Below are 57,671 nucleotides of genomic sequence, written 5' to 3'. Positions count from 1 at the left end.
TCAGCCAGTTGCTCAGCGGAGCTCCGACATCCTTCTCGGCGCCTGCTGCTTCTGCGGCAGGGACCAGCAAAGGTTGATTGTCACGGTCGAAGCTATTGTCGAATTGGCCCAGGTAATTGAAGGTGACACGGGCTTGAGGCAGGGCCTGCAGCGCTTGGCGAGCCATAGCATCGCCGAGGTAGCGCAGGGCGCCATAGCCGATGCCTTTGTCCGGCACGGCGCGCAATTGTTCCTTGACCTGCTTGAGGGTTGTCTCAAGGCTGTCGACGGCTGACAGCTTCAGCGGGTAGACGCTGGTGAACCAGCCTACGGTGCGGGTCAGGTCCAGGGTGTCATGCAGTTCTTCGCGACCGTGGCTTTCCAGCTGGATCAGGTTGTCCGCATGGCCGGTCCAGCGTGACAGGACGCGCGCTAGAGCGGCGAGTAGCAGGTCATTGACCTGGGTGCGGTAGGCCGCGGGGGCCTGCTGCAGCAGGCGACGGGTCTGCTCGGCATCCAGATGCAACTCCAAGTGCTTGACGTGTACCGGGCCAACTGGCTGTTCATTGGCTACAGGCAGGCCTTCGGTCACGTCCTGGTGCTGTTGAAGCCAGTAGTCCAGCTCGGCTTTCCGCGCTGGACTACTGGCATGGGCCTGCAGTGCTTCGGCGAACGCCTTGAGTGAGCTGGTCCTGGCCGGCAACTGCGGTACATGGCCGAGCAGGCATTGCTGATAGGCCGTTTGCAAGTCTTCGAAGAGGATGCGCCAGGACACCCCATCGATCACCAGATGGTGGGCTACCAGCAGTAGGCGTTGGCGACCGTCGGCTAGTTGAACCAGCAGGCCGCGCAGCAAGGGGCCGTCAGTCAGGTCCAGGCTGCGTTGAGCCTGTTCGCAAACCTGTTCTAGTTGAGCATTGTCGCTGACTTCGACTTGATGCAGTACGCCGTGGGCGGAGGCCGGTGCGCGGTAATGGCTGCTCCATCCGGTATCGCTCTGGATGAAGCTCATGCGCAAGGCGTCATGATGGTTGAGCAGGGCGTCCAATGCCTGCCCTAGCACCTGGCTGTCGAGCACTTCTCCTGCAGGCTTGAGCAGCACCGACTGGTTCCAGTGGTGGCGTTGTGGAATTGGCGCTTCGAAGAATGCCTGCTGGATCGGCAGTAGAATGACGTTCCCACTGGCGGGTGCTTGATCAGCCTGGGGGCTCTGGTCGTCGTATCGAGCGACCAGAGCCAAACTTTGCACGGTCTGGTGCTGGAACAAATCTTTGGGTGTGAAGCGGATACCGGCCTGGCGGGCGCGGCTGACCACCTGGATGGAAACGATCGAGTCACCGCCCAGTTCGAAGAAGTTGTCGGTGCGACCAATCTGCGGTTGTTTGAGCACATCTTGCCAGATTGCGACGAGCTGGCATTCCAACGGTGTCTGCGGGGCTGTGTAGAGATGTTCTGGCGCATCGGCGTCCGGTAATGGCAAGGCCTTGCGGTCCAGCTTACCGTTGCTGGTCAGGGGTAGACTATCGAGCAGCACCACGTGTGCGGGCACCATGTAGTCCGGTAACTGTTGCTTGAGTTGGCTGAGCAGTTTCTGGCGCAATTCGGCTTGCGCCTGAGCATCTGCCAGTTTGCCGCTGGCCACAATATAAGCCACCAGCCGTGGCCTGCCGAGGAATGTGGGGGCCAGCACTACAGCCTCACTGACCTCGGGCTGCAGCAGCAGGCGAGCCTCGATTTCGCCTAGTTCGATGCGCAGGCCGTGCAGCTTGACTTGATGGTCGATACGCCCGACATATTCGATCACTCCACCGTCACGGTAGCGGGTGAGGTCGCCACTGCGATAAAGGCGGGCGCCGGCTGCACCCAGTGGATCGGGCACGAAGCGCTCAGCGGTGAGTCCGGGGCGCTGGTGGTAGCCTCGTGCCAAGGAGTCGCCGCCGATCAGCAGCTCCCCGCTGACACCAAGGGGGCAGGGGTGCAGGTCTTGGTCCAGGACATGAGCACGGACATTGCTGATTGGCTGGCCTATCGGCACGATGGCCGAATCCATGGGGTCTTGCACCAGGAAGCAGGTGGTGTCGATAGTGGCTTCACTGGGGCCATAGAGGTTGTAGATGTGCGCGTCGCTGTGCTGCTGCAGCTGTTCCACGAGGGTTGGGCTCAGAGCTTCGCCACCGAGCAGGATTGCTCGCAGGCTGGCCAGTTGTTCACGGCTGGCCTGGGGCATCAGGGCCTGCAGCAGCGAAGGCGCGGCTTGCACGACAGTGATGCCTTGGGCGTGGACCTGCGGCCAGAGCAACGAAAGGTCGTCGCTCAATTCCGGGCTGGCCAGGACCAGTTGCGCTCCATTGAGTAGTGGTAGCCAGAATTCCCAGACCGAGGCATCGAAGCTGAAGGCGGTCTTCTGTAGTACTCGGTCGGTGGCATGCAACTGCAGGACCTGCTGCATCCACAACATATGGTTGGTGAGTGCGCCATGGCGTACCTGCACGCCCTTGGGACGGCCGGTCGAGCCGGAGGTGTAGATGATGTACGCCAAGTTGTCGGCATCCATGGCAGGTGCCGGATTGCTTGCGGGATAGTTTGCGAGCAGCGGGGCTACCTGGTCCAGTGCGATAGCCTCAACGTGCCCGGAGACCGGCAGGCGTGAGAGTACTGAGGCCTGGGTCAACAACAGGTCGATGCCACTGTCCTCGATCATGTACGCCAGACGGTCCAGGGGGTAGCTCGGGTCCAGCGGCACATAGGCGCCACCGGCCTTGAGGATGGCTAGCAGACCGACGACCATTTCCAGACTGCGCTCGCAAGCAATGCCGACCAGGCTATCAGCGATAACCCCCTTTTCGATCAGTTTGTGGGCTAGGCGGTTTGCCTGTTCGTTAAGGTCACGATAGGCCAGGGCCTGGTCACCCAGGCGCACGGCGATAGCCTGCGGTGCGGCTTCGGATTGCTGCTCGAACAGCCGTTGCAGGCTGGCGGTGTGTTCGAAGCTGGCGCCGGTGCGGTTCCAGTCCATGACCATATGCTGCAGCTCGGTGCTGTCGAGCATTGGCAGTTCGCCGAGGCAGCGCTGCGGGGAGTCGATCAAAGCATGCAGGAGGTTCTGCCAGTGGCGGGCCATGCGTTCGACAGTCTCGGCATTGAACAACACGTTGCTATAGCTGAAGGTGGCTTCGACCTGCCGCTGGCTGTAGTCGACTTCCAGCGACAGGTCGAACTTGGCTTCCTGCTGCTCAAGTTGTAGGAACTCCAGCTGTAAGTCGCCTAGGCGCAGGGCGTCGGTGTCCTGGTTGGCTACTCGCCAGTTGAACAGGGTCTGGAACAGTGGGTTGGCCTGGGCGCTGCGTTGCAGTTGCAGGTCTTCCAGGATCAGCTCCACGGGATAGTCCACGTGATCCATGGCGGCCATCGACTGTTTGCGCAGGTCCTGGAGGAAGGCTAGCGCGCTTTGTCTGCTGTCGACCCGGGCGCGGTAGATCTGGCTGCTGACAAAGAAACCGACCAACTCTTGGGTCTCGCCCTGGCTGCGGGTGGCATTGGGTACGCCGACGGTGAAGTCTGGCTGGCCAGTGTAGCGATTGAGCAGAAGCTGCCATGCGCCGAGTAGGGTGATGAACGGCGTCAGGCCCTGTTGCTGGCTGAAACGCTGCAAGGCCTGGGTCAGGTCGGGGGGCAGTACGATGCTGTGGTTAGCGACGGTGTGCCGCTGGTCTGGGCTGCGCGGGGTGTCCAGCGGCAGGTCGAGGGCAGGAATTTCGCCGTCGAGCAACTGCTTCCAGTGGCGGGCCGCCTGGTCATGAGCCACGCTCTGCGGATACTGTTCGCGTTGCCAGTGAGCATAGTCGGCATACTGGATAGCCGGGCGCGGCAGCGGCGTGTCATTACCCTGGCTGAGCTGGGCGAAGGCTTGCACCAGATCCTGGATAAGGATTGCGTTCGACCAGGCATCGGAGACGATGTGGTGCATGTTCAGCAGCAACACATGTTCATACTCGGCTGTACGCAGCAGGGTGGCGCGGATCAGCGGCGCCTGGGCCAGGTCGAATGGCTGGCCGACTTCGGCCTCCAGGCGCTCGCGCAGCATGGCCTCGCGTTCTGCCGTAGGGAACGGGGTGAGGTCTTCGCGGCCCAACGTGAGCCTGGCCTGGTGGTCGACCTGCTGACGCGGCTGGCCATCGACCTCGACGAAGCGGGTCCGAAGGATGTCATGCCGGTCGATCACCGTATTCAGTGCCTGCTCGAGCAGGTCCCCTGCCAGCGTGCCGGTCAAGCGCAGGGCTCGGGGCAGGTTGTAGGCATTGCTCTGCGGGGAGAACTGTTGCAGGAACCACAACCTTTGCTGAGCGAAGGACAGAGGCATGGACCCCTGTGCGCTGCCGGCCTTGATCGCGTGCTCGGGGCTGGTCTCATCGGCCAGGAGCAGGGCCAGCAGGTCGTCATCAGGGTGTTGATTCAGTTGATTCATGTCGATCTCGTCGCCGTCGGCAGAGGAATTGAGCGTTGTCAGGAAGACGAAGGGCGACGAATGCGATTTAGTTGCAAAGACAGGCATCGGCGAGCGACGGTGCGCTCGCCGGGTGGTTCGTTCAGGCCAGGGCGCGCTCGCTGATCACACGGCCGCTTTCCATGCGCACCAGTTGATCGGCGACATCGAAATAGCGGTCGTCGTGGGAGATGACGATGATGGTCTTGCCCAGGCGTTTGAGGTCTGGCAGCAGCTCGGTATAGAACACGCGGCGGAAGGTCGGGTCCTGGTCAGCGGCCCATTCGTCGAACACTAGCACCGGGCGCCCGTCGAGCCAGGCATTGACCAGTGCCAGGCGTTTGCGCTGGCCGGTGGACAGGTCGGTGGTAGTGAAGGCGCCGTCGCGGATGCTGACCTTGTGAGCGATCTCCAGACGCTCCAGGTACTGGGCTGCGTCGTCGGGCAGGGCGCCCTGGCGTGGCACCAGTTCGTCGAACAGGAAGTAGTCGGCGAAGATGGTGGTGAACAGTTGCCGGTAGTCGTCCAGGCCGCGGGCGTCGACGGTGTTGCTATTGAGTATGACTTGGCCCTGTTGCGGCGTGTAGAGCCCCAGTAGGAGCTTGATCAGGGTGGTCTTGCCGCAGCCATTCTCACCGACGATGAACAGGATCTCGCCTGGCTCGATGTTCAGGTTGACCGGCCCGAGGCGGAAAGGGGTGGCGCCTTCGACCGGTGGGAAGCTGTACTGCACGTCGCGAAGCTCCAGGCCCTGGAAGGGCACGTCGGGTTTTTCCGCTGCATTGAGCAAGAGGTGTGGCTCAGGGGAGGAGAAACGTTCTGAGAGGTCGGCGATGCGACGGAAGGCGATCTGCGCACGGCTGATGATCGGAATGTTGCCGATCAGGTTTTCCAGCGGGCCTTTCATGTACAGCAGCACCAGCACGAAGCCGCTCATGGCTGTGGGGTTGCTGGTCGGCCAGAAGGCCTGTAGTGCCAGGGCCAGGCCGATGACCACGAAGAACAGCATCGAGCCCAGACTCTTGGCAACGACGAAGATGTTGATGGCCTTGACGTGGGTGTTGCAGATGAAGTCGGCGGTGCCTTGGATGTTGCGGGTGAACATGGCGTGGCGGCGAGGGCGGTCGATGCGCAGTTCCTTGGCGCCCTCGGCGATGGCCTGGTAGTGCTTCTGCAGGTTGTCCTCGGCGTCACGCGCGGCATGGAAGCCTTTCACGCCGCGGTTCTGCGCGGCGAACTGGATGGCTGAGCCGATACCGATGGCCAGCAGGGTCATCACGCAAATCGGCCAGGACAGCATGGCTAGGTAGCCCAGGCAGCCGAGCACCACGGTCATCGAGATGGCCAGCGGGGCGAAGGCGAAGGCGAAGTCGCTGATGGTGTCGACATCGTGGGTCAGCACCGGGATCAGGCGGTGGGTGCGGTAGCGCTCGATCTGTTCGATGGGAGCGGCCAGCACCTTGGCACCGAGGTCCTTGCGCAGCTTGGCAATGATCTTCTGGCCAACGAAGTTGGTACCGATATCAGCCAGGATGGTGCTCAGCAGCGCCATGGCGACCAGGCCGATGAAAGCCAGGACCACACCTTTACCCATGCCGGCCGGATCGTGCAGGCCCTGGTTGACGGTCGCCAGCAGCGCCGTGACGCAGAGCCCGCCGAGGACGCCGAGTAGGATGGATGACAGGACGATCAGCCGGTAGGGCTTGAGCAGGGTCAGGAGTTCGCGAATAGCGCTGGGCGGTGCTGCGGTCATGAAACTACCTCGGTCGCGACGTGGCTACGTGCAAGGGGCGAGTGGTGGGCCGTACCGCGCGGATGCGCAAGGAGGGCTGTCTGATCTGTGGACGAGTGCCGTGAGGCGGGATTTAGTCGCGGCAGTAGTGGGCCGGGTTGCCTTGGGACAGCCCGGCCAATGGCATTACAGGTCGCGCATCACGCGAAAGCCTAGCCAATCACCGGCGTTGTAGGAGCAGCGGTCATTGCGGTTGCCAGAGCGGGAGAAGATCGGCGCCTCGGTCCAGTCGTTGCCGCGGATGTGGCGGTAGTCACAGTCGGCCTTGGGGGCGACCGGGCTGATCCAGGCGCTGCCATCGGTCGGGGCGCCGACATAATCGTCGTGTACCGTGTCGGCGACCCATTCGTAGACGTTGCCGTGCATGTCATACATGCCGAAGGCGTTGGGCTTGTAGCTGCCCACGGGAGCGGTGTAGCTGAAGCCGTCTTCCGGACCATAGGTGTTGGCGTGCTTGGCGATGCTATATTCCTTGCCTTCATCCAGCGGAAACGGGAATGGTCCCGTGCTGCCACCGCGGGCAGCGTACTCGCGGACTGATTCGCTGAGCATGCGGTACGGCTTGCCGGTCTTCTTCGACAACCAGTCGATGTAGCGCTGGGCTTCGTGCCAAGTCATGCACACTGCCGGATGACGGTCGGTGATCGGGTAGCTGGGAATGCCGGCGCTGCAGTGTCGACCTGGACGACTGTCGGCGTCCTGCATCTTGTAGCCGGTCTCGCGCAGAAACACCTTCCATTCGCCGAAGGTGACGGTGAAACGGCTTACAGCGAAGGGTTTGCTGAAGGTTACTTCGTGCAATGGGCCTTCGTCGGGTTGGCGGCCCAGTTCATCGTCTGGCGTGCCCATGGTGAAGGTGCCTTTGGGCAGGACCACCATTTCCGGGCAGTCCTTGCAATCCTTGAAGACCTTGCCCGGCTCGGGCGTGGAGGCCTGGGTTGTGGTGAAGGGCAGCAGGCTCGCGAGGACCGTGAGCAGGAGAAGGCCGTGACGGCGTTTGCGCGAGGTGGCGGCGAAGGGTTCAGCGGACATCGGGGGTCTCCGTTGAGGCAGTCGCACGGGCGTGCGTGGCCACGGGTGTGACCATTGCTTTCGAGGGGGAGACGAGTGGTTGCGCGTTAAATTTATTGGCGAACCACTCGGGAGGGGTAGCCAGCTTGTCCGAGCAGGCATATGCCTGCCTGGGGGGATCTCCTACTGGACTTGCCACCCGCCACCGAGCGCCTTGTACAAAGCGATGCTGGCCTGCAGGCGTTGCAGTTGCAGGGCTACGGCCTGGTCCTGGCTTTCATAGAGGGTGCGCTGGGTGTCGAGCACGTTCAGCAGCAGTTCGGCACCGGCCTGGTAGCGATTCTGGGCGATCTCGAACGCCCGTTGCGCATGTTCTAGCTCGATGCGCTGCCATTGTTGTTGACGGTCTAGCCAGGCAATGCTGTTCAAGGCTTTCTCGACATCGGAGAAGGCGTTGACCAGCGTTCCGCGATAGGTAGCCAGCAATTCCTCCTGAACGGCGAGGGTACGGTCACGTTCGCCGCTGAGGCGGCCATTGTTGAAGATCGGTGCGGCGAGTCCGGCGGCCAGGTTGTAGAACGGGCTGCGCAAGACGTCGTCGAAGATGTCCGAGGAAGAGCCAAGGCTAGCCGTGAGGGTCACCTTGGGCAGCATGGCGGCACGGGCGACTTGGACGTCGGCCTGGGCTGCCGCCAGGCGCGATTCGGCGGCGGCGACGTCAGGGCGGCGGCTGATCAGGTCGCTGGGCAAGCCAGCATCAATGCTGGGCACCTGGATCTGGTTGAAGTTGCTGTTGCGTACCTCGACGGCTTGTACCGGTTGTCCAAGCAATGCGGCCAGGGTGATGTGGGCCTCGCCGGCCTGTTGCTGGAGTAGCGGCAGGCGACGTTGCTGAGTGGCTACCAGGATCTCCTGCTGGGCCACTTCAAGGGCGGTGGCCGATCCGGCAGTATACCGGGCACGCACGACGTCGAGCACCTTTTGCGCGTTGTCCAGGTTGAGGCGGGCGATACGCAGTTGTTCATCGAAAGCCAAGGCCCTTAGGTAGGCATCGGCAACGCCGCTCAACAGGGTCAAGGTCACCGTGCCCTGGTCGAATTCACTGGCTTGCAGGGCGTGCAGGGCGCTGTCGCGAGCGGCGGCGTTGCCGCCCCAGAAGTCGAGTTCGTAGCTGGCGTTGAGGCTGGCCGAGTATTCGACGGTTTCGCGGTTACTGCTGTCGCTGTCCTGGTTATAACCATTGTGGCGCATCTGTTTTTGCCGGCTGCCATTGAGTGACCCGGTGAGCTCCGGCAGCAGCGGGCCGCCGGCGACCACCGCCGCGGCGCGGGCTTGGCGAACCCGGGCAACGGCGGCGGCGACATCGTAGCTGCCCGCCCGGGCCTGGGTGATCAGTTGATCCAGTTCTGGGCTGGCGAAGCTGCGCCACCACTGTTGCTGTTGCTGTTGCAATGCCGTGGCGCTGGGCGAGTACCAGTTGGCCGGCGGCTGGATGCCGCTTTGCGGTTTGCCCGGTGGGCTGCTGCAGGCGCTGAGGGCAAGGGCCAGGCCGAGAGCGCTGAAGAGGGGTTTCATCACAGGTTCATTCACTGGTAAGGGCCTTGACCGGATCGAGTCGGGCGGCCTTGCGCGCTGGCATGAAGCCGAATACCACGCCGGTGATCACTGCGCAGGCGAAGGCGCCGAGCACGGCGCCCAGGGAGAAAGCGACGGCGATATCGGCCAGCAACAGTCCGCCGCCGATCAGTATGGCCAGGGCGATACCGGTGAGGCCGCCGACCATCGACAGCAGCACTGCCTCACTGAGGAACTGGCGCAGGATGTCACGTTGGCGTGCGCCGGTAGCCATGCGGATGCCGATCTCGCGGGTGCGTTCGCGCACGGTCATGAGCATGATGTTCATCACGCCGATACCGCCGACCAGCAGGGAAATCGCGGCGATGGAGCCGAGCATCAGCGACAGGGTGTTCTGTGTGCGGGCTTCGGCCTGGATTAGCGCGGCGTCGTTGGTCAGCTCGTAATCATGCTTGCCCTTGTGTAGGCGCCGCATCAGGTGGTCGATGGCCTGTTCAGTTTCCTTGACTCGTTGCGAGTCCGTGGCGGCGATGGCCACATATTCTGGGTCGCGTTTGCCGAACAGGCGGATTGAGGCCGCGGAGTAGGGCACTGCGATGCGACCGTCGCTATCAGTATCGCCGGAGCTCGAGCCCTTTTCCGCGAGGACCCCGACGACCTGGAACGGCACGTTGCCGATCAGGATGTATTGGCCGATCGGGTTGCCTGCCTCCTTGAGCAGCTTCTTCTTCACTTTCTGGCCGATCACTGCCACGGCGGTGGCATTGCGCTCATCGGCTTCGGTGAAGTAACTGCCTTCGACCACGGGCCAGTTGAAGATCCTTGGGAAGTAGGTGTTGTTGCCACCCACATAGAACTTCTGGCTATTGTTGCCATAGCGCACGGTCAGTTCGCTGCCGTTCACCGGCATGATCATTTGCACCTGGGGCAGCTGTGCGACCGCCGCCACATCATCGAGCGTGATCACGCCGGCTTTGGATTGGTGGGTCGCGTTACTGCCGCTCAGGTACAGGATGTTCGAGCCAAACGCGGCCATCTGCGCGACGACCTGGCGCTTGCTGCCTTCTCCGACCGCCAGCATGACCACGACGGAGGCAACGCCGATGACGATACCGAGCAGGGTCAGGGCGGTGCGGAAGCGGTTGATCCACATGATCCGCCAGGCCGCCTGGAGGGATTCGAGCAGTTCGCCTTTCCAGGCGCCGCTAGCGGTGGCGCCTTGGTCCAGGCGCTGGCGCAAGGCCTCGGCATCCAGGCTGGGCACTTCCGGCCGGAGCGGGGCCTGTTCGTTGGCCGAGTCGCTGATGATCAGGCCGTCACGGATCTCGATGACCCGTTTGGCCCGCGCCGCGACTTCGCGGTCGTGGGTGATGAGGATGACCACGTGCCCTTGGCTGGCCAGTTCGTCGAGCAGGGCCATCACCTCGGCGCCGCTCTGGCTGTCGAGAGCGCCGGTTGGTTCGTCGGCGAGGATGATGTGGCCGCCGTTCATCAATGCCCTGGCGATCGACACCCGTTGCTGCTGGCCGCCGGACAATTGGTGCGGTCGGTTGCCTGTACGCGTCGCCAGGCCCAGGCGTCCGAGCAGAGCGTTGGCGCGGGCATGGCGTTCGGTGGCTGGCGTGCCGGCATAGATGGCCGGCATCTCGACGTTTTCCTGGGCCGAGCCCGAAGCGATCAGGTGATAGCCCTGGAACACGAAGCCAAAAGCTTCGCGGCGCAGCCAGGCCAGCTCGTCGCTGCCCAGGTCGGCGACGTCCCGGCCCGCGAAGTGGTAGCTGCCGCTGGTAGGCCGGTCCAGGCAGCCGAGGATGTTCATCAGGGTCGACTTGCCGGAGCCGGAAGCTCCGACGATAGCGACGAATTCACCGGGGTGGATAGTCAGGCTGATGCCACGGACCACTTCGACCTTGGGGGTATCGATGCCACCGTAGCTCTTGCGGATATCGCGCAGTTCAATGAGAGGGGTGGACATTCAACCCCCGCTCGCGGCTGGAGCGCCGATCAGTAACTGGTCGCCTTCGTTCAGGCCGTCGACGATCTGCACGCGCAGGCGGTCGCTCAGACCGGTGCGTACCTGACGCTGTTCGACCTTGCCATTGCTGCCGAGGACCTGGGCCAGGCGCTGGTGGATATGCTCGTCATCCTCCTCAAGGGCCGCCACCGGGGCGGTGAGCACGTCCTTGGCGTGCCCGGCGACGAAGAACACCTGGGCGGTCATTTCCGCCATCAGTGAGTTGTCGGCGTTGTCGACATCCAGCAGGACGGTATAGAGCACCACCTTGCCAGTGCCGTCGTTGCTGGCGCTGGGGGCGCCGCCACCCTGGCTGGTCTGGTCCAGCGGCTTGGGGGGCACGGGTAGGATCTGGCGCACGGTGCTGCTCCAGCGCCGCTTGCCGCCGGCCAGGGTGGTGAAGTAGGCCTGCATGCCTGGCTTCACATGGCCGATGTCGGCCTCCGAGACTTCTGCCCATACGGTCATGGGCGACAGCTTGGCGATGCGCAGGATCAGCGGGGTCTGTTGCTGGGCGTTGAGGGTCTGCCCTTCGCGGGCATCCACCGCCACCACTGTGCCGGACATCGGGGCGTAGATGCGTGTGTAGCCCAGCTCGGCCTCGTCGCTGCGCAGGCTGGCTTCGGCCTGGCGGATCTGTGCCCGGTACATGCCGATGCGGGCGCGGGTCACTTCGACCTGGGCCAAGGCATTCTGCAAGTCTTCGTCACGGGTGGAGCCGCTGGCTGCAAGGTTCTTCTGGCGCTGGTACTGAGTTTGCGCGAGGCGGTGCTGGGCGCGTTGCTCCTCCAGTTGGGCCTTGAGGTTTTCGATCGAATATTTTCCGGCGTCGAGTCTGGCGCGTTGGGTGGAAGGGTCGATCTCGACCAGCAGTTGGCCTTGCTCGACCTGGTCGCCGACTTCGACGTGCAGCTTGCGGATCTGCCCGCTGGCCTGCGCGCCGACGTCGACATAGCGGCGGGGTTGCAAGGTGCCCAAAGCGGTCACGCTGCTTTCGATATCACCGCGACTGACGCTGACGGTGTTGAAGGGGGCGCCGTTGTCCGGCAGGAATTTCCATGCGGCAAGGGTGCTGATGCCGATCAGGCCAAGGCCGCACAGCAGCAGGCGGCGTTTTTGCGATGGACGTCTCATGCGGGGTTCCGGCCAAGGGGGATTGATCCGTGGCCGGAAATACACGGCCGACCACGGGAAACTCCCAGTTAAACGAGGGTCCGGCGCGGTAATTTACCCGCACTGACTGCGGATGGCCCGTGGCCGGGGCAGCGCCTGGCGAGGGTTGGTCGCTGGCCGATGGCTGCTGAGAATAATTTTAATTACGATGAAAGCCTATAGCTGTGGACCGTCGCTTCATGTTTTTCTTGCTGACATGCCGGGCTTACGGATTGTTGAAAATTCAGTATGGAGATGACTTGATTTCTCCGGAATTCCCGACAACTATCATTGAAGACCCCTCATCCGGTGAGCGGCCCGCTAAGAGCCCGCACTGGCGCAGTATGGTCATGGAGCGCTTTTCCCCTTACTGCCCAGGTCCGGACGATGCCGAACAAATCCATGCGGATCCTCATCGCTGACGAGCACCCCAGCCAACTGCTGCAGTTGGAGAAGATGCTCAACGGCCTGGGTTATTACCGCATTGCTCCGGTGGAAAGCTTCGAGGACCTGCAGCGCCTGGTGCAGAGTGCCTTGCAACCGTTCAGCCTGCTGGTTGGCAACATTGACCTGGCCAGCCATGCCGGGGTCGATCTGGCGCGCTTCTGTCAGGTCAATACGCAGATCCAGCACGCCTTGCTTTACCATTCCCAGCACCTGAAGGTCCCCGCCATTCCCCCTGCCGAGCGCAAGGCGGTCAGCGTCAGCCTGCCCAAGGTCCCGGACAGCGAGGCGCTGGAGTCCTTCATGGCGATCATCGATGTTCCCGTGGTCGTGGGCCAGTTGCCGCTGCCGGCGCAGATGCCGTGCAGTTCGTCCTCATCACGGCGCCGGGTGAACTTCGGCCATACCGTGTTCTGCCGCTCCTGAACCGCATCGGCCACCGTGGCCAGGCATTTGCTATGCTCTTGCGCTTTGCCGATTTGCGGAACTGCCATGACTGCCATCGATATCGCCCGCCAGCCCCGGCTCACGCGAGGTGACCACAAGACCTTGGGCCTGGCGGCGCTGGGTGGGGCGCTGGAGATCTATGACTTCATTATCTTCGTGTTCTTCGCGCTGACCCTCAGCCAGCTGTTCTTCCCGCCGGAGATGCCTGAATGGCTGCGCCTGCTGCAAAGCTTCGGGATCTTCGTCACTGGCTATCTGGCGCGGCCGCTGGGCGGCATCCTGATGGCGCACTTCGCCGACCACCTGGGGCGCAAGCGGGTATTCAGCCTGAGTATCCTGATGATGGCCCTGCCGTGCCTGTTGATCGGCGTGATGCCGACCTACGCCGACATCGGCTATGCCGCGCCACTGATCCTGCTGGCCCTGCGCATCCTGCAGGGCGCGGCGGTGGGCGGCGAGGTGCCGAGTGCCTGGACATTCGTCGCCGAGCATTCGCCACCCGGGCGCCGGGGCTATGCCCTGGGCTTCCTGCAGGCGGGGCTGACCTTCGGCTACCTGCTCGGCGCGCTGACCGCGACGCTGTTGGCGCAGATGTTCACGCCGCAGGAAATTCTCGATTACGCCTGGCGCTATCCGTTCCTGCTCGGTGGGGTGTTTGGCGTCATCGGCGTGTGGCTGCGCCGTTGGCTCAGCGAAACGCCAGTGTTCCTCGCCCTGCGCGCGCGCCAGGAGCAGCCAGTGACGTTCCCGCTGCGCCGCGTGCTGGGCGAGCATCGCCGGGCGCTGGTGCCAGCGGCCTTGTTGACCTGCGTGCTGACCTCGGCGGTAGTGGTGTTGGTGGTGATCACCCCGACAGTGATGCAGCAACGCTTCGCCATGAGCGCGGGGCACACTTTTGCCCTGAGCAGCCTGGGCATCGTCTTCCTCAATATCGGCTGCGTGCTAGCGGGCATCATGGTCGACCGTCTGGGCGCCTGGCGCGCCCTGATGATCTACAGCCTGCTGTTGCCGCTGGGGATCGGCGGCCTGTATGCCAGCCTGGTGGGGCAGTGGGGCTGGACGGGCTTTGCCTATGCGCTGGCTGGATTGTCCTGTGGCGTGGTGGGTGTGGTGCCGTCGGTGATGGTTGGCTTGTTTCCCGCCCAGATCCGCGTTTCAGGCATCTCCTTTACCTACAACATCGCCTATGCGCTCTGGGCCAGTACCACACCGCTGGCGCTGATTGCCTTGATGCCGTGGAGCCCTTGGGTCTGTGTGGGGTTCTGCCTGATCATGGGGGTGGTGGGGCTGCTGACGGCCGCGTACTTCGGAGCAGAGGACGGCCTGGTGGTCGAAGATGAGCCTGTGCGCTGCTGACACCTTGACCCTCTCTAAAACAAAAGCCCCCTGAGCCTGACGGCCAGGGGGCTTTTGCATGTCGAGGGGCAGGATCTACATGTTCGGGTAGGTCGGCCCGCCTGCGCCTTCCGGAGCTACCCAGGTGATGTTCTGGGACGGGTCCTTGATATCGCAGGTCTTGCAGTGCACGCAGTTCTGCGCGTTGATCTGGAAGCGCTTGCTGCCATCTTCCTGGGTGACCACTTCGTACACGCCAGCCGGGCAGTAGCGCTGGGCCGGCTCGTCGTACAGCGGCAGGTTGGTGTCGATCGGGATGGCCGGGTCGGTCAACTTCAGGTGGCAGGGTTGTTCCTCTTCATGGTTGGTGCTGGAGAGGAATACCGAGCTGAGCTTGTCGAAGCTGAGCTTGCCGTCCGGTTTCGGGTAGTCGATCTTTTTCGAGTCGGCCGCGAGCTTGAGGCAGGCGTAGTCCGGCTTGGTGTCGTGTAGGGTGAACGGCAGCTTGCCGCCGAACCAGTTCTGCTCGATGTAGTTGAACGCACCGCCGAAGATCGGGCCGAACTTGTGCAGCGCCGCGCCGAAGTTACGGCTGGCGAACAGCTCTTCATGCAGCCAGCTAGCCTTGAAAGACTCGACATAGGCGTTGAGCGTATCGCCGCCTTCGCTACCGGCGATCAGCGCATCGGCCACGGCTTCGGCGGCGAGCATGCCGGACTTCATGGCGGTGTGGCTGCCCTTGATCTTGGCGAAGTTGAGGGTGCCCAGGTCGCAGCCGATCAGGGCGCCGCCGTTGAAGACCATCTTCGGCAGCGAGTTCAGGCCGCCTTTGCAGATGGCGCGGGCACCATAGCTGATGCGCTTGCCGCCTTCGAGGTACTGCTTCATCACCGGGTGGTGCTTGAGACGCTGGAATTCATCGAACGGCGACAGGTAAGCGTTGCTGTAGGACAGGTCGACGATCAGGCCGACCACCACCTGGTTGTTCTCCAGGTGATAGAGGAAGGAGCCACCGGTGTTTTCGGCGCTGATTACGTCCAGCGGCCAACCGGCAGTGTGCACCACCAGGCCTTGCTCGTGCTTGGCCGGGTCGATTTCCCAGATTTCCTTGAGGCCGATGCCGTAGTGCTGGACGTCGGACTCGCTGTCGAGGTTGAAACGCTTGATCAGTTGCTTGCCGATGTGGCCACGGCAGCCTTCGGCGAACAAGGTGTACTTGCCGCGCAGTTCCATGCCCGGGGTGTACAGGCCCTCTTTCGGGTTGCCTTCGCGGTCGACACCGAGGTCGCCGGTGATGATGCCGCGGACCACGCCATTTTCGTCGAACAGCGCTTCCTGGGCGGCGAAGCCCGGGTAGATCTCCACGCCGAGGTTCTCGGCCTGCTGGGCCAGCCAGCGGCAGAGATTGCCCAGGGAGATGATGTAGTTGCCTTCGTTGTGCATGGTCTTGGGCACGAACAGGTCAGGGACCTTGATCGAGCTGCCTTCGTCCTTGAGCACATAGATGTCGTCGCGCTTGACCTCGGTGTTCAGCGGCGCGCCCAGTTCCTTCCAGTCGGGGAACAGCTCGTTCAGGGCGCGGGGTTCGAACACCGCGCCGGAGAGGATGTGGGCGCCAACCTCGGAGCCTTTCTCGACCACGCAGACGCTGATCTCGTTACCGGCTTCGGCGGCCTTCTGCTTCAGGCGGCAGGCGGCGGACAGGCCAGCCGGCCCAGCGCCGACAATGACCACGTCGAATTCCATGTATTCGCGTTCCACAGGTTCTCTCCTACTCAAGGCTCATCGCTTTTGCTTTGTCTGGTGGGTGTCTGGCGGTACTACAGCTACGCTGGCTGTAGCTTCCAACATGACGGACTACACCGTTTTGTCTTGGTCGCGCATTATATCTACACCACCTTGCGGGTCCAATACAAACGTTTGTTTGAATTTGCCGGAGCCCAGTAAAATCACTGAAGCGCGGCTGGATGCTGGCCGATTTGCCGTATTGACCGGATTGGGCGTTACGGTCAAGATACGAGCGGTTTTACGCTCGCCGTAGGCTGACCGTCGGATGCAGGTGCACCCCTAAAGACCAGGCGAAAAGCAGGGCAGTTAAGCCAAAACCCGCTTTGTAGTGGAGTCTACACGGCACGACAGAAAATGACCCGTGGGTTTTGCTGCTTGGAAGGTCGAAACGAGACTGATTGGTCAGTCGTAAATTCGCCCGCCCGTGATCGTTTTTAGAGGTGCCCTTGTACCCACGCGCAATCGCCGGGAATGCCCCCAGGCGACATTCTTTTCACCGGAGAGTAACGAGGAATCCATGAAGGTTCTTGTAGCTGTCAAACGAGTGGTCGACTACAACGTCAAGGTTCGCGTCAAGGCGGACAACTCCGGCGTCGACCTTGCTAACGTCAAGATGTCCATGAACCCCTTCTGCGAGATCGCCGTGGAAGAAGCCGTACGCCTGAAGGAAAAGGGCGTAGCCACCGAGATCGTTGCCGTTACCATCGGCCCGGTTGCCGCCCAGGAACAACTGCGCACCGCGCTGGCCCTGGGGGCCGACCGTGCCGTCCTGGTCGAAGCCAATGAAGAACTGAACTCCCTGGCCGTGGCCAAGCTGCTCAAGGCTGTGGTCGACAAGGAGCAGCCGCAGTTGGTGATCCTTGGCAAGCAAGCCATCGACAGCGACAACAACCAGACCGGCCAGATGCTCGCCGCGCTGACCGGCTTCGCCCAAGGCACCTTCGCCTCCAAGGTGGAAGTGGCAGGCGACAAGGTCAATGTCACCCGCGAGATCGATGGCGGCTTGCAGACCGTCGCGTTGAACCTGCCGGCGATCGTCACCACCGACCTGCGCCTGAACGAGCCGCGCTACGCGTCGCTGCCGAACATCATGAAGGCCAAGAAGAAGCCGCTGGAGAACATCACGCCAGACGCGCTGGGCGTTTCCACCGCCTCCACCAACAAGACCCTGAAGGTCGAAGCGCCGGCTGCACGCAGCGCGGGCATCAAGGTCAAGTCGGTGGCCGAACTGGTCGAGAAACTGAAGAACGAGGCGAAGGTAATCTAAATGACTATCCTGGTTGTCGCTGAACACGAAAACGGTGCCGTTGCACCGGCTACCCTGAACACCGTTGCCGCTGCCGCCAAGATCGGTGGTGACATCCACGTGCTGGTCGCAGGTCAGGGCGTCGGTGGTGTCGCTGAAGCCGCTGCGAAGATCGCTGGCGTTTCCAAAGTACTGGTGGCTGACAATGCCGCCTATGCGCACCAACTGCCGGAAAACGTCGCCCCCTTGGTCGCGGAGCTGGGCAAGGGCTACAGCCACGTGCTGGCTGCTGCCACTTCCAACGGCAAGAACATCCTGCCACGCGTCGCTGCGCTGCTGGACGTGGACCAGATCTCGGAAATCATCTCGGTCGAATCCGCCGACACCTTCAAGCGCCCGATCTACGCCGGCAACGCCATTGCCACCGTGCAGTCGAGCGCTGCGGTCAAGGTCATCACCGTGCGTGCCACCGGTTTCGACCCGGTTGCCGCTGAAGGTGGCTCGGCGACCGTCGAAGCCGTCGGCGCTGCGCACGATGCCGGCCAGTCGGCCTTCGTTGGCGAAGAGCTGGCCAAGTCCGACCGCCCAGAGCTGACCGCTGCCAAGATCGTCGTTTCTGGTGGTCGCGGCATGCAGAACGGCGAGAACTTCAAGCACCTGTACGCCCTGGCCGACAAGCTCGGCGCTGCCGTCGGCGCTTCCCGCGCTGCGGTGGACGCAGGTTTCGTCCCCAACGACATGCAGGTCGGCCAGACCGGCAAGATCGTTGCGCCACAGTTGTACATCGCCGTCGGTATTTCCGGCGCGATCCAGCACCTGGCGGGGATGAAGGACTCCAAGGTGATCGTGGCGATCAACAAGGACGAAGAGGCGCCGATCTTCCAGGTCGCCGACTACGGCCTGGTCGCGGACCTGTTCGAAGCGGTTCCAGAGCTGGAAAAGCTGGTCTGATCCGCCTGCTTCACTTATAAAGAAGCCCGGCCCCCATACTTGGGGGCCGGGCTTTTTCGTTTTGGGCAACAAGGAGTGAAGGCATGGTGAGGCTCGGCCGGATAGGTGCAGTGCTGGCGTGTGGAGCAGCACTGTTGTCGCCGCTGGCAATGGCCGCGGGCAAGTGCGAGCGCCTGGTGGCGACGGGCAGTCCCGATGCGCCCCCCTATTCATGGCAAGACCCGAAGGACCCCCGGCACCTGATCGGCGCCAACGTCGACCTGCTGCGCCAAGTGGCGCGAGAGCTGGGGATTGCGGTCGAGGTGTTGCATGCTGGCAGGCGTGAACAGGCGTTGGAGGAGGTGCGCAGCGGGCGCATCGACCTGCTGGTCGACACCCCCTTGCTGGTTAGCGAGTTGACCGCCCTGGACTATGTGCATCCGCCTTTGCAGCTCAACGAATACCTGGTCTGGACGCGCCATGATTCGCCGGTGGTCTATAACGGGCCGGCCGACCTGCAGCAGTACCAGGGCAGTATTTCAGAGAGAGCCCGGCTGACTTCGGCCTTCGAGACCTTCGCCAAGGAGCAGCTCAAGCTGGTGCCGGCGGAGAACCTGACCCAGGCCTTCCAGAAGCTGGTGCTGGGCCAGGTCGATTATGTACTCGCCGGGCGCTATGCCGGAATGGCGATGGCACAGACCCTGGGGGTGAGCGATGACCTGATCGCCCAAGGCCTGCCCTTGGACCGGCCGGGGCTATACCTTACCCTGTCGCACAACTCGGCCTGCAACGATGCCTGGCTGCGCGGACAACTGGCGAAAAAACTGACAGAATTGCCGATCTCCGGTGTGTCCCAGACGGTGCTGCAGCGCAATGTCGAGCGCTGGAAGGCACAGATGCAGGCGCCGCTGGATGCCCCCAAACAGTAGGAAGATTGTGTGAGAACTCAACCGCTAATCCTTGCCCTGGCCATGCTGGGCCTGGCTGGCTGCGCCAATGATCCGGCTCCTCGCGAGCAGATGCGTCTTACCGAGCAGGCACTGGAACAGGCCAAGGCCGTCGGTGCCAGCGACCAGATCGCGGAACTGAAGATGGCCGAAGACAAGTTGTCGCGTGCGCAGGCCAACATGACGACCGAAGCCTACCGTGACGCCCGTATGCGTGCTGAGCAGGCCGAGCTGGATGCGCGCCTGGCCGAGGCTCGGGTGTTGACCCTGAAGAGCGAGGAGCAGTTGGAGTTGTTGCAGTCCCGGGTCACGCGCTTGCGCAAGCAATTGGAGGAGCAGCCATGATGCGTTTCAAGCCATTGGCGGCTCTGGCGTTGTTGACCGTGGTTGGCCTGCAGGGTTGCGCCAGCCCGCGCAGCGAGTCCGCCCTGGACGAGGCCGGAGCGGCCTTCCAGGCGGTCAAGGACGATTCCGATGTCCTGCGCAGCGCGCCGCGTGATGTGATCCGGGCTGGTGAGTCGTTGGCACGGGCCGAGCGTCTGTCGAGCTACATCGGTACCGGTGCCGACGTGCGCCACTATGCCTACCTGAGCCAGCGCTACAGTGAGATCGCCCGTGAGCATGCCAAGTTGGCATTGAATCAGGAACGCTTGGCCAAGCTCGACCTCGAGCGCCAGCGTCTGCAGCTCGCATTGCGTGAGGCCAAGTTGCTCAGCGTGCAGCAGCAGGGCAAGTGGTTGGAGGCGCAGATCGCCAGCCTGACTACCCAGCAAAGTGATCGCGGCCTGGTCATGACCCTGGGAGATGTGCTGTTTGACACCGGCCGTGCCGAGTTGAAGAGTTCCGCCAGCCGTACCGTGCTCAAGCTGGTGCAGTTCCTTCAGCTCAACCCGCGTCGGGTGGTGCGCATCGAAGGCTATACCGACGCCACGGGCACGGCAGAGGACAATCTCAAGCTGTCGCGCGATCGGGCGCAGGCGGTGGCCGACATGCTCGTCGATCTGGGGATCGATGAAACGCGCATCCTGGTGGAAGGCTACGGTGATCAATACCCGGTCGAGGCCAATGCCTCCGAGCGGGGGCGAGCGAAGAACCGGCGGGTGGAGATCGTGTTCTCCGACGAGAAAGGCAGGCTCGGCGCTTCGCGCTGAGCTGCATGCTGAAGAAGCCCGGCGCTTGCCCGTGATGCTGTTTACTTAAGCTGGGGTGTCTTCTGGTGGGGCTGCTAGGTAGTCCATCGTGACACAAGGCCGCTCCCACAGATGCCTTAAGTGAGCAGCATTAGGTGCTTGCGCCGGGTTTTTTGTGCGCGTCTATCGGGTAGGGCAGGTGATGGGGGATCTGTCACTGTCATGCAGCTGTATTGTTGACTATTCTGCGATCTGTCCCAGTACACTTTGCAACTGTTACGGTATTCTGGCTCATCTGTGAGTCGTACAAGAACAACGAATAGCCTGCGCATCGAGAAGCTCGCCATGACCAACCTGCTGCTTTACCAGCGCATTGCCCAGCAACTGGCCGATGACATCCGCCGCGGTGTCTACCAGCCCGGCGAACGTGTGCCGTCGGTACGCAAAATGAGTGCCCAGCTCAACGTCAGCCATGCCACGGTGCTGCAAGCCTATGCGAACCTGGAAGACCAGGGGTTGATCCGCGCGCGCCCACAGTCGGGCTATTACGTGCATCAGACACCGGCGCTGACCGCGCAGACGCCGGACATCGCCCGGGTCGAGCGTCCTGGCCTGGTCACCCGGGCCAGCATCATTCAGCAGGTGTTGACCGAGGCCCGTCGCGATGGGGTCTTCCCCTTCGGTGCAGCGGTACCCCATGTGGATTACCTGCCGGTGAGAGCCCTGCACCAGCAGCTGTCCAAGGTCACTCGTTTCCATAGTCCACGGGCGTTCAGCTACATGTTCAGCCCAGGCTTCGAGCCATTGCGTCGGCAGATCGCTATCCGCATGCGCGATGCCGGGGTGCTGGTGGACCCGCGCGAGGTGGTGGTTACCCACGGTTGTGTCGATGCGCTGCAGATGTCGTTGCGGGTGCTGACCCGCCCTGGTGACCTGATCGCGGCCGAGTCGCCGACCTATTATGGTCTGTTGCAGTTGGCGGACTTGTTGGGCCTGAAGGTCATCGAGATTCCCAGCGACCCCTCCACCGGGATCAGCCTCGAAGCTTTGCAACTGGCCGCCAACCAGTGGTCGATCAAGGCCCTAGTGCTAACCCCGCGGTTGAGCAATCCGCTGGGCGGGACCATCCCCGAGGAGCGGCAGAAGCAATTGCTGCGCCTGGCTTCGGACTTCGACATACAGATCGTCGAAGACGATATCTATGGCGAGCTGATGTTCGAACAGGGGCGGACCAAGGCGCTCAAGGCTTTCGACCGCCTGGACCGAGTGATCTACTGTTCGAGTTTTTCCAAGACCTTGTCGCCCGGTGTGCGCATTGGCTGGATGATCGCTGGACGCTACCAGGATGAAATCCAGCGCCTGCAGACCTTCAGCACCCACTCGGCGTGCAGCGTGACCCAGATGGGGGTGGCGGCCTATCTGGAAAATGGCGGTTACGACCGGCACCTGCGCTACATCCGCCAGGAGTACCGCAAGAATCTCAGCGCCTACCAACTGGCGGTGCAGCAGCACTTTCCTGAGGGGACGCAAATGACGCGGCCTACGGGTGGCTTCATTCTCTGGGTCAGCTTGCCGGGGCGGGTCAATACTCAGGAACTGCACGTGCGAGCCTTGCAGCAGGGCATCAGTATTGCACCTGGGTTGATCTTCAGTAATACCGAGCAGTTCAACCACTGCATCCGGCTCAACTGCGGTATTCCGTGGAACAAGGAGGCGGAGCGTGCGGTGATCACGCTCGGGTTGCTGGCGAACCAGTTATGCCAGGAGTCCAGCGCAGCGCTGTTCTAGCTTGCCAGGCGAGCACGGAACAGGGAGCATAGCGGTCTTTGGTGGATGCTCCCGGTGTTCGTTCATGAAGCTCCTGCGCTCTCTTGGTTTGCTCCTGTGTCTGGCGCCGTTCTGGGTGTTGGGAGGTCCGGCCCATGGGGCGCAGGCCTCGGGCAATGGCAAGGCTGCCGTGGCTCAGGACAAGGCGACCAAAGCCAGCGCCGAGCCGGTGCGCAAGAAGGCCTCGACTCAGCGCAAGGTTCCGGCCAAGACCTCTACCAGCGGCAAGCGCAAGGCAGGGGCCAAACCCAGGATAGACCTGAGCCTGCCTGTCGAGCTGGTCAAGGACCTCAAGCCGCAGGTCAGTGGTGAGCCGCTGGCGCGCAAGCCCCTGCTGCCCTCGATGTTCACCGAGAAGCCGGCCACCGACAGCCCGTTCCAGCTCAATGGCCGACTGATCAGCAACGAAATGCAGCTGCAGTTGCGCAACGATAGCCGGCGCGATGTCGAGGGGGCGGCCATCGATTTCGAGTTCAAGCAGTAGCCAGGTCAACTGACTGCTCAGTCACGGTGGATTTCATCCTGCCAGTAATTTCAAACGCTTGTTTCAGCGGTTACTATCCAAGCACTTTCATCCCGTTCTGCTCCGAGGAGTTTGTTGTCATGAATTGCCGTGAAGGCTGCGGCGCCTGCTGTATCGCCCCTTCCATCAGCTCGCCGATCCCGGGGATGCCCAAGGGCAAGCCGGCCGGCGAGCGTTGCCTGCACCTGTCCCTGGACAATCTCTGCGCGCTGTTTGGCAAGCCCGAACGCCCGGCAGTCTGTGGCGGCTTCAAGGCGGATGTGGAGGTGTGCGGCAGTGACCGTGACGAAGCCATCAGGATTCTTGGCTGGCTGGAGCAGATGACTGCGGCGTGAGAGCCTGGATCTTCGACAATAAGGAACAAGATGATGGGATCGTTCAAGCGTATTGCACTGCTGTGTGGGGTGGGGGTCATGCTGGCGCCGGTCGTCCAGGCCGAGGACTGGCAGGTGGCCAAGGACGAGCAGGGCATCAAGGTCTCGCTCAGCGAGGTGGCGGGCTCCAAGTACAAGGCTTACCGAGGCGTGACCTTGATCAAGGCGCCGCTGGCCAAGGTCAAGGCGTTACAGGAGGATGTGGTCGGTGCTTGCGCCTGGGTTCATGAGTGCAAGTCACAGAAGCTGCTCAAGCACGAAGGGGATCAGAGTTGGACCTATACCCAGTTCAATACCCCATGGCCAGTGACGCCGCGTGATTCGGTTCTGCATGTCACTACTGTCCAGGAGGCTGATGGCAGTCTGACCCGCAATCTTGAAGGCCAGCCGAAGTACCTGCCGGAGGAGAATGGCTTTGTACGAGTGGCCCAGGTACAAGGTTTCTGGAAGCTGGTGCCCAAGGGCGACAGCACTGAAGTGACCTACCAGGTGCATACCGAGCCGGGCGGTAGTGTGCCGTCGTGGTTGGCCAACAAGTTCGTGGTGGATGCGCCGTTCAATACCCTCAAAGGGCTGAAGGAGAGGGCGGAGAAGCCCTGAGTAGCCGCTGACGCGGTGCCCAGCTGTGTAGAAACAAGAAAGGCTGCCCGAGGGCAGCCTTTCCTTGTTTTCGGCTCTGCTGAGCAGTGCTTACTTGCGTTCGTCCAGGCTGACGAGGTCGCGCTGCTCGTAGCCGGTGTACAGCTGGCGCGGACGGCCGATCTTGTACGGGCTGGAGAGCATTTCTTTCCAGTGCGAGATCCAGCCCACGGTACGTGCCAGGGCGAAGATCACGGTGAACATGCTGGTTGGAATGCCGATCGCCTTGAGGATGATGCCGGAGTAGAAGTCGACGTTCGGGTACAGCGAGCGCTCGATGAAGTAAGGATCGGTCAGGGCGATCTCTTCCAGGCGCATGGCCAGTTCCAGCTGCGGGTCGTTCTTGATGCCCAGCTCGCGCAGGACTTCGTCGCAGGTCTGTTTCATCACGGTGGCGCGCGGGTCGCGGTTCTTGTACACGCGGTGGCCGAAGCCCATGAGCTTGAACGGATCGTTCTTGTCCTTGGCCTTGGCGATGAACTTGTCGATGTTGGAAACATCGCCGATCTCATCGAGCATGGTCAGTACCGCTTCGTTGGCACCGCCGTGGGCTGGGCCCCAAAGTGCGGCGATGCCGGCGGCGATACAGGCGAACGGGTTGGCGCCCGAGGAACCTGCCAGGCGTACGGTGGAGGTGGAGGCGTTCTGCTCGTGGTCGGCGTGGAGGATGAAGATCCGGTCCATTGCCTTGGCCAGCACCGGGCTGATCGGTTTGATCTCGCACGGGGTGTTGAACATCATGTGCAGGAAGTTCTCCGCGTACGACAGGTCGTTACGCGGGTACATCATGGGTTGGCCCATGGAGTACTTGTAGACCATCGCCGCCAGGGTCGGCATCTTGGCGACCAAGCGTACCGCGGAGATTTCGCGGTGCTGCGGGTTATTGATGTCCAGCGAGTCGTGGTAGAACGCCGACAGGGCGCCGACCACACCGCACATCACCGCCATCGGGTGGGCGTCGCGACGGAAACCGTTGAAGAAGGACTTCAGCTGCTCGTGGACCATGGTATGGTTCTTCACGGTGCTGACGAACTGGGCCTTTTGCTCGGCATTCGGTAGTTCGCCGTTGAGCAGCAGGTAGCAGGTCTCGAGGTAGTCCGATTTCTCGGCGAGTTGTTCGATCGGGTAGCCGCGGTGCAGCAGCACGCCCTTGTCGCCGTCAATATAGGTGATCTTCGACTCGCAGGATGCGGTCGCCATGAAGCCGGGGTCGAAAGTGAAGTGACCCGTGGCCCCCAACCCTCGCACGTCGATAACATCGGGACCAACGGTGCCGGTTAAAATGGGCAGCTCGACGGGGGCTGCGCCCTCGATGACCAACTGCGCTTTTTTGTCAGCCATGTGGCCTCCTATTAATGCTTGAAATCATCAGACAGACCCCCCACGCAGGGCCCGCACCACTATAGAGGGATAAATTCGAATGTCAATTTGCCTAAAGGCTGGTTGAAAAGCCCTCGCAGCCCTTGTTTTTCCCGAAATTCTCGCCCGTTTACGCCTTTTGCTCGCCAAAGGCAATCCGCTATTTGGGCTAGCCCATCACGTTGTCATAAGCAGCCTAACTGTCTATACTCGGCAGCCGACCGCCAGGGGCTTGCAAGCCCGTTCCGCTGGGGGTCGTCGCTCCCTGGGTGGTGGGTACCTGACCAGTACACTTACCAACAACTTTGCCCTGTTAGCTAGGGGCTCTTCAGTGTGAAAAAAGCCGTGAAAAGCCAACGACCTGTAAACCTAGACCTAAGGACCATCAAACTTCCGATCACTGCCTACACGTCCATTCTTCACCGTATCTCCGGCGTCATCCTGTTTCTCGGCCTGGCCATCATGCTCTATGCGTTGAGCAAGTCCCTGGGTTCCGAGGAAGGTTTCGCAGAAGTGAAGGCGTGTCTGACCAGTCCGCTGGCCAAGCTGGTGATCTGGGGCCTGCTGTCCGCCTTGCTGTATCACCTGGTGGCGGGTGTTCGTCACCTGATCATGGACATGGGCATCGGTGAGACGCTGGAAGGCGGCAAGCTGGGCTCGAAAATCGTCATCGTCATCTCCGTGGTGGTGATCGTTCTGGCGGGAGTTTGGATATGGTAACCAATGTCACGAACCTGTCGCGTTCGGGCCTCTATGACTGGATGGCGCAGCGCGTTTCTGCGGTCGTTCTCGCGGCTTATTTCATTTTCCTGATCGGCTACCTCGTGGCGCACCCAGGCATCGACTATGCCCAGTGGCACGCCCTGTTCTCCAACAACGCGATGCGTATCTTCAGTCTGTTGGCCCTGGTGGCCCTGGGCGCTCACGCCTGGGTCGGCATGTGGACCATCGCCACCGACTACCTGACGCCGATGTCCTTCGGCAAGTCGGCGACTGCGGTACGTTTCCTGTTCCAGGCGGTTTGTGGTGTCGCGATGTTCGCGTACTTCGTCTGGGGTGTGCAGATTCTCTGGGGTATCTGATTCATGGCTATCATTCCAACGATTTCTTTCGACGCCATCATTGTTGGTGGCGGCGGTGCCGGCATGCGCGCTGCGCTGCAGCTGGCTCAGGGCGGTCACAAGACTGCCGTGATCACCAAGGTCTTCCCGACCCGCTCGCACACTGTTTCCGCCCAAGGCGGCATCACCTGCGCTATCGCCTCCGCCGACCCGAACGACGACTGGCGCTGGCACATGTACGACACCGTCAAGGGGTCGGACTACATCGGTGATCAGGACGCGATTGAATACATGTGCCAAGAAGGCCCGGCTGCAGTCTTCGAGCTGGACCACATGGGCCTGCCGTTCTCGCGTACCGAAACCGGCCGTATCTACCAGCGTCCGTTCGGCGGCCAGTCCAAGGACTTCGGCAAGGGCGGCCAGGCGGCGCGTACCTGCGCGGCTTCCGACCGTACCGGTCACGCACTGCTGCACACCCTGTACCAGGGCAACCTGAAGGCAGGCACCACCTTCCTCAACGAGTACTACGCCGTTGACCTGGTGAAGAACCAGGATGGCGCCTTCGTCGGTGTGATCGCGATCTGCATCGAAACCGGCGAGACCCAGTACATCCGTTCCAAGGCCACCGTTCTGGCCACTGGCGGTGCCGGTCGTATCTACGCCTCCACCACCAACGCCCTGATCAACACCGGTGACGGTGTCGGCATGGCCCTGCGTGCCGGCGTGCCGGTGCAGGACATCGAGATGTGGCAGTTCCACCCGACCGGCATCGCTGGCGCTGGTGTACTGGTTACCGAAGGTTGCCGTGGTGAAGGTGGTTACCTGATCAACAAGCACGGTGAGCGCTTCATGGAGCGCTACGCGCCCAACGCCAAGGACCTTGCCGGTCGTGACGTCGTGGCCCGCTCCATGGTCAAGGAAATCATCGCCGGTAACGGCTGTGGCCCGAATGGCGACCACGTGATGCTCAAGCTCGACCACCTGGGCGAGGAAGTGCTGCACAGCCGCCTGCCAGGTATCTGCGAGCTGTCCAAGACCTTCGCCCACGTCGACCCTGTGGTCGCACCGGTACCGGTCGTTCCAACCTGTCACTACATGATGGGCGGCGTTGCCACCAACATCCATGGCCAGGCCATCACTCAGGACGCCAACGGCGAAGACCAGATCATTCCAGGTCTGTTCGCGGTCGGTGAAGTGGCGTGCGTATCGGTTCACGGTGCCAACCGCCTGGGTGGCAACTCGCTGCTCGACCTGGTGGTCTTCGGCCGTGCGGCCGGCCTGCACCTGGAGAAGGCGCTGACCGATGGTATCGAATACCGTGACGCCAGCGACACCGATGTCGAAGTTGCGCTGAACCGCCTGAACAAGCTCAACGAGCGTACTTCCGGCGAAGACGTGGCAACCTTGCGTCGCGAGCTGCAGAGCTGCATGCAGAACTACTTCGGTGTATTCCGTACCGGCGAATACATGCAGAAGGGCATCGAGCAACTGGCTGGCCTGCGCGAGCGTATCGCCAACGTCAAGATCAACGACAAGTCCCAGGCCTTCAATACCGCGCGTATCGAAGCGCTGGAGCTGCAGAACCTGCTGGAAGTCGCTGAAGCCACTGCAATCGCTGCTGAAGTACGCAAAGAGTCCCGCGGTGCTCACGCCCGTGAAGACTTCGAAGACCGTGACGATGAAAACTGGCTGTGCCACACCCTGTACTTCCCAGGTGAGAAGCGGGTTGCCAAACGTGCAGTCAACTTCGCGCCGAAGACCGTACCGGCGTTCGAACCAAAAGTCCGGACTTACTAAGGGTGGCCGCTATGTTGAAAGTCGAAGTTTATCGTTATAACCCGGACACCGACTCGGCGCCCAAGATGGAGTCGTTCGACGTCGATACCGGTGGCAAGGACCTGATGGTGCTGGACGTGCTGGCGCTGATCAAGGAGCAGGACGAGGGCTTCTCCTATCGTCGTTCCTGCCGTGAGGGTGTGTGCGGTTCCGATGGCATGAACATCAACGGCAAGAACGGCCTGGCGTGCATCACGCCGCTGTCGTCCGTGGTCAAGGGCAACAAGCTGGTGCTGCGTCCGCTGCCTGGTTTGCCGGTGATCCGTGACTTGGTCGTCGATATGAGCATCTTCTACAAGCAGTACGAGAAGGTGAAGCCGTTCCTGCAGAACGATACCCCGGCTCCGGCCATCGAGCGTCTGCAGTCGCCGGAAGAGCGCGACAAGCTGGACGGTCTGTACGAGTGCATCCTGTGCGCTTGCTGCTCGACCTCCTGCCCGTCCTTCTGGTGGAACCCGGACAAGTTCTTGGGTCCAGCCGCGCTGTTGCAGGCCTATCGCTTCCTGGCCGACAGCCGTGACACCAAGACCCAGGAGCGTCTGGCATCGCTGGATGACCCGTTCAGTGTGTTCCGCTGCCGCGGGATCATGAACTGCGTAAACGTTTGCCCCAAGGGCCTGAACCCAACCAAGGCAATCGGTCACGTACGTAACATGCTGCTGCAAAGCGGCACCTGATTCTGAAAGTGTTGTACCCGTAGCACGCCGAGGTGCGGGCATCAGCCCGCACCGAGGTGAAACCCGAGCAAAGGCCCGCAACGCCTGAGCTCTTACCTATGAAGATATGAGACCAGCAGGGGCTTCCGGGCTGGTACCCGGAAAATCTGCAGGATCCTCGGTGGCGTGGTTCAGTCGCTGTACTCGGGCTTTTCCAGGTTTGCTGTGGCTCTTGCCGATCAGTCCCCTAACCGAGGGTGACCAAGCATGCAAGAAAGCGTGATGCAGCGCATGTGGGAAAGCGCCCACCTTTCAGGTGGTAACGCTGCATATGTGGAAGAGCTCTATGAGCTCTACCTGCACGACCCTAACGCTGTGCCAGAAGAGTGGCGCACTTACTTCCAGAAGTTGCCCGCCGAAGGCAGCACCGCTACCGATGTATCGCACTCTACAATCCGCGACCATTTCGTACTGCTGGCGAAGAACCAGCGCCGCGCCCAGCCGGTTTCCGCCGGGAGCGTGAGCAGTGAACACGAGAAGAAGCAGGTTGAAGTGCTGCGACTGATCCAGGCCTACCGTATGCGCGGCCATCAAGCCGCGAAGCTCGACCCCTTGGGGTTGTGGCAGCGCCCTGCGCCAGTAGACCTGTCGATCAATCATTACGGCTTGACCAATGCCGATCTTGATACGACCTTCCGTGCCGGCGACCTGTTCATCGGCAAGGAGGAGGCGAGCCTACGCGAAATCCTCGACGCGTTGCAGAAGACATATTGTCGCACCATCGGCGCCGAGTTCACCCACATCGTCGACTCCGAGCAGCGCAGCTGGTTCCAGCAGCGTCTGGAGAGCGTCCGTGGTCGCCCTGAATTCTCCGCCGACATCCAGAGCCATCTGCTTGAGCGCGTTACCGCGGCCGAGGGCCTGGAAAAGTACCTGGGCACCAAGTACCCGGGCACTAAGCGTTTTGGTCTGGAAGGCGGCGAAAGCCTGATCCCGATGCTGGATGAAATGATCCAGCGCTCCGGTTCCTACGGGACCAAGGAAGTCGTGATCGGCATGGCCCACCGTGGCCGCCTGAACGTGCTGGTCAACACCTTCGGCAAAAACCCGCGCGAACTGTTCGACGAGTTCGAAGGCAAGAAGAAGGTCGAGCTGGGCTCCGGTGACGTGAAGTACCACCAGGGCTTCTCGTCCAACGTGATGACCGCCGGTGGTGAAGTCCACCTGGCCATGGCCTTCAACCCTTCCCACCTGGAAATCGTCTCGCCAGTGGTAGAGGGTTCGGTCCGTGCCCGCCAAGACCGCCGCAACGATACCGTCGGCGACAAGGTCCTGCCGGTCTCCATCCACGGTGACGCGGCATTCGCCGGTCAAGGCGTGGTCATGGAAACCTTCCAGATGTCGCAGACCCGCGGTTTCAAGACCGGCGGCACCGTGCACATCGTGATCAACAACCAGGTTGGTTTCACCATCAGCAACCCGCTGGACTCGCGTTCCACCGAGTATTGCACCGACGTTGCCAAGATGATCCAGGCGCCGATCCTGCACGTGAACGGCGATGATCCTGAAGCGGTGTTGTTCGTCACCCAGCTGGCCATCGATTACCGCATGCAATTCAAGCGTGACGTGGTCATCGACCTGGTCTGCTACCGCCGCCGTGGCCACAACGAGGCCGACGAGCCGAGCGGCACCCAGCCGCTGATGTACCAGCAGATCGCCAAGCAGCGCACCACCCGCGAACAGTACGCCGAAAGCCTGATCCAGGCCGGCCGTATCGACGCCGAGCGCGCCCAGGCCAAGATCGACGAGTACCGCAACGCGCTGGACAACGGCCTGCACGTGGTCAAGAGCCTGGTCAAGGAGCCGAACAAAGAGCTGTTCGTCGACTGGCGTCCGTACCTGGGCCATGCTTGGACCGCGCGTCACGATACCCGCTTCGACCTCAAGACCCTGCAGGAACTGTCGGCCAAGCTGCTGGAACTGCCGGAAGGTTTCGTCGTCCAGCGTCAGGTTTCGAAGATCTACGAAGACCGCCAGAAGATGCAGGCCGGTGGTCTGCCGATCAACTGGGGCTACGCCGAGACCATGGCCTACGCGACCCTGTTGTTCGAAGGTCATCCAGTGCGTATCACCGGCCAGGACGTAGGTCGCGGCACCTTCTCGCACCGCCATGCGGCGCTGCACAACCAGAAGGACGCCACCACCTACCTGCCACTGCAGAACCTGTACGCCGGCCAGCCGAAGTTCGACCTGTACGACTCCTTCCTCTCGGAAGAAGCAGTGCTGGCCTTCGAATACGGCTACTCCACCACCACGCCGAACGCGCTGGTGATCTGGGAAGCCCAGTTCGGCGATTTCGCCAACGGTGCCCAGGTGGTCGTCGACCAGTTCATCACCAGTGGCGAGCACAAGTGGGGTCGTCTCTGCGGCCTGACCATGCTGCTGCCGCACGGTTATGAAGGGCAGGGGCCTGAGCACTCCTCGGCGCGTCTGGAGCGTTACCTGCAACTGTGCGCCGAGCACAACGTCCAGGTCTGCGTACCGACCACTCCGGCCCAGATCTACCACCTGCTGCGTCGCCAGGTCATCCGTCCGCTGCGCAAGCCGCTGATCGTGCTGACACCGAAGTCGCTGCTGCGCCACAAGCTGGCCATCTCGACCTTGGAAGAACTGGCCGAAGGCTCGTTCCAGACCGTGATCCCGGAAATCGACAGCCTCGATCCGGCCAAGGTCACCCGCCTGGTCCTGTGCAGCGGTAAGGTTTACTACGACCTGCTGGAGAAGCGCCGTGCCGAAGGTCGTGAAGACATCGCCGTCGTGCGTATCGAGCAGCTGTATCCGTTCCCTGAGGACGACCTGGTCGAAATCCTCGCGCCATACACCAATCTGAAAGATGCGGTGTGGTGCCAGGAAGAACCGATGAACCAGGGCGCCTGGTACAGCAGCCAGCACCACATGCGTCGCATCCTGACCCGCCACAACAAGGAGCTGGTCCTGGAGTACGCCGGTCGCGAGGCTTCGGCCGCGCCAGCCTGTGGTTACGCTTCGATGCACGCCGAGCAGCAGGAAAAACTGCTGCAGGATGCCTTCACTGTTTAATGCCTTCGCGCACCTGAAACCGAATTTAAGGAAACCCTGATAATGGCTATCGAGATCAAAGCCCCAACCTTCCCGGAATCGGTTGCCGACGGCACCGTTGCCACCTGGCACAAGAAGCCGGGCGAAGCCGTCAAGCGTGACGAACTGATCGTCGACATCGAGACCGATAAGGTCGTCCTGGAAGTCCTGGCCACCGCCGATGGTGTGCTGGGCGACATCGTCAAGAACGAGGGCGATACCGTCCTGTCCGACGAACTCCTGGGCTCGATCGTGGAAGGCGGCGCTGCCGCTGCTGCTCCGGCTGCCGCGCCAACTGCCGCTGCTCCAGCCGCTGCTGCCGATTCTGGTGAAGACGATCCGGTCGCTGCACCTGCCGCGCGCAAGCTGGCTGAAGAAAACGGCATCGACCTGGCCAGCGTTGCTGGTTCCGGTAAAGGTGGTCGTATCACCAAGGAAGACGTAGTCGCTGCGGTTGCCGCCAAGAAGGCAGCACCTGCCGCCGCTCCGGCTGCCAAGCCTGCCGCTGCCGCTGCTGCACCAGTGGTTACCGCCACTGGCGACCGCACCGAGAAACGCGTGCCGATGACCCGCCTGCGCGCCAAGATCGCCGAGCGCCTGGTCGAAGCCCAGTCGAACATGGCCATGCTGACTACCTTCAACGAAGTGGACATGACCGAAGTCATGGCGCTGCGTTCGAAGTACAAAGACCTGTTCGAGAAGACCCACAACGGTGTGCGCCTGGGCTTTATGTCCTTCTTCGTCAAGGCCGCCACCGAAGCGCTGAAGCGCTTCCCGGCAGTCAATGCCTCGATCGACGGTAACGACATCGTCTACCACGGTTATGCTGACGTCGGCGTCGCCGTCTCCAGCGACCGCGGCCTGGTAGTACCGGTACTGCGCAACGCCGAGCAGATGAGCCTGGCCGAGATCGAGAACGGCATTGCGACTTTCGGCAAGAAGGCCCGTGACGGCAAGCTGGCCATCGAAGAAATGACCGGCGGTACCTTCACCATCACCAACGGTGGTACATTCGGCTCCATGATGTCGACCCCGATCGTCAACCCGCCACAAGCGGCGATCCTGGGTATGCACAACATCATCCAGCGTCCGATGGCGATCAATGGCCAAGTGGTCATTCGTCCGATGATGTACCTGGCGCTGTCCTACGACCATCGCCTGATCGACGGTAAAGAAGCTGTGACCTTCCTGGTGACCATCAAGAACCTGCTGGAAGATCCGTCTCGCCTGCTGCTGGACATCTAAACAACAGCTGCAAGCTGCAAACATCAAGCTTCGAGTAGAAGCGGGTTGTCTTGCAGCTTGCGGCTTGTAGCTTTTAGCTGATAAGGAATCTTTTATGACCCAGAAATTCGACGTGGTAGTGATTGGTGCAGGTCCTGGCGGCTACGTGGCCGCGATCAAGGCTGCACAGCTTGGTCTGAAGACTGCCTGTATCGAGAAGTACACCGACGCCGAGGGCAAATTGGCCCTGGGCGGTACCTGCTTGAACGTGGGTTGCATTCCTTCCAAGGCCCTGCTGGACAGCTCCTGGAAGTACAAGGAAGCTAAAGAGAGCTTCAACGTCCACGGTATCTCCACTGGCGAAGTCAAGATGGACGTCGCCGCGATGGTTGGCCGCAAGGCCGGTATCGTCAAGAACCTGACCGGCGGCGTCGCCACCCTGTTCAAGGCCAACGGCGTCACTTCTATCCAGGGCCACGGCAAGCTGCTGGCTGGCAAGAAGGTCGAAGTCACCAAGGCTGACGGCACCACCGAAGTCATCGAAGCCGAGAACGTGATCCTCGCCTCCGGCTCGCGTCCGATCGACATCCCGCCGGCTCCGGTCGACCAGAATGTCATCGTCGACTCCACTGGCGCCCTGGAATTCCAGACCGTACCGAAGCGCCTGGGCGTCATCGGTGCTGGCGTGATCGGCCTGGAGCTCGGTTCGGTATGGGGCCGTCTGGGTGCCGAAGTCACCGTTCTGGAAGCCCTGGACACTTTCCTGATGGCCGCCGACACCGCGGTTTCCAAGGAAGCCCTCAAGACCCTGACCAAACAGGGACTGGACATCAAGCTGGGCGCTCGCGTCACCGGCTCGAAGGTCAATGGCGAAGAGGTCGAAGTGACCTACACCGACGCCAACGGCGAGCAGAAGATCACCTTCGACAAGCTGATCGTCGCGGTCGGCCGTCGTCCAGTCACCACCGACCTGCTGGCTGCCGACAGCGGCGTGACCATCGACGAGCGTGGCTACATCTATGTCGATGACTACTGCGCCACCAGCGTACCGGGCGTCTACGCCATCGGTGACGTGGTTCGCGGCCTGATGCTGGCGCACAAGGCCTCGGAAGAGGGCATCATGGTCGTCGAGCGCATCAAGGGTCACAAGGCCCAGATGAACTACGACCTGATCCCGTCGGTCATCTACACCCACCCGGAAATCGCGTGGGTCGGCAAGACCGAACAGGCCTTGAAGGCCGAAGGCGTTGAGGTTAACGTGGGCACCTTCCCGTTCGCGGCCAGCGGCCGTGCGATGGCGGCCAACGACACCGGTGGTTTCGTCAAGGTCATCGCCGATGCCAAGACCGACCGCGTCCTGGGTGTACACGTGATTGGCCCATCGGCTGCCGAACTGGTGCAGCAGGGTGCGATCGCGATGGAATTCGGCAGCAGCGCCGAAGACTTGGGCATGATGGTCTTCAGCCATCCGACCCTGTCCGAAGCGCTGCACGAAGCCGCGCTGGCAGTGAATGGCGGCGCCATTCACGTGGCCAACCGTAAGAAGCGTTAAACAATAAGAAACCACGGCGGGTGGCCCGTCGTGAGTCTTGCGTGCATGACTCACCGCGGAAAATCCGCCGGACCGGGCTTGCGGGTCAACCCGCAGGTTAACGGTCACAGGTGGCGCGGCGCCGGCAACGGCGCAGCGCCGAAGCGCAGTACCTAACGAAGACGGTAAAAAGCATGAATCTTCACGAGTATCAGGGTAAGCAGCTGTTCGCTGAATACGGCCTGCCAGTTTCCAAGGGTTTCGCGGTCGATACCCCGGAACAAGCAGCAGAAGCCTGCGACAAGATCGGTGGCTCCGAGTGGGTTGTCAAAGCCCAGGTTCACGCCGGTGGTCGCGGTAAAGCGGGCGGCGTCAAGCTGGTTCGCAGCAAAGAAGACGCCAAGGCGTTCGCTGCGCAGTGGTTGGGCAAGAATCTGGTCACCTACCAGACCGACGCCAACGGTCAACCAGTCTCCAAGATCCTGGTCGAGTCCTGCACTGACATCGCCAAGGAACTGTACCTGGGCGCTGTAGTGGATCGTTCGAGCCGCCGCATCGTGTTCATGGCTTCCACCGAAGGTGGCGTGGACATCGAGAAAGTCGCTCACGAGACTCCTGAGAAGATCCTCAAGGCTACTATCGATCCGCTGGTCGGCGCTCAGCCGTTCCAGGGTCGTGAACTGGCTTTCCAGCTGGGTCTGGAAGGCAAGCAAGTCACCCAGTTCGCCAAGATCTTCGTTGGCCTGGCCAAGCTGTTCAAGGACCACGACCTGGCCCTGCTGGAAGTGAACCCGCTGGTCATCAAGGCCGACGGCGACCTGCACTGCCTCGATGCCAAGATCAACATCGATGCCAACGCCATGTACCGTCAGCCCAAGCTGAAAACCTTCCACGACCCGTCGCAAGACGACGCGCGTGAAGCCCACGCTGCCAAGTTCGAGCTGAACTACGTCGCGCTGGAAGGCAACATTGGCTGCATGGTCAACGGTGCGGGCCTGGCCATGGGTACCATGGACATCGTCAACCTGCACGGCGGCAAGCCGGCCAACTTCCTGGACGTTGGCGGTGGTGCAACCAAAGAGCGTGTTACCGAAGCGTTCAAGATCATCCTGTCCGACAGCAATGTTGCGGCGGTCCTGGTCAACATTTTCGGCGGCATCGTTCGTTGCGACATGATTGCCGAAGGCATCATCGGTGCAGTGAAGGAAGTTGGCGTCAAGGTACCGGTTGTCGTCCGTCTGGAAGGCAACAACGCCGAACTGGGCGCTAAAGTACTGGCAGAAAGCGGTTTGAACATCATTGCGGCAACCAGCCTGACCGACGCTGCTCAACAAGTTGTCAAAGCTGCGGAGGGCAAGTAATGAGCGTCCTGATCAATAAAGACACCAAAGTCATCTGCCAGGGCTTCACCGGCTCGCAAGGTACTTTCCACTCCGAACAAGCCATCGCCTACGGCACCAAGATGGTTGGCGGCGTGACTCCGGGCAAGGGCGGCACCACTCACCTGGGCCTGCCAGTGTTCAACACCGTGAAAGAAGCGGTAGAAGCCACCGGCGCTGACGCCTCGGTGATCTACGTACCGGCTCCTTTCTGCAAGGACTCGATCCTGGAAGCGGCATTCGGCGGCATCAAGCTGATCGTCTGCATCACCGAAGGCATTCCTACCCTGGACATGCTGGACGCCAAGGTCAAGTGCGACGAGCTGGGTGTTACCCTGATCGGCCCTAACTGCCCAGGTGTCATCACTCCGGGCGAGTGCAAGATCGGCATCATGCCAGGTCACATCCACCTGCCAGGCAAGGTCGGTATCGTTTCCCGTTCCGGCACCCTGACCTACGAAGCGGTCAAGCAGACCACTGACGCTGGTTTCGGTCAGTCCACCTGCGTCGGTATCGGCGGCGACCCGATCCCAGGCTCGAACTTCATCGACATCCTGAAGCTGTTCCAGGAAGACCCGAAGACCGAAGCGATCGTCATGATCGGTGAGATCGGCGGTTCGGCTGAAGAAGAGGCTGCTGCCTACATCAAGGCCAACGTCACCAAGCCTGTGGTTTCCTACATCGCTGGTGTGACTGCCCCTGCGGGCAAGCGCATGGGCCATGCGGGCGCCATCATCTCCGGCGGTAAAGGCACTGCAGACGAGAAGTTCGCTGCCCTGCAGGACGCCGGCGTGAAGACCGTTCGCTCCCTGGCTGACATCGGCAAGGCCCTGGCCGAGCTGACTGGCTGGGAAGTCAAGAAGTAATACGCTGTACCCCCCCACGCAACACAAAGGCCACCTTCGGGTGGCCTTTGTGTTTTTGGCGGCGGAGTAATGGTGTACTGCGGCGCGAAGATCTCATTGACGAACGGGCTGTCATCGGCCGGTTTGAGTGCCGAGGAGCGCAGAATCATCTCGACCTTGACCGATGGGTAGCTATCGTTGAGGTCGATGAATGCCTCGGCGGCGCTCTGGCCGGAGCCAATAATGGCGATGCGCATGGGCTTGCCTTGGGCGCAAGGCAGTTTCTCCAGCGCACTCAGGTAGCTGGAGTGGTGGAATACGCGCGGATCGTCCTTGAACGGGCGGAAGATTTCCGGAGCCTTGGGCGTATCGCCACGCTGCGGGTACGACGGCTGTATTCCTTGCCCTGCTGGTCGCGCGAGACCAGGTGCAGGCTGGCGATGTGGCCGTCCTCGAACTCTGGCTCGATGCGCAGCACCTGCTCGCCGTAGCGGGCCTGCTGGGTGAAGTGCTCGGCGATCCAGCGCAGGTAGTCGTTGAACTCCAGGCGGCATGGGTAGAAGGTGCCGAGATTGATGAAGTCGATCAGGCGGTTGTTGCTGTGTAGGTAGTTGACGAAGCTGTAGGGGCTGGTGGGGTTGCGCAGCGAGACCAGGTCCTTGAGAAAGGATATCTGCAGTTCGCTGTGGCTGGCCAGGGTATCGCCATGCCAGCGGTAGTGGGTCTGCTTGTCCAGGTAGAGGGCATCGAGCTTGTGGCCGGTGCTCTGTTCCAACTCTTGCAGCGCGATGGCCAGCGCCAGGTTGGAGGGGCCGAAACCGACCGTGATCAAGTCGTGGATCCTGTTCGAAGCGTTCGTCTAACTCATGGGGCAGTCCATTCGTTGGGAGTGGATTCCCAGTAAACGACTGGCTACCTGGCTAATTTGCAGCCTGGTCGGCAAAGGCCGACCAGGCGGTTCCTCAAAGTTCGCGGGTCACACGGAAACCGAGCCAGTCGCCGCGATGGGTGCGTACGGATGTGTTGCGGTTACCGGAGCGTGAGAAGATCGGCGCCTCGCCCCAGTCGTTGCCGCGGATCTGCACGGTCTTGCAGTTACCCTCCATCCAGGCGCTGCCGTCGCTCGGCGCACCCTCATAGCTGTCGTGCCAGCAGTCGGCGACCCACTCGTAGACATTGCCGTGCATGTCGTACATACCAAAAGCGTTGGGTGGGAAGCTGCCGACTGGCGAGCTGTAGCTGAAACCATCCTTGGGGCCGTATACATTGGCGTGTTGGCTGATCTGGTATTCGCCTTCGGAGTCGAAGGGGAAGGGGTCACTGCTGTCGGCTCGCGTGGCATACTCGCGTTCGGCCTCGCTGACCATGCGGTAGTGCTTGCCTGTCTTTTTCGACAGCCACGCTACGTAATGCTCGACGTCCTCGTAGCTCATGCATACAGCCGGCAGGCTCGGCCCCTTCGTGTAGCTGGGCTTGCTGTTGGTACAGCGCCGGCCGGGGCGGTCATCGCCGTCGGTGATCACTGTGCCGCTTTCCTTGAGGTAGGTGTCCCATTACCAGCAGTGACCTGGAAACGGCTGATGGCGTAAGGCTTGGCGAAGGTCACCGGGTGCTGTGGTCCTTCGTCATCCTGGCGGCCCATCTCGTAGTCGCGGCCATACAGCCGGCCAGCAAGGCGGCCAGGGTCAGGTGGTGCAGAGTGGTGGTCATCGGCAATGCCTTGTTCAGAGTTTCTGGGTGATCAGGGTCATGACCCGATCGATCTGCTGTTCGTCGTTGAGTAGGCTCGGAGCCAGGCGGATCACTGGGCCGGCATCGCGGTAGACGGCGTCGCTCATCACTTTGTTCGCCACCAGGTGAGCCGCCACAGTGTCCGAATCACGGCCCTTGACCCGGAAAAAGGTGAAGCCGGCAGAGAGCTCGGGGCTACGCGGGGTCACCAGCTCGATCTGGCGGTGCTCGGCCAGTTGTGTTTTGAGCAAGCTATTGAGCTGGTGGATGCGCGCCTGGACGTCGGCCTTGCCCAGTTGCAGGTGAAGCTTGAAGGCCTCGCCCAGCGACCAGCGGTGTTCGAAGGCGTGGTAGCCGCCGGGCGTCATGATGGTGGCGAAGTCCTCGTCGCGAGAGAAGGTGGCGACGCTGGGGGTGAGGTTGTCCATCGTGGTCGAGGCGGCGCAGATGATCCCGGTGCCGCGTGGGCCGAACATCCATTTGTGGGTGCCGGCGATGAAGTAGTCGCAGTTGAAGTCGGCGAAACGTTGGTTCTCCACACCGAAGCCGTGCACGCCATCGACCACGTAGAGGATGCGCTCGGCCTCGCTGCGCTCGCGGTTGTGCTGGCGTACCAGCTCACCGATCTCGCCGACCGGCAGTTTGACGCCGCTGCCGGAATGGACCCAGGTCATGCCCAATACGCGGGTCTCGGGGCGGATGTTCTGTTCGATCGTACTCAGTACCTGGTCGGTGGAGGCCTCCCAGGGCTTGTCGAATAGACGGATCTTGCGCACCCGGGTGCCTTGGCGCTGGGTGCGAAAGGCCAGGGCCTTATGGGTGGAGTAGTGCTCATGCTCGGTGGTGAGGATCTCCTGGTGTGCGCTAACCTGCAGGCCTCCATAGATCATCGCCAGGCCTTCGGTGGTGCTGCCGGTCAGGGCTATTTGTCGCGGACCGACCTCCAGGTAGCGTCCGGCCCAGTCGCGCACCTCGTCCTCGCGCTGCCATTCGTACTGGCTTTCCCAATCCATCAAGGCGGCGGGGTTGCGGTCCAGGTCGGCGCGGTGGCGGTCGATCGCCTCTTGCACGGGGCGGGGGTGGGCGGTAACCAGGAAGTTGGCGAAATGCGCCACCTCCGGGTCGAGCGGGAACAGCCTGCGCAGGTTACGCCACTTGTCGGCGCCGGCCAGTACTGGTGTTGCTGGCGTGGCAGCCAGGGCGCCAGGCAGCAGCGGCAGGGTGGCGGCGACCAGGCCGGCCTGCTTGAGAAAGGTACGACGGTTGCTCATGCGTGACGGGCCTTGTTCAGCGGGTGGTGGCGATGGGGTGACCGGCTTTCTGTACCTGCTCCCAGACCCGCAGGAAGTTGCCGGCCCAGAGTTTGGCGATGTCGGTCTCGCTGTAGCCGCGAGTGAGCAGTTCGGCGGTGACGTTGCGGATCTCGCTGACGTCCTTCCAGCCCTCCAGGCCGCCACCCTCGTTGAAGTCGGAGCTGATGCCGACGTGGTCGATGCCTACTTTTTTCACCGTGTAGTCGATGGCGTCCACGTAGGTCTTGAGGGTGGCCTTGGGTTCTTCGTCGAGGATGCCGTACAAGCCGCTGGCATATTCACCGAATCGCTGTTCGGGCCAGATGGTGATCGCCGGGTCGCCTGGCATCAGGGCGTAGTTGAGATCCTTCAGTGGGCCCAGGTCGAAGCGTGCGCGCAGGCTGTCGAGCTTGTCCACGGTCGGCTGGCTCAGGGGTTTGAGGTAACCGCTGAAGCCCACGACTTGGATCAGGCCGCCGCTGTCCTTGATCAACAGCATCTCCTTGTCGCTGAGGTTGCGGCGGATGTCCAGCAGCCCGCGTGGCGCCGAGTGCGAGGCGACGATGGGGGCGCGGCTCAGGCGTGCCACATCTTCCAGGGCGAGGGTCGACATCTGTGAAACGTCGATCATCACGCCCAGGTCGTTCAGACGAGCCACGGCTTTTTCTCCAGTCGGCGACAGACCGCCCAGGGCATCGGCGGTGTCGTTGAAGAACGGCATCGGCCGGGAGGAGTCGGCCCAGGCGTTGTTGCCGATGTAGCTGAAACCGAACATACGCATGCCGCGCTTGGCCCACAGGTCCAGCAGCGACAGATCGTCACCCAGCGGGTAGGCGTTGAGCATGCTGATGAATACGGCGAACTTGCCTTCTCCGTTGAGCCGGCGGAAGTCCTCTGGGGTGTAGGCGATGCCGACCTGATTGGGGAAGTCGCGCACCATGTTGCTGATTATCTGGTAGCGCACTTCCTGCTGGTGGCGGGCCTCATCGACAAAGCCAGGCGTCGGTTTGTGCGGGGCATTGGGGCCGTTCCACATCTCGGGCCAGCCAAGGATGGTCAGTGCGGCACCTGACAGTCGACCCTTGCCGGCCTTGACCAGGTCGAACTGGTGCGGACCATCCTTGTCTGCTTCCTGGCCATGGGTGCCGAAGTTCAACGGCACGGTGATGTGCCCGTCGAAGGAAAGCATGTGCTCGTGCATATCCCTGGCTTGCTCGACGATCTTGCTCGGATAGCCGGCGTTTTGCTGTTGCCAGTAAAAGTAGCCGGCGACGCTCCCCAGGGCGACCACCAGGGCCAGGGGCAGGCCGATGTACAGGGCTTTTCGGGAACGGATCTTGGTCATTGCCATCTCGTTGCGGGCTGATCGGATCGGCTCACCGGCTGGGCTCACGCCCAGGGGCAAGGCTCGGGTATCAGGTGGACGAACGGCGGAGCGGCAAATTTATTGCGGATGTGTTGCGGGAAAGATTCAACGTTCAGTCAGGCGACCGCTCTGGCGTCCGGCTAGATCGAGGGATTGGGTGGCGATGCGAGGTGTTTTCGATAGGTTCTATAGGAATTTTCAGACAGAATTTTCTGCTCCGCCTGCGATAATCCCCACCGTTCTTAGTCATTCAGACGACAAGAACATACGCACATCGGACAAGCATCGCTGTGCCAGTGCGTTTGCCGAACAAATTAGTTACCCTACGCATTCATCTTGTGCCCGTACCCCAAAAGGGAACGACACGCTAAACGGGTCTGGCTCATCAAGCCGGGCAGCATTTCCCTCATCCATGGGGAAATCCCCTCTCGAATCCCGATTTCAGCAGTGTGGTACTTCCTCAAATGAAAGTGTTAAAAGGCCAGGACATCCTGGCGCTTGGTTTTATGACGTTCGCGTTGTTCGTCGGTGCGGGGAATATCATCTTTCCGCCCATCGTCGGTCTGCAATCCGGTCCGCATGTATGGATGGCCGCACTGGGCTTCCTGGTGACCGCGGTTGGTTTGCCGGTCATCACCGTTGTCGCCCTGGCCAAGGTCGGTGGCGGCATGGACGCCTTGAGCAGCCCGATCGGCAAGTTCTTCGGTGGTCTGCTGGCGGCGGTCTGCTACCTGTCGGTAGGGCCGCTGTTCGCTACCCCACGTACCGCCACCGTTTCCTTCGAGGTCGGTGTGGCGCCGCTGACGGGTGAAAGCCCGCTGGCGCTGTTCATCTACAGTCTGGTGTACTTCCTGGTGGTACTGGCCGTGTCCATGTACCCGGGCAAGTTGCTGGATACTGTGGGTCGCTTCCTGGCGCCATTGAAGATCATCGCCCTGGCTGCGCTGGGCATTGCTGCTTTCATGCTGCCGGCCGGAACCGTCGGCGAGGCGCAACCTGCTTATGTGGCCGCACCGTTCTCCCAGGGCTTCATCAATGGTTACCTGACCATGGACACCCTCGGTGCGCTGGTCTTCGGCATCGTTATCGTCAATGCCATCCGTTCCCGTGGCGTCGAGTCGCCTAAGCTGATCACCCGTTACGCTATCATCGCCGGCCTGATCGCCGGTGTCGGCCTGGCCCTGGTGTACATCAGCCTGTTCCGCCTGGGTTCCGGCAGCCATGATATCGCCGCAGACGCGACCAACGGCGCAGCCGTCCTCCACGCCTATGTGCAGCACACCTTTGGTTCCCTGGGCAGTGGCTTCCTGGCCGTACTGATCGCGCTGGCATGTCTGGTCACCGCTGTTGGCCTGACCTGCGCCTGCGCCGAGTACTTCAGTCAGGTCCTGCCGCTGTCCTACCGCACGCTGGTGGTGATTCTCGCTGCGTTCTCGCTGCTGATCTCCAACCTGGGCCTGACCAAGCTGATCCTGTTCTCCATCCCGGTGCTGACTGCCATCTATCCACCGTGCATCGTGGTGGTGGGCCTGAGCTTCTGCAAGGACCTGTGGAATTCGCCGGTGCGCATCCTGGCGCCAGTGATGCTGGTGTCCTTGCTGTTCGGCATGGTCGATGCGATCAAGGGCAGCAGCTTGGGCCACATGCTGCCGGATGCCATGGCGCACCTGCCATTGAGTGAGCAGGGCCTGGCCTGGCTGGTGCCTTCGGTGCTGACCCTGGCCGCTGCCGTGGCCTGCGACCGCATGCTCGGCAAGCCGCGCGAGGCGCTGGCCTGATGCGTTGAAGCGACAGTGCTGGCGCCGGCCACAAGCCGAAGGGCGCCGGCCATTGGCTGATACCTCAACCCCGCATCCCACCGGATGTGGGGTTTTTTGTTACAAGGGCGTGTCTTTTCCTGCGGCCGCGCGTCGAAAGCCGGTCTATACCATTCTGTGCACGAAACGTACGGGAAACTGCATGAGCTTCATTCAAGCTAATTTGAGTAATCTGCTGGCGGCCTGCTGGTTCGCCATCTGCTGGGGTGGCTATACCCGCTATGCCACCTGGAAAGGGCGTGACACGGCGTGCCTGGCCAGCGTTCTGCATCTGTACCGGGAAGATTGGATGCGCCGCATGCTGCTGCGCGATAACCGCATCGCCGATGCCAGCGTGATCGGCAACCTTGAGCGCAACGCCTCGTTCTTCGCTTCCAGCACACTGATCATTCTGGCGGGCATCCTGACCGTGCTGGGGGCTTCGGACCGTGCGCTGTCGCTGCTGGCTGACTTGCCCCTGGTGCAGCAGGCATCCCAGGGTATGTCGGAAATCAAGCTGCTGTGCCTGGCGATGGTCTTCGTGTACGCCTTCTTCACCTTCAGCTGGTGCATGCGCCAATACAACTTCGCTGCCGTTCTGGTTGGCTCTGCGCCCATGGTCGGCGAACGCCAGGTCAACGAGCTGGAGCGCAAGGCCTTTGCCTCGCGGGCTGCGCGGGTGCTGTCCCTGGCAGCCAACCAGTTCAACTTGGGCTTGCGTTCCTATTATTTCGGCATGGCCATGCTGAGTTGGTTCATCAGCCCTTGGTTATTCATGTTGATGAGTATCGGGGTCGTGCTGATTCTGTACCGTCGCGAGTTCCATTCGGATGTGTTGGAAGTCATGACGTTTACTCCGACGGCAAGTACGCCGGCGGAAGCGAGTAGGGAAGTGGCAAATACAACAGACTGAAACGTTTGAGTGTGCTTATCGAGCGCCAAAAAAACCCGACATTGTCGGGTTTTTTTGGGATTGCCAATTACTGCTTGGCAGGATCGGCTGGAGCAGTCGGATCGGCCGGGCTGGTCGGAGTATTTTCTGGCGCTGGGGCCGGTGCGGCTTCTTCGGCAGCCTTTTCTTGCGCTTCAGCCTGATCTTTGGCGGCTTCGGCGTTTTCCTCGGCGGCTTCGTTCATCTTATCCTGAGCCTCGCCCATCTTCTCCTGAGCTTGCTCGGCGTGTTGCTGTGCGTCCTGGGCTTTGTCTTCGCTGGCTTTATCGCAAGCAGCCAGGCCCAGGGCAGCGGCCAGCATCAAGGCAAAAGCAAAAGGTTTACGCATGGGTGTCTCTCCTTGTGGAATAACTTACTTGGTCCTTCGAGTTCAAGTAATGGAAATAAGTTCCGCAAAGATTACAGATATATAACAGGCGGATCTATATAGACTTTTCACCGGACCCGCGCAATTGCCGGGACGGTCACAAAAAAGCAGGCAGTCAGATGAGTGATACATCGTTGATGGCAATGGCCCAGCGCTTTCTTTCGGCATTGCGGCATTGCCAGTTACTGCAAATGCGTGTGCATCATGCGGATGCCGATGGCATGACGCTGGTACTGCCCTGGTCTCCCCGTATTGTAGGCAACCCGCAAACTGGTGCCGTCCATGGCGGCGCCTTGACCACGCTGATGGATACCACCTGCGGCATGGCCACGCTCTGCGTCCTGCCACAGTTCGAGGTCTGTCCTACCTTGGACCTTCGCATCGACTACATGCATGCGGCCGAGGCGGGCAAGGACATCTACGGCCACGCCCAGTGCTACCGAGTGACCCGTGATGTGATCTTCACCCGAGGCACGGCCTACCAGGATGACCCGCAGCAGCCTATTGCCCAAGTGGTGGGGACCTTCATGCGCCTGGGCAAGGACGTCAAGGGCGGCATTCGTTTCGGCAGCAGCCTGAGGGAGGGTGACGCATGATTCCTGTGCATGTTCGTCAGCAGTTGCGCGAGGCCCATGCGGTCGGCAACTACCAGCCCTTGTTGCAGTTGATTCCCTATGCCGGCCTGATTGGCATCGAATGTTCGCGTGAGGGGGATGACTTGCTGTTCCACCTGCCGGCCAGCCAGGACAACATCGGCAACCCCTTGCTGCCGGCAATCCATGGCGGTGTGATCGCAGGTTTCATGGAGCTTTCGGCAGCGCTATACCTGCTGATCTTCAGTGAGAGCACCAGCATTCCGAAGATCATCGATTTCTCCGTCGACTACCTGCGCGCCGGGCTCTACCGGGACACCTACGCCCAGTGCCAACTCTGGCGCCAGGGGCGACGGGTGACCAATGTCGCCATCACGGCCTGGCAGGGCGACCGAGACTCGCCGATTGCCACGGCGCGCGCGCATTTCAAGATCGAAGAGCCGCCAAGGCCTTGAAATAGCAAACGCCGCCCCCATCTGCTTGACATCCCGCCATAAAAGCAGGCCAAGGCACTGCCTTGCCGCCGGGCGACAACTGCCAATCAGATCGGAGTTTTGAAGACCATGAGTGTGGAGACTCAAAAAGAAACCCTGGGCTTCCAGACCGAGGTGAAGCAACTGTTGCACCTCATGATTCATTCCTTGTACTCGAACAAGGAAATCTTCCTGCGCGAACTGATTTCCAACGCCTCCGATGCCGCTGACAAGCTGCGCTTCGAGGCCCTGGCCAAGCCCGAGTTGCTCGAGGGCGATAGCGATCTGAAGATCCGCGTCAGCTTCGACAAGGATGCCGGGACCGTCACCCTCGAGGACAACGGTATCGGCATGAGCCGCGAGGATGTGATCACCCACCTGGGCACCATCGCCAAGTCCGGCACTGCTGACTTCATGAAGAACCTCACTGGCGACCAGAAGAAGGATTCGCACCTGATCGGTCAGTTCGGTGTCGGTTTCTATTCGGCCTTCATCGTCGCCGACAAGGTCGATGTATTCAGCCGCCGGGCCGGGCAGCCAGCCGCCGAGGGCGTGCACTGGTCGTCCAAGGGCGAGGGTGAGTTCGAGGTCGCGACCATCGACAAGCCCCAGCGCGGCACCCGCATCGTCCTGCACCTGAAGAAAGGCGAGGAAGAGTTCGCTGACGGCTGGCGCCTGCGCAATGTGGTCAAGAAGTATTCCGATCACATCGCCCTGCCTATTCAACTGCCTAAGCAGGCCGAGGCGGCTGAGGGCGAGGAAAAGCCGGCCGAAGAATGGGAAACCGTCAACCGCGCCAGTGCCCTGTGGACCCGTCCACGCACCGAGATCAAGGACGAGGAGTACCAGGAGTTTTACAAGCACATCGGCCACGATTTCGAGAACCCGCTGGCCTGGAGCCACAACAAGGTAGAAGGCAAGCTCGAGTACAACTCGCTGCTCTACGTTCCGGCCCGCGCCCCGTTCGACCTGTACCAGCGCGAAGCGCCACGCGGTCTGAAGCTGTATGTGCAGCGTGTGTTCATCATGGACCAGGCCGAGTCGTTCCTGCCGTTGTACCTGCGCTTCATCAAGGGTGTGGTCGACTCCAACGACCTGTCGCTGAACGTCTCGCGTGAAATCCTGCAGAAGGACCCGATCATCGATTCGATGAAGTCGGCGCTGACCAAGCGCGTGCTGGACATGCTGGAGAAGCTGGCGAAGAACGAGCCTGAGCAGTACAAGGGCTTCTGGAAGAACTTTGGCCAGGTGATGAAGGAAGGTCCTGCCGAGGATTTCGCCAACAAGGAAAAGATCGCAGGTTTGCTGCGCTTCGCTTCCACCCAGGACGACAGCGGCGAGCAGAGCGTGGCCCTGGCCGATTACCTGGCGCGTGCGAAGGACGGTCAGGACAAGATCTACTACCTCACCGGTGAGTCCTACGCTCAGGTCAAGAACAGCCCGCACCTGGAAGTCTTCCGCAAGAAGGGTATCGAGGTGCTGCTGCTGACCGACCGTATCGACGAGTGGCTGATGAGCTACCTCAACGAGTTCGATGGCAAGGCTTTCGTCGACGTCGCCCGCGGCGATCTGGACTTGGGCAAGCTGGACTCGGAGGAGGACAAGAAGGCCCAGGAAGAAGTCGCCAAGGAGAAGGAAGGCCTGGTCGAGCGTCTCAAGCTGGCCTTGGGTGAGAGCGTCAGTGAAGTGCGTGTGTCGCACCGCCTGACCGATTCGCCTGCGATCCTGGCCATCGGCGAACAGGACCTTGGCCTGCAGATGCGTCAGATCCTCGAAGCCAGCGGGCAGAAGGTGCCGGACTCCAAGCCGATCTTCGAATTCAACCCGACCCATCCGCTGATCGAGAAACTGGACAACGAGCAGAGCGAAGACCGCTTCGCCGAGTTCTCGCACATCCTCTTCGATCAGGCGGCCCTGGCGGCCGGAGATAGCCTGAAGGATCCGGCGGCCTACGTTCGTCGCCTGAACAAGCTGCTGGTCGAGCTGTCTGCTTGAGTTGATGCAAGGAAAGCCCGCTTCGGCGGGCTTTTTTCATGATGCAAGGAGGAGTGGATGAGCAAGGTTATCGTCGAATCGCTGGTCTATCACCTGGCGGGCAAGACCTATGAGAGTCGCCTGGTCTACACCCCGGGCGCCCTGGCGCAGCCGGGCCTAGTGATGGCACCGAACTGGATGGGGATTGGCGAGGGGGCCGAACGGATCGCCAAGGAAGTGGCCGAGCAGGGTTATGTCGTGCTGATCGCCGATCTCTACGGGCAATCGGTGCGTCCGTCCAACGCCGACGAGGCAGGGGCGGCGATGATGCCGTTGAAGAATGATCGCGCCGAACTGCGCAAGCGTATGGACGGGGCGCTGGCGCAGTTGCTGGCTCAATCCAGGGCGCTGCTGGAGCCTGGCAAGGTAGCGGCATTCGGTTTTTGCTTCGGCGGCTGCTGCGCCCTCGAGCTGGCCCGTAGTGGTGCGGACCTGAGGGCCACTGTGTCCTTCCATGGCACCCTGGACACGCCGAACCCGGCCGATGCCCAGCGTATCAAGGGTTCGGTGCTGGTATTGCATGGCGCATCCGATCCGCTGGTGCCTCGTGAGCAGTTGCCGGCTTTCGAGGAGGAGATGAGTGCCGCCAAGGTGGATTGGCAACTGCTCAGCTATGGTGGTGCGGTGCATTCGTTCACTGACCCGTCGGCCAATGTGCCGGGCAAGATGCAGTATGACCGCCGCACTTCGCAGCGAGCGTTCCAAGCCATGCACAACCTGCTGGAAGAGGTCTTCCAGGGCTGAGATGTGTCGATTGCTGGCAAGGACTGGGTTCTTGCCAGCAATGCCACGGTGCCGGCCCTTAGCGTGGCAACTCGATCCGCTCGCTTTCCCCTGGCACCGTTGGCCAGTCTCCTGCTGCCCAGCGTGCCCGGGCCTGTTCGATCAGTGCCGGATCGCTGGCCACGAAGTTCCAGTTCATCCGCCTCGGCCCATCCAGTGGCGCGCCGCCGATCAGCACCAACTGACACCCGCTTTCGGCGTAGAGCGTGACTTCCTCGCCTTCAGGTAGCACCAGCAAGCTGCAGGGCTCGACGTCCTCGTCATCCAGCATCAGTTCGCCATCGAGCAGATACAGCGCACGCTGGGCATGCTCGGTGGGCACGATCAAGGTTGTCGCCGGCTGCATTTGTACATGGGCATAGAGGGTCGGTGACAGCACCGGCACCGGCGACTCCAGGCAAAAGCCGCTCCCGGCAATCATGCGGATCTGCACGCCTAGGTTGTCGCTGACCGGCAGGTCTTGCGCCAGATGGTGGCTGTAGCTCGGCGGCCCTTGCTCGGCCTCCCTTGGCGAGGCCAGCCAAACCTGCAGGCCATGCAGGCGCGAACCTTGGGCGAAGGCTTGCGCTGGCGTGCGTTCGACGTGGGCGACGCCGCTGCCGGCCGTCATCCAACTGACGTCACCGGGCCCAACACGTTGGTTGGAGCCAAGGCTGTCCTTGTGCAGGATTTCACCCTCGAACAGGTAGGTCAGGGTGGACAGGCCAATGTGCGGGTGCTGGCGGATGTCCATGCCGCTGCCAGGGGCGTAGTCGGTTTCCAGCATATGGTCGAAAAACACGAATGGGCCGACACTACGGCATTGGGCCGATGGCAGCGGCCGCAGGATCGGTTGGCCTTCGACCGATTCGGCGCGAGGGCGGATGACCAGGGGGCTGCTCATGCTGATGCTCCGGCAAGGTGTGGTTGTCCAAGCATAGCGAATTGATCCCAGCGGCTACTAGCGACTGAACCGTCGAGTAGGGCGCCCGGTCTACTCTGTCTTGATCAGTAGAAGGAAGCTGCCAATGATTGCCAGAGGCCTGGCCTGGGTGTTGCTGTCGGGGTTGTTGTGCCAGGGGGCGCAGGCACGGGATTACCGCTACAGCGATGCCCATCTGCACTACGTCGATTTCTTCCAGGAAACCGCCGGCATGCCGGCCTTGCTCAAGGCCATGGACGAGGCGGGGATCGATCAGTCGATGATCTCCGGCATACCGGTGGCCAAGAAATGGCACGAGGATGAGCCCAAGCGCCCTCGCTACTACGCCGGTGATGATGCCGATGCGTATTGGTACAGCGCCACCGACGTCTTTGTGGCAGCCGCGCTGGAGCAATTGCCGGCGGAACAGCGGCGTCGGTTCCATCCCTTCTTGTCTGGCCTCAACCCAGTGGACAAGAACGCCGTGAGCCATATCGAGCGCATGCTCGAACTCTATCCTGGGTTATGGCAAGGCATCGGCGAGGTCTTCACCCGGCATGATGACCTGACCGCCTTGACCACCGGCGATACCCCGCGGGCCAACAACGAAGCCATGACCCGTATCTACCATCTCGCGGCGGAGCGTGACCTGCCGGTGCTGATCCATTCCAATATCACCTCCAAGCGTGAGCGCAATCCGTTGTACCTGACCGAGATCGAAGAGCCGCTGCGCAATCACCCGCATACCCGCTTCATTTGGGCGCATGCGGGCACCAGCTTGGAGATTCATCGCCACCAGACCCAAATGGATTTCCTGTTGCCGACGTTGACGCGCTTGCTGAAGGACTACCCTAACCTGTACATCGACCTGTCCTGGAGCGTGCTTGAGCCTTACCTGCTGGATGAGGAGGGCACGCCTCGCAAGGCCTGGGTCGAGCTGGTGACACGGTTCCCTGAGCGCTTCATGCTCGGCTCCGACGTGGTGGGGCGTTTCAATACCCTGGGTGAGCAGATGCATGGCTTCAAGCCGTTTCTGGATGCGTTGCCGGAGGATGTGGCGCAGAAGGTGGCGAAGGATAACTTCCTGGCGGTGCTGCCGAAGGGACGTTGAGCTGCCTGCGATAGAAGCTCTACAGGAACCGAAAAGAAACAAAAACGCCCCGAAATCGGGGCGTTTTCTTTAGCACATCAAGGCTTACTTGCCCTGCCAGCGCTTGAGCACGAGGGTGGCGTTAGTGCCACCGAAGCCGAAGCTGTTGCTCATCACGGTGTCGATCTTGGCGTTTTCCTGGGTTTCGCGCACGATCGGCATGTCGGCAACGGCTGGGTCCAGCTCGTCGATGTTGGCGGAGCCGGCGATGAAGCCGCCTTCCATCATCAGCATGCAGTAGATGGCCTCGTGAACGCCGGCGGCGCCCAGGGAGTGGCCGGACAGGCTCTTGGTGGAGCTGATGGCCGGTGCCTTGTCGCCGAACACTTCACGTACACCTTTGATCTCCGCGACGTCGCCGACCGGAGTCGAGGTGCCGTGGGTGTTCAGGTAGTCGATCGGAGTGTCGACGGTGGACATGGCCATCTGCATGCAGCGGATGGCGCCTTCGCCGCTCGGGGCTACCATGTCGTAGCCATCGGAGGTGGCGCCGTAGCCGACGACTTCGGCATAGATCTTGGCGCCACGGGCCAGGGCGTGTTCCAGTTCCTCGACCACCACCATGCCACCGCCGCCGGCGATGACGAAGCCGTCACGGTTGGCGTCGTAGGCGCGCGAGGCCTTTTCCGGGGTCTCGTTGTATTGGCTGGACAGGGCGCCCATGGCGTCGAACAGGAACGACTGGCTCCAGTGCTCTTCTTCACCGCCGCCGGCGAAGACGATGTCCTGCTTGCCCATCTGGATCTGCTCCATGGCGGTGCCGATGCAGTGCGCGCTGGTGGCGCAAGCGGAGGCGATGGAGTAGTTCAGGCCCTTGATCTTGAACGGGGTGGCCAGGCACGCCGAAACGGTGCTGCTCATTGTCCGGGTGACGCGGTACGGGCCAACGCGCTTGACGCCTTTCTCGCGCAGGATGTCCAGGGCTTCCATCTGGTTCAGGGTCGAAGCGCCGCCGGAGCCGGCGATCAGGCCGGTACGCGGGTTGGACACCTGCTCTTCGCTCAGGCCCGAGTCCTTGATCGCATCCTGCATCGCCAGGTAGGCGTAGGCAGCTGCGTGGCCGACGAAGCGGAAGACCTTGCGGTCGATCAGTTCTTCGAGGTTCAGGTCGATGGATCCGGAAACCTGGCTACGCAGCCCCATTTCCTTGTATTCCGGGTTGAAACGAATGCCCGGACGGCTCTTGCGCAGGTTTTCGGTGACGGTAGCTTTGTCATTGCCCAGGCACGAAACGATGCCCAGACCAGTGATAACGACGCGGCGCATGCGAATAACCCTTAGAAATTGTCAGTGGAGGTGAACACGCCGACCCGTAGGCCGTCGGCGGTGTAGATCTCGCGGCCGTCGACGCTGACCGAGCCATCGGCGATGGCCATGTTCAGCTTGCCTTTGAGGACGCGCTTGATATGGATGTTATAGGTGACCTTCTTCGCTTGCGGCAGGACCTGGCCGAAAAACTTCACTTCGCCCGAACCCAGCGCACGGCCGCGGCCCGGCAGGCCTTGCCAGCCGAGATAGAAGCCGACCAGTTGCCACATGGCGTCCAGACCCAGGCAGCCCGGCATTACCGGATCGCCTTCGAAGTGGCAAGCGAAGAACCACAGGTCAGGAGTGATATCCAGCTCGGCGACCAATTCACCTTTGCCGTACTTGCCCCCTTCGGCGCTGATATGGGTGATGCGATCGACCATCAGCATGTTCGGTGCGGGCAGTTGCGCATTACCTGGGCCGAACAGCTCACCGCGACTGCAGCTCAGCAGGTCTTCCCGAGTAAAGGCGTTTTGTTTGGTCATGCGAGCTCCTCAATAATCCCCATGCGGCGGGGGCAAATCTTCCCGACCGACCCAGAGTGCTTGCGCATGGGGCGGTAGCCTACAGGTAGACTATTGCGTTGTAGTGAAAGTCACAGTGCGCAGCGTAAAAGAGTACACCTGTGCACTGAAATGTTTATTTTCAGGGCCGAAGACGGTCCTGTCCAGCCCTTGAGGCCTGTTGCAGTTTCCCTAGACTGCCGCAATTTAGCATTTATCGCCAGTCGCAGCTGTCTGGCCGGGTAGCCAGCGCTCCAATGTGCGTTTCAGGTCGGCATGTTTGAAGGGCTTGCTGAGGTAATCGTTCATCCCGGCCTTGAGGCAGCGTTCGCGATCGCCCTGCAAGGCATTGGCGGTCAAGGCGATGATCGGCAGGTGCGCACCCAGGGGTAACTGGCGGATGCGCCGGGTAGCCTCGTAGCCGTCGACTTGGGGCAGTTGGCAGTCCATCAGGGCAGCGGCGAAACCTTCGCGGCTGACTTGCTCCACGGCCTGGGTGCCATCGACCGCGATGCTCACCTCGAAGCCCAGGTTGCGCAGCATGGCTTCGATGACTGTCTGGTTCACCGGGTTGTCTTCCACCAGCAGAATGCGCCGCCCCTGGGCAGTATGGGGCTGGGCCAGCGGATCCTGGATGAGCAGGGCGGCCGGCGCGCTGGACAGCGACAGCGGCATTTCCAGGGTGAAGGTAGACCCCTGGCCTTCACGGCTTTCGCCCCGCAGTTGGCCACCCATGCGCTCGGCTAGGGTGCGGGCGATGGAAAGTCCCAGGCCCGTACCGCCATAGCGCCGGGAGATTGAGCTGTCGGCTTGTTGGAAAGCGATGAACATCATCTCCAGGCGGTTGCTGTCGATACCGATGCCTGTGTCGTGTACCGCACAGGTGAACCAGATCAATTGGCGGTCGAGCACTTGCCAGCGCGCTTCGACCTCGACCCGGCCTTGTTCGGTGAACTTCAGCGCATTGCCGATCAGGTTGAGCAGGATCTGGCGGATGCGGGTCGGATCGCCGATCACCTGCAACTGTTCGATGCCTGGCGGCAGCTCAAGGCGCAGTTCAAGGCCCTGTTGCTGGGCACTGTGCTGGAACGACTGCACGCTGCTGCCGATCACCTCGCCCAGGTTGAAGTCGATATGCTCCAGTTCCAGGGCGGTGCGTTCGATGCGCGAGAAGTCGAGGATGTCATTGATCACTTTGAGCAAGTGCCCGGTGGATTCGCTGGCCACGGCAGTGTATTCGGCCTGTTCGCTGGTCAGTCGGGTGGTCTCGAGCAATTGCAGCATGCCCAGCACGCCGTTCAGCGGCGTGCGCAATTCATGGCTCATCATGGCCAGGAAGTCGGATTTGGCCTTGTTGGCCTGTTCCGCCTCTTCGCGTGCCTGGATCAACTGGGCAATGGCCTGCTGCTGTTCATGGCTGGCCTGGGCCAAGGCGCTGGCCAGGTTGTTGATATGGAGGGCAAGATGGCCCAATTCGCTGTCGTCGACCACCGGCAACGGCGCGTCGAACTCACCCTGCTGGATGGCCTTGACCGCATGGCCCATGTCGCTGATTGGCTTGGCCAGGCTCAAGGCCAGGCGGCGCGCCAGGAGGAAGGTGAACAACAGGGCGAACAAGGCCAGGATCCCGGCCTTGATGACGATTTCTTGCTGACGCTGGTTGAAGGCGTCATCGGACATGCCGACGATCACGCGCCCCAGGTAGTCGTCGCCGACGCTGGGAGCAGGGCTCTTGCCCTGCAGCAGGAAGTCGTTGTCCAGGCGGATCTGCTGCAAGCGGATCGGTGCCTGGAACACTTCCACCTGTTGAGCGCGGTTGGTGCTTTCATCCGCTTGCTCGACATAGACCAGGATGTGGTTGCGGCTGTCTTGCACCTCGAGAAAGCGCACGTGGGGAATGCTCAGGGTGGCATGCACCAGGCTTTCCAGCACTTCGTTGTTGCCGGAAATCACGCCGTATTCGGAAGCAGGCGCCAACTGGTTGGCGATCAACTGGCCGGTGTGATTGAGTTCCTGGCGCAGGTCCTGGATACGCACGAAGGTGAAGAAGCTGATCAGCAGCAGCGTCAACAGCAGGGCGGGGCCCAGGCTGATAATCTGGGTGCGGGTATGGATATCCCAGCTCCGGCGCTTGCTCATGGGACGGTTTCTCCTTCGGCCAGGGCCAGGGCGGCGGCGTTCGGATCAATGGGTTCGAGGCCCAGCGCCCGGGCCACTTGTTGGTTGCCGTTGACTCCGAAATGGTCGGGGTAAAGGCTGCGTGGCCATTTGGCTGGCGGCTGGTCGAGCAGACGGTCGATTACCGCCAGCCAGTCGTCCTGGTCGCTGAAGGTGCTGGCCAGGGCACCCGCGCGGACGAAGCCGGCATTGGGGCCGATCAGCGCCATCTGTCGGGCATAGCTGCTGAGCAGCAGGTTCTTGGCGGTCTTGGAGTTGTACAGCTGCGGATCGTCGATACCCAGGAGCACATCGCTGTTGCCCAGCAGGTGCTGTAGCGGACGGCTGTCGCGCAGGTCCGGCCATGCCTGGGCGACGATCTCGAGGCCCAGCGGGCCGGCCGCCTGGCGCAGCTCGTCGAGCAGGAAGCTGCTGTGCTCGGCATACAGCACCCCGACCCGGCGCGCCTGCGGCAGGAGGTAGCGGGTCAGGCGCAATTGCCGGGCCGCGGGAGGGTCGCTCCAGAGCAGGCTCAGGTAGGCCGGGCGCAGTTCTCCCAGGCGCTGCTGGGCTTGCACGCGGCTGATGCGCAGGGCCAGCGCGGGAGGGCCGGCGGTCTCCCCTAGGCGCCATTCCAGCGCGACGCTGTCGAGCAGCACCAGGCGGGTGTCGGTTTTCAGCTGGCCTGGCTGCGGCAGTCGGGCCACCGGCATGAAGTGCACATGATCCTGCGGTCGATACGCATCCAGTGCTGCCACGAAGCTGCGAATGCCCGGTGACTCCTCGGCGCCGACGACCAGGATTTCGCTGGCTGACAGCGTGCCTACCGGCCAGAGGCACAACAGCAGCAGGCAGCGCAGCAGGCGGACCATCAGAACTCCAGCTCCGCGCTGAAACTCAGGCGATGGCGGCTGTCGTAGCGGTTTTCGTAGAGGGTGGTCGGCTCGTCATCCAGGCGTTGCTGCCACAGGGCGGCCAGTTCCAGGCTGGTGCCCTGCCAGCGGATTCGCTTGGCCAGGCGCAGATCCAGGCGTTCATAGCGATACTCGTTGAGGGCATCGGCACCGTAGTAGAACAGGGCGCTGGACCAGCCTTTGCCCCAGTCACGTATCCAGCCGGCCGAGCCGCTGTTGCGCGCGCTCATGCTTCGGTCGTTGGGGTTGCTGGCCCAGGCATCGACGTAGGCGTAGGTCAGGCGCAGGCGGTCATTCAGGGTCGGGCGCCAGTCCATCTGGGCTTCGCTGCCGGAGAAGCGGGATTTGTTGGCGTTGCTGGCGATGTATTGGTTGTTGCGCAGCGGCTCGCTGATCATCCCTGTGATCTCGTCGTAGAACAACTTCACATCCAGACTCAGGTCGATTGCGCTGAAATAGCCGTTGTAGCCCAGCTCCCGCGAGCGCATCCGCTCCTGGTCGAGGTTGCCCGGGCCGCGGGTCTTGACGAAATATTCGCCGTGCTGCTGGCCGAAAGCGGTGGGGCTGAGGTTGTTGACCCGGTAGCTCCAGTTGACGTTGTTCTCGAACATGTCCGGCGAGCGTACAGCTTCGGAGTACACCGCGCGTATGCCGTGGCGCGGGGTGATCAGGTAGTTGACCGCCACCCTCGGGGTCAGCGAGCTGCCTGCCAGACGGGTGTCCTCGAACATGGCGCCGCCCTGGAGAATCCAGTGTTCGTCGGCACGCCATTCCAGTTGCCCGAACAGGCGCCAGGTCTGGTCGTCGAGGCTGCCGTTGAAGTAGGTCTGCGAGTCGGCGCGATCATAGCGGTAGTTGAAGCCGCTGAGCAGGCGCAGGTTGTCGGTCAGGCTGAGGGTGTCCTGGACTTCCAGGTCGTAACGGGTTTCCCGGGTGCTTTGGTCGACGTCGCCACAGACCACCTGACTGCCGCCCTCGTTGTCCCACTGGTGCTTGACCTGGTCGCGCAGCGCCTGCTGCAGCGGATCGTTGCGGCTGGGCGGTGCGTTGATGTTGCGCGCCACCTGTTCGGCAAAGTCTGGGTTCAGTTGCCATAGGCGGGTCAGCTCCGGGCTGAACGACAACGCGGCATCGCAGGCGCGCCAGACCTGCTCACGCTCGAAATGTTGCGCCGATCCCTGGATATACAGGCTGTGTTCGGGGCTGAAGTCGATGTTCCAGCGCAGCGAACCAGCATAGTCCTTGGCATTGATGTCGGCGTTGTTACCGGCGGCCGTGACGTAGGGGAATACCGGCTTGTAGGTGTAGGGACGCTGGTTGCTGCCTTCCTTGGCCGCCAATTGCCACTCAAGGCTCTGGTTGGCTGCCAGGTTGTGGCTGGCGCTGAGGTTGAAGCGGGTCAGGCGGCGGCTGTCGCGGTAGTCTTGGCCGGACGGGGTGCTGTCGAAGCCGTCGTCGGCCATGCCCGACAGCGACAGGCGCAGGTCGCCGCCGTCCCAACCCATGCCCTGGCTGGCGTACCAGTCATTGATGCCGTCCTGGCCGCGGGTGATTTTCAGGCGCGTGCCATGGCTGTCGGCGGGGTTGCGGGTCAGGATGTTGACCACCGCCATCAGGGCGTTGGCGCCATAGCTGACCGTGTTGGGGCCGCGGAACACTTCGATCCGCTCGATGTCTTCCATGGCCAGGGGAATGTCGCTCCAGTCCACCGTGGCCAGGCCTGCCCGGTACACCGATCGGCCATCTATCAGTACCTGCATGCGCCGGGCGTCGCTGACGTTGCCGCCGTGATAGTTGACCGTCGGCTGGTTGCCGGCGCCGTAGCCGATCATCATGCCTGGCACCAGGCGCAGCAGCTCGGGAATATCGCGGGCACCGCTAGCGCGAATCAACTCACTGTCCAGCACGGTCATGCTGCCGGGAACCGCCGCGGGCGATTGTTTCAGTCGGGTTGCGGTCAGAACCTGTGGCAGGGTTTGGTTGTCAATGAACAGATCGTCTGCCAGCGCTGGACCGCCCAGTAGGGCAGTCAGCAACAACAGGCGTGGGGCAGGTGGCGGGCCAGAGAGCACGGTACGGCCTTGTTTCAAGGGTGAGCCAGGCATGTTAACCGACCGTACGGCTTTTGCCAGTGACCTGTGATCGCGGTGCCTGCCACTGGTCCTGCCCGGCTCGGCCCGTATAATGCGCGAGTCGCCACTTTCTATTATTGGATTAAACGGATTGGATATGACTGAACAGCAGCCTGTTGCAGTTCTTGGAGGCGGTAGTTTCGGTACCGCCGTGGCGAACCTGCTGGCGGAAAATGGCGCTCGGGTACGGCAGTGGATGCGCGACCCCGAGCAGGTCGAGGCCATGCGCAACAATCGGGAGAACCCGCGTTATCTCAAAGGCGTGAAGCTCCAAGCGGCGGTCGAGCCGGTCAATGACCTGCTAGCGACCCTGCAGGCCAGCGAGCTGATCTTCGTTGCCTTGCCCTCTAGTGCCTTGCGCAGTGTGCTGGCGCCCCATGCCGGGTTGTTGCGTGGCAAATGTCTGGTCAGCCTGACCAAGGGTATCGAGGCACAAAGTTTCAAGCTGATGAGCCAGATTCTCGAAGAAATCGCGCCCGACGCGCGCATTGGTGTGCTGTCGGGGCCGAACCTGGCCCGCGAAATAGCCGAGCATGCCCTGACCGCCACCGTGGTGGCCAGCGAGGATGAGGACC

General features: G+C 61.8%; 45 protein-coding genes and 2 pseudogenes (2 of these 47 only partly in view). 28 read left to right on the top strand and 19 right to left on the bottom strand.

Going from position 1 to position 57,671, the window contains the following annotated elements; translation table 11 throughout:
* The 6 genes from ACYU03_RS17425 to ACYU03_RS17400 form a co-directional block, all read right to left on the bottom strand.
* Nucleotides 1-4,444 carry the 5' end (the start) of a non-ribosomal peptide synthase/polyketide synthase gene (locus ACYU03_RS17425; RefSeq protein WP_461885881.1) on the bottom strand. The gene continues 7,958 nt to the left of window position 1, outside the view, so 4,444 of the gene's 12,402 nt are visible here — the first part of the coding sequence; the start codon lies at nucleotides 4,442-4,444; its stop codon lies beyond the left edge, outside the window.
* Nucleotides 4,445-4,565: 121 nt separating this feature from the next.
* A complete protein-coding gene (locus tag ACYU03_RS17420; protein ID WP_461885880.1) occupies nucleotides 4,566-6,215 on the bottom strand; it encodes a cyclic peptide export ABC transporter in 1,650 nt (549 codons plus the stop codon).
* Between the two features lie 165 nt (nucleotides 6,216-6,380).
* On the bottom strand, nucleotides 6,381-7,286 hold the full coding sequence (pvdO, locus tag ACYU03_RS17415) for a dihydropyoverdine dehydrogenase (protein ID WP_461885879.1): 906 nt from the start codon (nucleotides 7,284-7,286) through the stop codon (nucleotides 6,381-6,383).
* A 162-nt stretch (nucleotides 7,287-7,448) separates the two neighbouring features.
* Nucleotides 7,449-8,840 carry an efflux transporter outer membrane subunit gene (locus tag ACYU03_RS17410; protein ID WP_461885878.1) on the bottom strand — a complete coding sequence of 464 codons (1,392 nt, stop codon included), beginning with the start codon at nucleotides 8,838-8,840 and terminating at the stop codon, nucleotides 7,449-7,451.
* A 7-nt stretch (nucleotides 8,841-8,847) separates the two neighbouring features.
* Nucleotides 8,848-10,815, bottom strand: coding sequence for a MacB family efflux pump subunit (locus ACYU03_RS17405; protein WP_461885877.1), 1,968 nt, complete (start codon nucleotides 10,813-10,815; stop codon nucleotides 8,848-8,850).
* Nucleotides 10,816-11,988, bottom strand: coding sequence for an efflux RND transporter periplasmic adaptor subunit (locus tag ACYU03_RS17400; RefSeq protein WP_461885876.1), 1,173 nt, complete (start codon nucleotides 11,986-11,988; stop codon nucleotides 10,816-10,818).
* Between the two features lie 405 nt (nucleotides 11,989-12,393).
* Here ACYU03_RS17400 and ACYU03_RS17395 point away from each other — a divergent pair, with 405 nt between their 5' ends.
* Together ACYU03_RS17395 and ACYU03_RS17390 are read left to right on the top strand one after the other, a co-directional pair.
* Nucleotides 12,394-12,876, top strand: coding sequence for a histidine kinase (locus ACYU03_RS17395; protein ID WP_461885875.1), 483 nt, complete (start codon nucleotides 12,394-12,396; stop codon nucleotides 12,874-12,876).
* A 66-nt stretch (nucleotides 12,877-12,942) separates the two neighbouring features.
* Nucleotides 12,943-14,253 (top strand): MFS transporter, encoded by a 1,311-nt coding sequence (locus ACYU03_RS17390; RefSeq protein WP_461885874.1) that lies wholly within the window; start codon nucleotides 12,943-12,945, stop codon nucleotides 14,251-14,253.
* A 75-nt stretch (nucleotides 14,254-14,328) separates the two neighbouring features.
* Here ACYU03_RS17390 and ACYU03_RS17385 read toward each other — a convergent pair whose 3' ends face one another.
* Entirely contained in the window at nucleotides 14,329-15,993 is a 1,665-nt protein-coding gene (locus ACYU03_RS17385; RefSeq protein ID WP_461885873.1) for an electron transfer flavoprotein-ubiquinone oxidoreductase, read from the bottom strand.
* Nucleotides 15,994-16,537: 544 nt separating this feature from the next.
* Between ACYU03_RS17385 and ACYU03_RS17380 the strand changes: the two genes are divergently transcribed.
* From ACYU03_RS17380 to ACYU03_RS17340, 9 genes are all read left to right on the top strand, one after another.
* Nucleotides 16,538-17,287 carry an electron transfer flavoprotein subunit beta/FixA family protein gene (locus ACYU03_RS17380; RefSeq protein WP_461885872.1) on the top strand — a complete coding sequence of 250 codons (750 nt, stop codon included), beginning with the start codon at nucleotides 16,538-16,540 and terminating at the stop codon, nucleotides 17,285-17,287.
* Nucleotides 17,288-18,217: an electron transfer flavoprotein subunit alpha/FixB family protein gene (locus tag ACYU03_RS17375; RefSeq protein WP_461885871.1), complete on the top strand. Its 930-nt coding sequence runs from the start codon at nucleotides 17,288-17,290 to the stop codon at nucleotides 18,215-18,217.
* An 83-nt stretch (nucleotides 18,218-18,300) separates the two neighbouring features.
* The gene (locus ACYU03_RS17370; protein WP_461885870.1) at nucleotides 18,301-19,125 is read left to right on the top strand and encodes a substrate-binding periplasmic protein; all 825 of its coding nucleotides are present in this window, start codon (nucleotides 18,301-18,303) and stop codon (nucleotides 19,123-19,125) included.
* A 9-nt stretch (nucleotides 19,126-19,134) separates the two neighbouring features.
* Nucleotides 19,135-19,488, top strand: a complete 354-nt coding sequence (locus ACYU03_RS17365; RefSeq protein ID WP_461885869.1) for a DUF4398 domain-containing protein — start codon at nucleotides 19,135-19,137, stop codon at nucleotides 19,486-19,488.
* The gene (locus ACYU03_RS17360) at nucleotides 19,485-20,294 is read left to right on the top strand and encodes an OmpA family protein (RefSeq protein WP_461885868.1); all 810 of its coding nucleotides are present in this window, start codon (nucleotides 19,485-19,487) and stop codon (nucleotides 20,292-20,294) included. Before ACYU03_RS17365 ends, ACYU03_RS17360 begins: the two co-directional genes overlap by 4 nt.
* Nucleotides 20,295-20,618: 324 nt before the next feature.
* Nucleotides 20,619-22,061, top strand: a complete 1,443-nt coding sequence (locus ACYU03_RS17355; protein ID WP_461885867.1) for an aminotransferase-like domain-containing protein — start codon at nucleotides 20,619-20,621, stop codon at nucleotides 22,059-22,061.
* A gap of 64 nt (nucleotides 22,062-22,125) precedes the next feature.
* Nucleotides 22,126-22,584, top strand: coding sequence for a hypothetical protein (locus tag ACYU03_RS17350; RefSeq protein ID WP_461885866.1), 459 nt, complete (start codon nucleotides 22,126-22,128; stop codon nucleotides 22,582-22,584).
* A gap of 119 nt (nucleotides 22,585-22,703) precedes the next feature.
* Entirely contained in the window at nucleotides 22,704-22,958 is a 255-nt protein-coding gene (locus tag ACYU03_RS17345) for a YkgJ family cysteine cluster protein (protein ID WP_461885865.1), read from the top strand.
* A gap of 33 nt (nucleotides 22,959-22,991) precedes the next feature.
* Nucleotides 22,992-23,597, top strand: coding sequence for an START domain-containing protein (locus tag ACYU03_RS17340; protein WP_461891491.1), 606 nt, complete (start codon nucleotides 22,992-22,994; stop codon nucleotides 23,595-23,597).
* 90 nt (nucleotides 23,598-23,687) lie between these two features.
* Here the strand turns inward: ACYU03_RS17340 and gltA are convergent, their stop codons facing one another.
* Nucleotides 23,688-24,977 carry a citrate synthase gene (gene gltA, locus ACYU03_RS17335; RefSeq protein ID WP_461885864.1) on the bottom strand — a complete coding sequence of 430 codons (1,290 nt, stop codon included), beginning with the start codon at nucleotides 24,975-24,977 and terminating at the stop codon, nucleotides 23,688-23,690.
* Between the two features lie 351 nt (nucleotides 24,978-25,328).
* On the opposite strand from gltA, the gene sdhC reads away from it, so the two are divergent.
* From sdhC to sucD, 9 genes are all read left to right on the top strand, one after another.
* Nucleotides 25,329-25,715 (top strand): succinate dehydrogenase, cytochrome b556 subunit, encoded by a 387-nt coding sequence (gene sdhC, locus ACYU03_RS17330; protein WP_461885863.1) that lies wholly within the window; start codon nucleotides 25,329-25,331, stop codon nucleotides 25,713-25,715.
* Nucleotides 25,709-26,077, top strand: coding sequence for a succinate dehydrogenase, hydrophobic membrane anchor protein (gene sdhD, locus ACYU03_RS17325; RefSeq protein WP_461885862.1), 369 nt, complete (start codon nucleotides 25,709-25,711; stop codon nucleotides 26,075-26,077). The genes sdhC and sdhD overlap by 7 nt, the downstream gene beginning before the upstream one ends.
* A 3-nt stretch (nucleotides 26,078-26,080) precedes the next feature.
* On the top strand, nucleotides 26,081-27,853 hold the full coding sequence (gene sdhA / locus ACYU03_RS17320) for a succinate dehydrogenase flavoprotein subunit (protein ID WP_461885861.1): 1,773 nt from the start codon (nucleotides 26,081-26,083) through the stop codon (nucleotides 27,851-27,853).
* An 11-nt stretch (nucleotides 27,854-27,864) separates the two neighbouring features.
* On the top strand, nucleotides 27,865-28,569 hold the full coding sequence (locus tag ACYU03_RS17315) for a succinate dehydrogenase iron-sulfur subunit (RefSeq protein ID WP_461885860.1): 705 nt from the start codon (nucleotides 27,865-27,867) through the stop codon (nucleotides 28,567-28,569).
* Nucleotides 28,570-28,815: 246 nt separating this feature from the next.
* Nucleotides 28,816-31,647: a 2-oxoglutarate dehydrogenase E1 component gene (locus ACYU03_RS17310; RefSeq protein WP_461885859.1), complete on the top strand. Its 2,832-nt coding sequence runs from the start codon at nucleotides 28,816-28,818 to the stop codon at nucleotides 31,645-31,647.
* A gap of 42 nt (nucleotides 31,648-31,689) precedes the next feature.
* Nucleotides 31,690-32,910, top strand: coding sequence for a 2-oxoglutarate dehydrogenase complex dihydrolipoyllysine-residue succinyltransferase (gene odhB, locus ACYU03_RS17305; protein ID WP_461885858.1), 1,221 nt, complete (start codon nucleotides 31,690-31,692; stop codon nucleotides 32,908-32,910).
* Nucleotides 32,911-33,004: 94 nt separating this feature from the next.
* Complete coding sequence (lpdA, locus tag ACYU03_RS17300; protein ID WP_461885857.1) at nucleotides 33,005-34,441, top strand: dihydrolipoyl dehydrogenase; 1,437 nt, start codon at nucleotides 33,005-33,007, stop codon at nucleotides 34,439-34,441.
* Nucleotides 34,442-34,614: 173 nt separating this feature from the next.
* Entirely contained in the window at nucleotides 34,615-35,781 is a 1,167-nt protein-coding gene (gene sucC, locus ACYU03_RS17295) for an ADP-forming succinate--CoA ligase subunit beta (RefSeq protein WP_461885856.1), read from the top strand.
* Complete coding sequence (gene sucD / locus ACYU03_RS17290) at nucleotides 35,781-36,665, top strand: succinate--CoA ligase subunit alpha (RefSeq protein ID WP_004376004.1); 885 nt, start codon at nucleotides 35,781-35,783, stop codon at nucleotides 36,663-36,665. The genes sucC and sucD overlap by 1 nt, the downstream gene beginning before the upstream one ends.
* A gap of 71 nt (nucleotides 36,666-36,736) precedes the next feature.
* Here the strand turns inward: sucD and ACYU03_RS17285 are convergent.
* The 4 genes and pseudogenes from ACYU03_RS17285 to pvdM all read right to left on the bottom strand — a co-directional run.
* Nucleotides 36,737-37,485: pseudogene (locus tag ACYU03_RS17285) on the bottom strand (SidA/IucD/PvdA family monooxygenase); the annotation flags it as partial.
* A gap of 121 nt (nucleotides 37,486-37,606) precedes the next feature.
* Nucleotides 37,607-38,295 (bottom strand): annotated as a pseudogene (locus ACYU03_RS17280) (formylglycine-generating enzyme family protein); the annotation flags it as partial.
* 73 nt (nucleotides 38,296-38,368) lie between these two features.
* Nucleotides 38,369-39,646: a pyoverdine-tailoring periplasmic protein PvdN gene (gene pvdN / locus ACYU03_RS17275; protein WP_461885855.1), complete on the bottom strand. Its 1,278-nt coding sequence runs from the start codon at nucleotides 39,644-39,646 to the stop codon at nucleotides 38,369-38,371.
* A 16-nt stretch (nucleotides 39,647-39,662) separates the two neighbouring features.
* Nucleotides 39,663-41,012 (bottom strand): pyoverdine-tailoring dipeptidase-like protein PvdM, encoded by a 1,350-nt coding sequence (gene pvdM, locus ACYU03_RS17270; RefSeq protein ID WP_461885854.1) that lies wholly within the window; start codon nucleotides 41,010-41,012, stop codon nucleotides 39,663-39,665.
* 485 nt (nucleotides 41,013-41,497) lie between these two features.
* Between pvdM and brnQ the strand changes: the two genes are divergently transcribed.
* Both brnQ and ACYU03_RS17260 read left to right on the top strand, forming a co-directional pair.
* Entirely contained in the window at nucleotides 41,498-42,811 is a 1,314-nt protein-coding gene (gene brnQ, locus ACYU03_RS17265; RefSeq protein ID WP_461885853.1) for a branched-chain amino acid transport system II carrier protein, read from the top strand.
* A 181-nt stretch (nucleotides 42,812-42,992) separates the two neighbouring features.
* Nucleotides 42,993-43,742: a DUF599 domain-containing protein gene (locus ACYU03_RS17260; RefSeq protein WP_461885852.1), complete on the top strand. Its 750-nt coding sequence runs from the start codon at nucleotides 42,993-42,995 to the stop codon at nucleotides 43,740-43,742.
* A gap of 67 nt (nucleotides 43,743-43,809) precedes the next feature.
* Here ACYU03_RS17260 and ACYU03_RS17255 read toward each other — a convergent pair whose 3' ends face one another.
* Entirely contained in the window at nucleotides 43,810-44,109 is a 300-nt protein-coding gene (locus ACYU03_RS17255) for a hypothetical protein (RefSeq protein ID WP_461885851.1), read from the bottom strand.
* A 158-nt stretch (nucleotides 44,110-44,267) separates the two neighbouring features.
* On the opposite strand from ACYU03_RS17255, the gene ACYU03_RS17250 reads away from it, so the two are divergent.
* The 4 genes from ACYU03_RS17250 (at nucleotide 44,268) to ACYU03_RS17235 (ending at nucleotide 47,992) form a co-directional block, all read left to right on the top strand.
* Nucleotides 44,268-44,744, top strand: a complete 477-nt coding sequence (locus ACYU03_RS17250) for a PaaI family thioesterase (protein ID WP_461885850.1) — start codon at nucleotides 44,268-44,270, stop codon at nucleotides 44,742-44,744.
* The gene (locus ACYU03_RS17245) at nucleotides 44,741-45,196 is read left to right on the top strand and encodes a PaaI family thioesterase (protein WP_461885849.1); all 456 of its coding nucleotides are present in this window, start codon (nucleotides 44,741-44,743) and stop codon (nucleotides 45,194-45,196) included. Before ACYU03_RS17250 ends, ACYU03_RS17245 begins: the two co-directional genes overlap by 4 nt.
* Before the next feature lie 108 nt (nucleotides 45,197-45,304).
* Nucleotides 45,305-47,209, top strand: a complete 1,905-nt coding sequence (gene htpG, locus ACYU03_RS17240; RefSeq protein WP_461885848.1) for a molecular chaperone HtpG — start codon at nucleotides 45,305-45,307, stop codon at nucleotides 47,207-47,209.
* 57 nt (nucleotides 47,210-47,266) lie between these two features.
* A complete protein-coding gene (locus ACYU03_RS17235) occupies nucleotides 47,267-47,992 on the top strand; it encodes a dienelactone hydrolase family protein (protein WP_461885847.1) in 726 nt (241 codons plus the stop codon).
* 58 nt (nucleotides 47,993-48,050) lie between these two features.
* On the opposite strand, the gene ACYU03_RS17230 is transcribed toward ACYU03_RS17235, so the two are convergent.
* Nucleotides 48,051-48,914, bottom strand: a complete 864-nt coding sequence (locus ACYU03_RS17230) for a pirin family protein (protein ID WP_461885846.1) — start codon at nucleotides 48,912-48,914, stop codon at nucleotides 48,051-48,053.
* Nucleotides 48,915-49,038: 124 nt separating this feature from the next.
* On the opposite strand from ACYU03_RS17230, the gene ACYU03_RS17225 reads away from it, so the two are divergent.
* On the top strand, nucleotides 49,039-50,043 hold the full coding sequence (locus ACYU03_RS17225; RefSeq protein ID WP_461885845.1) for an amidohydrolase family protein: 1,005 nt from the start codon (nucleotides 49,039-49,041) through the stop codon (nucleotides 50,041-50,043).
* Between the two features lie 84 nt (nucleotides 50,044-50,127).
* Here ACYU03_RS17225 and fabB read toward each other — a convergent pair whose 3' ends face one another.
* From fabB to ACYU03_RS17200, 5 genes are all read right to left on the bottom strand, one after another.
* Nucleotides 50,128-51,348 (bottom strand): beta-ketoacyl-ACP synthase I, encoded by a 1,221-nt coding sequence (gene fabB, locus ACYU03_RS17220; protein ID WP_461885844.1) that lies wholly within the window; start codon nucleotides 51,346-51,348, stop codon nucleotides 50,128-50,130.
* An 11-nt stretch (nucleotides 51,349-51,359) separates the two neighbouring features.
* Complete coding sequence (gene fabA, locus ACYU03_RS17215) at nucleotides 51,360-51,875, bottom strand: 3-hydroxyacyl-[acyl-carrier-protein] dehydratase FabA (protein ID WP_461885843.1); 516 nt, start codon at nucleotides 51,873-51,875, stop codon at nucleotides 51,360-51,362.
* 225 nt (nucleotides 51,876-52,100) lie between these two features.
* Nucleotides 52,101-54,032, bottom strand: a complete 1,932-nt coding sequence (locus ACYU03_RS17210; protein ID WP_461885842.1) for an ATP-binding protein — start codon at nucleotides 54,030-54,032, stop codon at nucleotides 52,101-52,103.
* Nucleotides 54,029-54,922: an ABC transporter substrate-binding protein gene (locus ACYU03_RS17205; RefSeq protein WP_461885841.1), complete on the bottom strand. Its 894-nt coding sequence runs from the start codon at nucleotides 54,920-54,922 to the stop codon at nucleotides 54,029-54,031. Before ACYU03_RS17205 ends, ACYU03_RS17210 begins: the two co-directional genes overlap by 4 nt.
* Complete coding sequence (locus ACYU03_RS17200; RefSeq protein ID WP_461885840.1) at nucleotides 54,922-57,069, bottom strand: TonB-dependent receptor plug domain-containing protein; 2,148 nt, start codon at nucleotides 57,067-57,069, stop codon at nucleotides 54,922-54,924. Before ACYU03_RS17200 ends, ACYU03_RS17205 begins: the two co-directional genes overlap by 1 nt.
* 124 nt (nucleotides 57,070-57,193) lie before the next feature.
* Between ACYU03_RS17200 and ACYU03_RS17195 the strand changes: the two genes are divergently transcribed.
* A protein-coding gene (locus ACYU03_RS17195; RefSeq protein WP_461885839.1) for an NAD(P)H-dependent glycerol-3-phosphate dehydrogenase crosses the window boundary here: on the top strand, nucleotides 57,194-57,671 show its 5' end (the start). The gene runs 548 nt beyond the window's last position; the window shows 478 of its 1,026 coding nt (coding positions 1-478); the start codon lies at nucleotides 57,194-57,196; its stop codon lies off the right edge, out of view.

The organism is Pseudomonas sp. X10 (assembly GCF_054889225.1).
Note: the sequence above shows the minus strand (reverse complement) of the source record. Positions and strands in the feature narration are given on the sequence as shown.

Bases quoted from the DNA above. Each gene is read 5' to 3' on its own strand.
- ACYU03_RS17420 (WP_461885880.1), bottom strand. From the start codon at position 6,215: ATGACCGCAGCACCGCCCAGCGCTATTCGCGAACTCCTGACCCTGCTC.
- pvdO (WP_461885879.1), bottom strand. From the start codon at position 7,286: ATGTCCGCTGAACCCTTCGCCGCCACCTCGCGCAAACGCCGTCACGGC.
- ACYU03_RS17410 (WP_461885878.1), bottom strand. From the start codon at position 8,840: ATGAAACCCCTCTTCAGCGCTCTCGGCCTGGCCCTTGCCCTCAGCGCC.
- ACYU03_RS17405 (WP_461885877.1), bottom strand. From the start codon at position 10,815: ATGTCCACCCCTCTCATTGAACTGCGCGATATCCGCAAGAGCTACGGT.
- ACYU03_RS17400 (WP_461885876.1), bottom strand. From the start codon at position 11,988: ATGAGACGTCCATCGCAAAAACGCCGCCTGCTGCTGTGCGGCCTTGGC.
- ACYU03_RS17395 (WP_461885875.1), top strand. From the start codon at position 12,394: ATGCCGAACAAATCCATGCGGATCCTCATCGCTGACGAGCACCCCAGC.
- ACYU03_RS17390 (WP_461885874.1), top strand. From the start codon at position 12,943: ATGACTGCCATCGATATCGCCCGCCAGCCCCGGCTCACGCGAGGTGAC.
- ACYU03_RS17380 (WP_461885872.1), top strand. From the start codon at position 16,538: ATGAAGGTTCTTGTAGCTGTCAAACGAGTGGTCGACTACAACGTCAAG.
- ACYU03_RS17375 (WP_461885871.1), top strand. From the start codon at position 17,288: ATGACTATCCTGGTTGTCGCTGAACACGAAAACGGTGCCGTTGCACCG.
- ACYU03_RS17370 (WP_461885870.1), top strand. From the start codon at position 18,301: ATGGTGAGGCTCGGCCGGATAGGTGCAGTGCTGGCGTGTGGAGCAGCA.
- ACYU03_RS17360 (WP_461885868.1), top strand. From the start codon at position 19,485: ATGATGCGTTTCAAGCCATTGGCGGCTCTGGCGTTGTTGACCGTGGTT.
- ACYU03_RS17355 (WP_461885867.1), top strand. From the start codon at position 20,619: ATGACCAACCTGCTGCTTTACCAGCGCATTGCCCAGCAACTGGCCGAT.
- ACYU03_RS17350 (WP_461885866.1), top strand. From the start codon at position 22,126: ATGAAGCTCCTGCGCTCTCTTGGTTTGCTCCTGTGTCTGGCGCCGTTC.
- ACYU03_RS17345 (WP_461885865.1), top strand. From the start codon at position 22,704: ATGAATTGCCGTGAAGGCTGCGGCGCCTGCTGTATCGCCCCTTCCATC.
- ACYU03_RS17340 (WP_461891491.1), top strand. From the start codon at position 22,992: ATGGGATCGTTCAAGCGTATTGCACTGCTGTGTGGGGTGGGGGTCATG.
- gltA (WP_461885864.1), bottom strand. From the start codon at position 24,977: ATGGCTGACAAAAAAGCGCAGTTGGTCATCGAGGGCGCAGCCCCCGTC.
- sdhD (WP_461885862.1), top strand. From the start codon at position 25,709: ATGGTAACCAATGTCACGAACCTGTCGCGTTCGGGCCTCTATGACTGG.
- sdhA (WP_461885861.1), top strand. From the start codon at position 26,081: ATGGCTATCATTCCAACGATTTCTTTCGACGCCATCATTGTTGGTGGC.
- ACYU03_RS17315 (WP_461885860.1), top strand. From the start codon at position 27,865: ATGTTGAAAGTCGAAGTTTATCGTTATAACCCGGACACCGACTCGGCG.
- ACYU03_RS17310 (WP_461885859.1), top strand. From the start codon at position 28,816: ATGCAAGAAAGCGTGATGCAGCGCATGTGGGAAAGCGCCCACCTTTCA.
- odhB (WP_461885858.1), top strand. From the start codon at position 31,690: ATGGCTATCGAGATCAAAGCCCCAACCTTCCCGGAATCGGTTGCCGAC.
- lpdA (WP_461885857.1), top strand. From the start codon at position 33,005: ATGACCCAGAAATTCGACGTGGTAGTGATTGGTGCAGGTCCTGGCGGC.
- sucC (WP_461885856.1), top strand. From the start codon at position 34,615: ATGAATCTTCACGAGTATCAGGGTAAGCAGCTGTTCGCTGAATACGGC.
- sucD (WP_004376004.1), top strand. From the start codon at position 35,781: ATGAGCGTCCTGATCAATAAAGACACCAAAGTCATCTGCCAGGGCTTC.
- pvdN (WP_461885855.1), bottom strand. From the start codon at position 39,646: ATGAGCAACCGTCGTACCTTTCTCAAGCAGGCCGGCCTGGTCGCCGCC.
- pvdM (WP_461885854.1), bottom strand. From the start codon at position 41,012: ATGACCAAGATCCGTTCCCGAAAAGCCCTGTACATCGGCCTGCCCCTG.
- brnQ (WP_461885853.1), top strand. From the start codon at position 41,498: ATGAAAGTGTTAAAAGGCCAGGACATCCTGGCGCTTGGTTTTATGACG.
- ACYU03_RS17260 (WP_461885852.1), top strand. From the start codon at position 42,993: ATGAGCTTCATTCAAGCTAATTTGAGTAATCTGCTGGCGGCCTGCTGG.
- ACYU03_RS17255 (WP_461885851.1), bottom strand. From the start codon at position 44,109: ATGCGTAAACCTTTTGCTTTTGCCTTGATGCTGGCCGCTGCCCTGGGC.
- ACYU03_RS17250 (WP_461885850.1), top strand. From the start codon at position 44,268: ATGAGTGATACATCGTTGATGGCAATGGCCCAGCGCTTTCTTTCGGCA.
- ACYU03_RS17245 (WP_461885849.1), top strand. From the start codon at position 44,741: ATGATTCCTGTGCATGTTCGTCAGCAGTTGCGCGAGGCCCATGCGGTC.
- htpG (WP_461885848.1), top strand. From the start codon at position 45,305: ATGAGTGTGGAGACTCAAAAAGAAACCCTGGGCTTCCAGACCGAGGTG.
- ACYU03_RS17235 (WP_461885847.1), top strand. From the start codon at position 47,267: ATGAGCAAGGTTATCGTCGAATCGCTGGTCTATCACCTGGCGGGCAAG.
- ACYU03_RS17230 (WP_461885846.1), bottom strand. From the start codon at position 48,914: ATGAGCAGCCCCCTGGTCATCCGCCCTCGCGCCGAATCGGTCGAAGGC.
- ACYU03_RS17225 (WP_461885845.1), top strand. From the start codon at position 49,039: ATGATTGCCAGAGGCCTGGCCTGGGTGTTGCTGTCGGGGTTGTTGTGC.
- fabB (WP_461885844.1), bottom strand. From the start codon at position 51,348: ATGCGCCGCGTCGTTATCACTGGTCTGGGCATCGTTTCGTGCCTGGGC.
- fabA (WP_461885843.1), bottom strand. From the start codon at position 51,875: ATGACCAAACAAAACGCCTTTACTCGGGAAGACCTGCTGAGCTGCAGT.
- ACYU03_RS17210 (WP_461885842.1), bottom strand. From the start codon at position 54,032: ATGAGCAAGCGCCGGAGCTGGGATATCCATACCCGCACCCAGATTATC.
- ACYU03_RS17205 (WP_461885841.1), bottom strand. From the start codon at position 54,922: ATGGTCCGCCTGCTGCGCTGCCTGCTGCTGTTGTGCCTCTGGCCGGTA.
- ACYU03_RS17200 (WP_461885840.1), bottom strand. From the start codon at position 57,069: ATGCCTGGCTCACCCTTGAAACAAGGCCGTACCGTGCTCTCTGGCCCG.